61 protein-coding genes and 4 tRNA genes (2 of these 65 only partly in view) are annotated in these 53,971 nt (G+C 61.3%); 11 read left to right on the top strand and 54 right to left on the bottom strand.

Features of this window, described 5'->3' with window-relative positions:
- The 5 genes from ABID44_RS00575 to ABID44_RS00555 form a co-directional block, all read right to left on the bottom strand.
- Window positions 1-1,570, bottom strand: the 5' portion of a protein-coding gene (locus ABID44_RS00575) for an MFS transporter (RefSeq protein ID WP_354149742.1). The gene continues 320 nt to the left of window position 1, outside the view; 1,570 of the gene's 1,890 nt are visible here — the first part of the coding sequence; the start codon lies at window positions 1,568-1,570; its stop codon lies beyond the left edge, outside the window.
- Between the two features lie 193 nt (window positions 1,571-1,763).
- Complete coding sequence (locus tag ABID44_RS00570; RefSeq protein WP_354149741.1) at window positions 1,764-2,549, bottom strand: ATP12 family chaperone protein; 786 nt, start codon at window positions 2,547-2,549, stop codon at window positions 1,764-1,766.
- A 75-nt stretch (window positions 2,550-2,624) separates the two neighbouring features.
- Window positions 2,625-3,611, bottom strand: a complete 987-nt coding sequence (locus tag ABID44_RS00565) for an RluA family pseudouridine synthase (RefSeq protein WP_354149740.1) — start codon at window positions 3,609-3,611, stop codon at window positions 2,625-2,627.
- A gap of 84 nt (window positions 3,612-3,695) precedes the next feature.
- Window positions 3,696-5,003, bottom strand: a complete 1,308-nt coding sequence (locus tag ABID44_RS00560) for a replication-associated recombination protein A (protein ID WP_354149739.1) — start codon at window positions 5,001-5,003, stop codon at window positions 3,696-3,698.
- A gap of 10 nt (window positions 5,004-5,013) precedes the next feature.
- Entirely contained in the window at window positions 5,014-6,501 is a 1,488-nt protein-coding gene (locus tag ABID44_RS00555; RefSeq protein WP_354149738.1) for a DegQ family serine endoprotease, read from the bottom strand.
- Between the two features lie 276 nt (window positions 6,502-6,777).
- Here ABID44_RS00555 and msrP point away from each other — a divergent pair, with 276 nt between their 5' ends.
- Window positions 6,778-7,719, top strand: a complete 942-nt coding sequence (gene msrP / locus ABID44_RS00550) for a protein-methionine-sulfoxide reductase catalytic subunit MsrP (protein WP_354149737.1) — start codon at window positions 6,778-6,780, stop codon at window positions 7,717-7,719.
- Window positions 7,719-8,369 carry a protein-methionine-sulfoxide reductase heme-binding subunit MsrQ gene (gene msrQ, locus ABID44_RS00545; protein WP_354149736.1) on the top strand — a complete coding sequence of 217 codons (651 nt, stop codon included), beginning with the start codon at window positions 7,719-7,721 and terminating at the stop codon, window positions 8,367-8,369. The genes msrP and msrQ overlap by 1 nt, the downstream gene beginning before the upstream one ends.
- A 72-nt stretch (window positions 8,370-8,441) precedes the next feature.
- On the opposite strand, the gene rplQ is transcribed toward msrQ, so the two are convergent.
- The 31 genes from rplQ to rpsL all read right to left on the bottom strand — a co-directional run bounded on the left by rplQ (window position 8,442) and on the right by rpsL (window position 27,296).
- Window positions 8,442-8,870, bottom strand: a complete 429-nt coding sequence (rplQ, locus tag ABID44_RS00540; RefSeq protein ID WP_354149735.1) for a 50S ribosomal protein L17 — start codon at window positions 8,868-8,870, stop codon at window positions 8,442-8,444.
- A gap of 106 nt (window positions 8,871-8,976) precedes the next feature.
- Window positions 8,977-9,987: a DNA-directed RNA polymerase subunit alpha gene (locus ABID44_RS00535; protein WP_354149734.1), complete on the bottom strand. Its 1,011-nt coding sequence runs from the start codon at window positions 9,985-9,987 to the stop codon at window positions 8,977-8,979.
- A 100-nt stretch (window positions 9,988-10,087) separates the two neighbouring features.
- The gene (gene rpsK / locus ABID44_RS00530; protein WP_018427863.1) at window positions 10,088-10,477 is read right to left on the bottom strand and encodes a 30S ribosomal protein S11; all 390 of its coding nucleotides are present in this window, start codon (window positions 10,475-10,477) and stop codon (window positions 10,088-10,090) included.
- Between the two features lie 121 nt (window positions 10,478-10,598).
- Entirely contained in the window at window positions 10,599-10,967 is a 369-nt protein-coding gene (rpsM, locus tag ABID44_RS00525; RefSeq protein WP_315919990.1) for a 30S ribosomal protein S13, read from the bottom strand.
- Between the two features lie 191 nt (window positions 10,968-11,158).
- A complete protein-coding gene (locus tag ABID44_RS00520) occupies window positions 11,159-11,749 on the bottom strand; it encodes an adenylate kinase (RefSeq protein ID WP_354149733.1) in 591 nt (196 codons plus the stop codon).
- A complete protein-coding gene (gene secY, locus ABID44_RS00515; protein WP_354149732.1) occupies window positions 11,746-13,086 on the bottom strand; it encodes a preprotein translocase subunit SecY in 1,341 nt (446 codons plus the stop codon). Before secY ends, ABID44_RS00520 begins: the two co-directional genes overlap by 4 nt.
- Window positions 13,087-13,214: 128 nt before the next feature.
- Complete coding sequence (gene rplO, locus ABID44_RS00510; protein WP_354149731.1) at window positions 13,215-13,688, bottom strand: 50S ribosomal protein L15; 474 nt, start codon at window positions 13,686-13,688, stop codon at window positions 13,215-13,217.
- A gap of 22 nt (window positions 13,689-13,710) precedes the next feature.
- Window positions 13,711-13,908: a 50S ribosomal protein L30 gene (gene rpmD / locus ABID44_RS00505; RefSeq protein WP_354149730.1), complete on the bottom strand. Its 198-nt coding sequence runs from the start codon at window positions 13,906-13,908 to the stop codon at window positions 13,711-13,713.
- A gap of 25 nt (window positions 13,909-13,933) precedes the next feature.
- Window positions 13,934-14,503 carry a 30S ribosomal protein S5 gene (gene rpsE / locus ABID44_RS00500; protein WP_354149729.1) on the bottom strand — a complete coding sequence of 190 codons (570 nt, stop codon included), beginning with the start codon at window positions 14,501-14,503 and terminating at the stop codon, window positions 13,934-13,936.
- Window positions 14,504-14,651: 148 nt separating this feature from the next.
- Window positions 14,652-15,011: a 50S ribosomal protein L18 gene (rplR, locus tag ABID44_RS00495; RefSeq protein ID WP_354149728.1), complete on the bottom strand. Its 360-nt coding sequence runs from the start codon at window positions 15,009-15,011 to the stop codon at window positions 14,652-14,654.
- A gap of 87 nt (window positions 15,012-15,098) precedes the next feature.
- Window positions 15,099-15,632 carry a 50S ribosomal protein L6 gene (gene rplF, locus ABID44_RS00490; RefSeq protein WP_354149727.1) on the bottom strand — a complete coding sequence of 178 codons (534 nt, stop codon included), beginning with the start codon at window positions 15,630-15,632 and terminating at the stop codon, window positions 15,099-15,101.
- 91 nt (window positions 15,633-15,723) lie between these two features.
- Entirely contained in the window at window positions 15,724-16,122 is a 399-nt protein-coding gene (gene rpsH, locus ABID44_RS00485) for a 30S ribosomal protein S8 (protein ID WP_354149726.1), read from the bottom strand.
- A 12-nt stretch (window positions 16,123-16,134) separates the two neighbouring features.
- Window positions 16,135-16,440: a 30S ribosomal protein S14 gene (rpsN, locus tag ABID44_RS00480; protein WP_354149725.1), complete on the bottom strand. Its 306-nt coding sequence runs from the start codon at window positions 16,438-16,440 to the stop codon at window positions 16,135-16,137.
- A gap of 26 nt (window positions 16,441-16,466) precedes the next feature.
- Window positions 16,467-17,039 (bottom strand): 50S ribosomal protein L5, encoded by a 573-nt coding sequence (gene rplE, locus ABID44_RS00475; protein ID WP_354149724.1) that lies wholly within the window; start codon window positions 17,037-17,039, stop codon window positions 16,467-16,469.
- Complete coding sequence (gene rplX, locus ABID44_RS00470; protein ID WP_354149723.1) at window positions 17,032-17,346, bottom strand: 50S ribosomal protein L24; 315 nt, start codon at window positions 17,344-17,346, stop codon at window positions 17,032-17,034. Before rplX ends, rplE begins: the two co-directional genes overlap by 8 nt.
- Before the next feature lie 12 nt (window positions 17,347-17,358).
- Window positions 17,359-17,727 carry a 50S ribosomal protein L14 gene (rplN, locus tag ABID44_RS00465; protein ID WP_024924768.1) on the bottom strand — a complete coding sequence of 123 codons (369 nt, stop codon included), beginning with the start codon at window positions 17,725-17,727 and terminating at the stop codon, window positions 17,359-17,361.
- Between the two features lie 77 nt (window positions 17,728-17,804).
- Window positions 17,805-18,044, bottom strand: coding sequence for a 30S ribosomal protein S17 (rpsQ, locus tag ABID44_RS00460; protein ID WP_354149722.1), 240 nt, complete (start codon window positions 18,042-18,044; stop codon window positions 17,805-17,807).
- Between the two features lie 11 nt (window positions 18,045-18,055).
- Entirely contained in the window at window positions 18,056-18,256 is a 201-nt protein-coding gene (gene rpmC / locus ABID44_RS00455) for a 50S ribosomal protein L29 (protein ID WP_354149721.1), read from the bottom strand.
- Between the two features lie 12 nt (window positions 18,257-18,268).
- Window positions 18,269-18,682: a 50S ribosomal protein L16 gene (gene rplP, locus ABID44_RS00450; RefSeq protein ID WP_183829768.1), complete on the bottom strand. Its 414-nt coding sequence runs from the start codon at window positions 18,680-18,682 to the stop codon at window positions 18,269-18,271.
- A gap of 25 nt (window positions 18,683-18,707) precedes the next feature.
- Window positions 18,708-19,424, bottom strand: a complete 717-nt coding sequence (gene rpsC, locus ABID44_RS00445) for a 30S ribosomal protein S3 (RefSeq protein ID WP_354149720.1) — start codon at window positions 19,422-19,424, stop codon at window positions 18,708-18,710.
- Entirely contained in the window at window positions 19,424-19,813 is a 390-nt protein-coding gene (gene rplV, locus ABID44_RS00440; RefSeq protein WP_354149719.1) for a 50S ribosomal protein L22, read from the bottom strand. The genes rpsC and rplV overlap by 1 nt, the downstream gene beginning before the upstream one ends.
- A gap of 2 nt (window positions 19,814-19,815) precedes the next feature.
- The gene (gene rpsS / locus ABID44_RS00435) at window positions 19,816-20,094 is read right to left on the bottom strand and encodes a 30S ribosomal protein S19 (protein ID WP_354149718.1); all 279 of its coding nucleotides are present in this window, start codon (window positions 20,092-20,094) and stop codon (window positions 19,816-19,818) included.
- Window positions 20,095-20,109: 15 nt separating this feature from the next.
- Window positions 20,110-20,943, bottom strand: a complete 834-nt coding sequence (gene rplB / locus ABID44_RS00430) for a 50S ribosomal protein L2 (RefSeq protein ID WP_354149717.1) — start codon at window positions 20,941-20,943, stop codon at window positions 20,110-20,112.
- A gap of 22 nt (window positions 20,944-20,965) precedes the next feature.
- Window positions 20,966-21,259, bottom strand: coding sequence for a 50S ribosomal protein L23 (locus ABID44_RS00425; protein ID WP_183829753.1), 294 nt, complete (start codon window positions 21,257-21,259; stop codon window positions 20,966-20,968).
- Window positions 21,256-21,876, bottom strand: a complete 621-nt coding sequence (gene rplD / locus ABID44_RS00420) for a 50S ribosomal protein L4 (RefSeq protein ID WP_354149716.1) — start codon at window positions 21,874-21,876, stop codon at window positions 21,256-21,258. Before rplD ends, ABID44_RS00425 begins: the two co-directional genes overlap by 4 nt.
- The gene (rplC, locus tag ABID44_RS00415; protein ID WP_354149715.1) at window positions 21,876-22,601 is read right to left on the bottom strand and encodes a 50S ribosomal protein L3; all 726 of its coding nucleotides are present in this window, start codon (window positions 22,599-22,601) and stop codon (window positions 21,876-21,878) included. Before rplC ends, rplD begins: the two co-directional genes overlap by 1 nt.
- Window positions 22,602-22,659: 58 nt before the next feature.
- Window positions 22,660-22,968, bottom strand: a complete 309-nt coding sequence (gene rpsJ, locus ABID44_RS00410; RefSeq protein ID WP_006205468.1) for a 30S ribosomal protein S10 — start codon at window positions 22,966-22,968, stop codon at window positions 22,660-22,662.
- Between the two features lie 66 nt (window positions 22,969-23,034).
- Window positions 23,035-24,210, bottom strand: coding sequence for an elongation factor Tu (gene tuf, locus ABID44_RS00405; protein WP_354149700.1), 1,176 nt, complete (start codon window positions 24,208-24,210; stop codon window positions 23,035-23,037).
- A gap of 66 nt (window positions 24,211-24,276) precedes the next feature.
- Window positions 24,277-26,367 (bottom strand): elongation factor G, encoded by a 2,091-nt coding sequence (gene fusA, locus ABID44_RS00400; protein WP_354149714.1) that lies wholly within the window; start codon window positions 26,365-26,367, stop codon window positions 24,277-24,279.
- A gap of 29 nt (window positions 26,368-26,396) precedes the next feature.
- Window positions 26,397-26,867, bottom strand: coding sequence for a 30S ribosomal protein S7 (gene rpsG, locus ABID44_RS00395; RefSeq protein ID WP_354149713.1), 471 nt, complete (start codon window positions 26,865-26,867; stop codon window positions 26,397-26,399).
- 57 nt (window positions 26,868-26,924) lie between these two features.
- Complete coding sequence (rpsL, locus tag ABID44_RS00390; protein ID WP_035033399.1) at window positions 26,925-27,296, bottom strand: 30S ribosomal protein S12; 372 nt, start codon at window positions 27,294-27,296, stop codon at window positions 26,925-26,927.
- 464 nt (window positions 27,297-27,760) lie between these two features.
- On the opposite strand from rpsL, the gene ABID44_RS00385 reads away from it, so the two are divergent.
- The 4 genes from ABID44_RS00385 to ABID44_RS00370 all read left to right on the top strand — a co-directional run bounded on the left by ABID44_RS00385 (window position 27,761) and on the right by ABID44_RS00370 (window position 30,534).
- Window positions 27,761-28,054 carry a transcriptional regulator gene (locus ABID44_RS00385; protein ID WP_354149712.1) on the top strand — a complete coding sequence of 98 codons (294 nt, stop codon included), beginning with the start codon at window positions 27,761-27,763 and terminating at the stop codon, window positions 28,052-28,054.
- Between the two features lie 283 nt (window positions 28,055-28,337).
- Entirely contained in the window at window positions 28,338-29,756 is a 1,419-nt protein-coding gene (locus ABID44_RS00380) for a PTS galactitol transporter subunit IIC (RefSeq protein WP_354149711.1), read from the top strand.
- A 4-nt stretch (window positions 29,757-29,760) separates the two neighbouring features.
- Window positions 29,761-30,243 (top strand): PTS sugar transporter subunit IIA, encoded by a 483-nt coding sequence (locus ABID44_RS00375; protein ID WP_354149710.1) that lies wholly within the window; start codon window positions 29,761-29,763, stop codon window positions 30,241-30,243.
- Window positions 30,244-30,246: 3 nt separating this feature from the next.
- Window positions 30,247-30,534, top strand: a complete 288-nt coding sequence (locus ABID44_RS00370) for a PTS sugar transporter subunit IIB (protein ID WP_354149709.1) — start codon at window positions 30,247-30,249, stop codon at window positions 30,532-30,534.
- Between the two features lie 91 nt (window positions 30,535-30,625).
- On the opposite strand, the gene rpoC is transcribed toward ABID44_RS00370, so the two are convergent.
- From rpoC to ABID44_RS00310, 12 genes are all read right to left on the bottom strand, one after another.
- Window positions 30,626-34,822 (bottom strand): DNA-directed RNA polymerase subunit beta', encoded by a 4,197-nt coding sequence (gene rpoC / locus ABID44_RS00365; protein WP_354149708.1) that lies wholly within the window; start codon window positions 34,820-34,822, stop codon window positions 30,626-30,628.
- A gap of 147 nt (window positions 34,823-34,969) precedes the next feature.
- Entirely contained in the window at window positions 34,970-39,106 is a 4,137-nt protein-coding gene (gene rpoB / locus ABID44_RS00360; RefSeq protein ID WP_354149707.1) for a DNA-directed RNA polymerase subunit beta, read from the bottom strand.
- Window positions 39,107-39,322: 216 nt separating this feature from the next.
- Window positions 39,323-39,697: a 50S ribosomal protein L7/L12 gene (gene rplL, locus ABID44_RS00355; protein WP_354149706.1), complete on the bottom strand. Its 375-nt coding sequence runs from the start codon at window positions 39,695-39,697 to the stop codon at window positions 39,323-39,325.
- 54 nt (window positions 39,698-39,751) lie between these two features.
- Window positions 39,752-40,270 carry a 50S ribosomal protein L10 gene (gene rplJ, locus ABID44_RS00350; RefSeq protein WP_354149705.1) on the bottom strand — a complete coding sequence of 173 codons (519 nt, stop codon included), beginning with the start codon at window positions 40,268-40,270 and terminating at the stop codon, window positions 39,752-39,754.
- Between the two features lie 369 nt (window positions 40,271-40,639).
- A complete protein-coding gene (gene rplA / locus ABID44_RS00345) occupies window positions 40,640-41,338 on the bottom strand; it encodes a 50S ribosomal protein L1 (protein ID WP_354149704.1) in 699 nt (232 codons plus the stop codon).
- A 4-nt stretch (window positions 41,339-41,342) separates the two neighbouring features.
- On the bottom strand, window positions 41,343-41,771 hold the full coding sequence (gene rplK, locus ABID44_RS00340) for a 50S ribosomal protein L11 (RefSeq protein WP_354149703.1): 429 nt from the start codon (window positions 41,769-41,771) through the stop codon (window positions 41,343-41,345).
- Window positions 41,772-41,939: 168 nt separating this feature from the next.
- Entirely contained in the window at window positions 41,940-42,479 is a 540-nt protein-coding gene (nusG, locus tag ABID44_RS00335; RefSeq protein ID WP_354149702.1) for a transcription termination/antitermination protein NusG, read from the bottom strand.
- Window positions 42,480-42,505: 26 nt separating this feature from the next.
- A complete protein-coding gene (gene secE, locus ABID44_RS00330) occupies window positions 42,506-42,709 on the bottom strand; it encodes a preprotein translocase subunit SecE (protein ID WP_354149701.1) in 204 nt (67 codons plus the stop codon).
- A gap of 336 nt (window positions 42,710-43,045) precedes the next feature.
- A tRNA-Trp gene (locus tag ABID44_RS00325) sits at window positions 43,046-43,121 on the bottom strand.
- 214 nt (window positions 43,122-43,335) lie between these two features.
- Entirely contained in the window at window positions 43,336-44,511 is a 1,176-nt protein-coding gene (gene tuf, locus ABID44_RS00320) for an elongation factor Tu (RefSeq protein WP_354149700.1), read from the bottom strand.
- Between the two features lie 215 nt (window positions 44,512-44,726).
- Window positions 44,727-44,800, bottom strand: a tRNA-Gly gene (locus ABID44_RS00315).
- A gap of 23 nt (window positions 44,801-44,823) precedes the next feature.
- Window positions 44,824-44,908: transfer RNA gene (locus tag ABID44_RS00310), tRNA-Tyr, on the bottom strand.
- A 193-nt stretch (window positions 44,909-45,101) separates the two neighbouring features.
- Here ABID44_RS00310 and ABID44_RS00305 point away from each other — a divergent pair.
- On the top strand, window positions 45,102-45,953 hold the full coding sequence (locus ABID44_RS00305; RefSeq protein WP_354149699.1) for a TrmH family RNA methyltransferase: 852 nt from the start codon (window positions 45,102-45,104) through the stop codon (window positions 45,951-45,953).
- A 150-nt stretch (window positions 45,954-46,103) separates the two neighbouring features.
- Here the strand turns inward: ABID44_RS00305 and ABID44_RS00300 are convergent, their stop codons facing one another.
- Genes ABID44_RS00300 through gcl form a run of 3 tightly spaced genes read right to left on the bottom strand, consistent with a single transcriptional unit; the run spans window position 46,104 to window position 49,609 of the window.
- Window positions 46,104-46,988, bottom strand: coding sequence for a 2-hydroxy-3-oxopropionate reductase (locus ABID44_RS00300; RefSeq protein ID WP_354149698.1), 885 nt, complete (start codon window positions 46,986-46,988; stop codon window positions 46,104-46,106).
- Window positions 46,989-47,008: 20 nt separating this feature from the next.
- Window positions 47,009-47,803, bottom strand: a complete 795-nt coding sequence (gene hyi / locus ABID44_RS00295) for a hydroxypyruvate isomerase (RefSeq protein ID WP_354149697.1) — start codon at window positions 47,801-47,803, stop codon at window positions 47,009-47,011.
- Window positions 47,804-47,827: 24 nt separating this feature from the next.
- Entirely contained in the window at window positions 47,828-49,609 is a 1,782-nt protein-coding gene (gcl, locus tag ABID44_RS00290; protein ID WP_354149696.1) for a glyoxylate carboligase, read from the bottom strand.
- A 200-nt stretch (window positions 49,610-49,809) separates the two neighbouring features.
- Here gcl and bhcR point away from each other — a divergent pair, with 200 nt between their 5' ends.
- A complete protein-coding gene (gene bhcR / locus ABID44_RS00285; RefSeq protein ID WP_354149695.1) occupies window positions 49,810-50,625 on the top strand; it encodes an HTH-type transcriptional regulator BhcR in 816 nt (271 codons plus the stop codon).
- Window positions 50,626-50,639: 14 nt separating this feature from the next.
- On the opposite strand, the gene ABID44_RS00280 is transcribed toward bhcR, so the two are convergent.
- Window positions 50,640-50,810 carry a hypothetical protein gene (locus ABID44_RS00280; protein WP_354149694.1) on the bottom strand — a complete coding sequence of 57 codons (171 nt, stop codon included), beginning with the start codon at window positions 50,808-50,810 and terminating at the stop codon, window positions 50,640-50,642.
- Between the two features lie 126 nt (window positions 50,811-50,936).
- Here ABID44_RS00280 and ABID44_RS00275 point away from each other — a divergent pair.
- A tRNA-Thr gene (locus ABID44_RS00275) sits at window positions 50,937-51,012 on the top strand.
- 230 nt (window positions 51,013-51,242) lie between these two features.
- On the opposite strand, the gene ABID44_RS00270 is transcribed toward ABID44_RS00275, so the two are convergent.
- Window positions 51,243-52,133 (bottom strand): hypothetical protein, encoded by an 891-nt coding sequence (locus ABID44_RS00270; protein WP_354149693.1) that lies wholly within the window; start codon window positions 52,131-52,133, stop codon window positions 51,243-51,245.
- Window positions 52,134-52,490: 357 nt separating this feature from the next.
- Between ABID44_RS00270 and ABID44_RS00265 the strand changes: the two genes are divergently transcribed.
- Both ABID44_RS00265 and ABID44_RS00260 read left to right on the top strand, forming a co-directional pair.
- The gene (locus ABID44_RS00265) at window positions 52,491-52,997 is read left to right on the top strand and encodes a YciE/YciF ferroxidase family protein (RefSeq protein WP_354150172.1); all 507 of its coding nucleotides are present in this window, start codon (window positions 52,491-52,493) and stop codon (window positions 52,995-52,997) included.
- A gap of 63 nt (window positions 52,998-53,060) precedes the next feature.
- Window positions 53,061-53,228, top strand: a complete 168-nt coding sequence (locus ABID44_RS00260) for a DUF3606 domain-containing protein (RefSeq protein ID WP_354149692.1) — start codon at window positions 53,061-53,063, stop codon at window positions 53,226-53,228.
- Between the two features lie 608 nt (window positions 53,229-53,836).
- Here the strand turns inward: ABID44_RS00260 and ABID44_RS00255 are convergent.
- Window positions 53,837-53,971 carry the 3' portion of a YkvA family protein gene (locus tag ABID44_RS00255; protein ID WP_354149691.1) on the bottom strand. 255 nt of this gene lie beyond the right edge of the window, so 135 of the gene's 390 nt are visible here — the last part of the coding sequence; its start codon lies beyond the right edge, outside the window — the gene reads right to left on this strand; the stop codon is at window positions 53,837-53,839.

The raw sequence follows: 53,971 nt of genomic DNA, 5'->3' as shown, positions 1-53,971 counted from the left end.
CCGGATCGGCATACATGGCGAACGCACCGGAGTTCGGTATGCTGTAGGCCGTCACCTCGGTGGCGCCAGCCACCTCTTCCGCAGTGACCACCTTGTCGGCTATGGCCTGGTCGACCGGAATCGTCTTCGTCTGTCCCGCGCGGATGGCCGCGGCGTCGAGATTCAGTTCCGGATTGGCCGCAACGAAGGCGTCAAGCTTCTGGTCGGGGATCACGCTTGTGGCGCGCCGCATCGGATAGCCGCCATCCACGAGGGCGATGTTGACGCCCTTGGCGAAAGCGGTTTCCTGAGCCTTGGCGTCGTCACCGGCTGCGATGGCGTCGTAGGATTGGACCGTCTCGTCGCCGATGGTGACTGTGGCCGGGGCGCCCGGCGCGGCGTTCATCACGACGTCATATGGCACGGAGTTGCGAGTCAGAAACGATGTGGCGATATCGCAGGACGTGGTGAACTTCGCGGTGCCGACCGGGTTGAACTGGAACTTGCAGTCTCCGGGAGCTGCGGTCACCGTTGCGCGAACGTTCTGCTGCGCCGCGGCAAGCGTGGGATTGGCGGCCCAGGTCAGCGCCTTGAACAGCGGGAACGTGGTGAGAATGGCAAGCACAAAGCCGGCCATAATGATCGGCTTGCGGCCGATCTTGTCCGACAGCCATCCGAACACAACGAAGAAGATCGAGCCCACGGCAAGCGCGGTGGCGATCATGATGTTGACCGACCAGGCGTCGACCTTGAGCACGTTGGTGAGGAAGAACAGCGCATAGAACTGGCCATTATACCAAACCACGGCCTGGCCGGCAGTGAGGCCGAGTAGCGCCAGAAGCGCGATCTTAGCATTCTTCCACTGGCCGAAAGCCTCGGAAAGCGGCGCCTTGGAGGTCTTTCCCTCCGCCTTCATTTTCTTGAAGGTTGGCGATTCCGAGAGAGAAAGACGAATCCAGATCGATACAGCGAGCAGCAGGAACGATACGATAAACGGAATGCGCCAGCCCCACGCAGCGTAATCCTGCGGGCTGAGCGACGCCTGCACGAGCAGGATGACGATCAGCGACAGGAAAAGACCGAGCGTCGCCGTGGTCTGGATCCACGATGTATAGAAACCGCGACGGTCATCGGGTGCGTGCTCCGCAACGTAGGTCGCAGCCCCTCCATATTCGCCGCCGAGCGCCAGTCCCTGCAGCATGCGCAGGAAGATCAGGATGATCGGCGCGGCGATGCCCCAGCTTGCATAACCGGGCAAGATACCGACGAGGAAGGTCGACAGGCCCATGATGATCATGGTGACGAGGAAGGTGTATTTACGGCCGACCAGATCGCCTAGCCGGCCGAACACCAGCGCGCCGAACGGCCTGACCAGGAAGCCGGCTGCGAAGGCGAGAAGCGCGAAGATGTTGCGCGTCGCTTCCGGAATCGCCGAACTGAAGAACGTCGAGCCTATGAACGCGGCCAGTGAACCATACAGATAGAAATCGTACCATTCGAACACGGTGCCAAGCGACGAGGCGAAGATGACTTTCTTCTCCTCCCGCGTCATGCCACGGCTTGAACCGCCGGCTGTGGATGCCATCGCCATTGGGGATCTCCTCCATTTTGCGGCCTTCGGGACAACCCTCCTGTCGTCGTCGAAGGCGAATGGACGCGGACTCAAAAAGTGAGCGCCATCGCACAAAAAGTGACAGAAACCCGCAAAAAGCGGCACCAATCCTTTGGAATTATGACTTTGGTCTAATAAAGCGAGCTCGAATGAGCTCTGCCCCGCTCCGTGTTCAGAGCGCTTGCAGCAGGTTCACCGCCGCTCTGAAATCCCGGTGGCGCTGCGAACGGCGGGCCACGGCCTCGGCGTCCTGCCCCCAATGTTCGATCTGCCAATCCTCATCGACATGGGCGGCCAGCCATGCTTCATCCGCGTCAAGTTCATGCGCCTCGACCGCCAGCGCCAGCAAGGCCGATCCGGTAAGCGAGGTCATGACGTGCAGGGATGCGAGCCGGAAGGCATCGTTGCGTCGCGCCAGCCATGCCCCGAGAACGGCAATCGACTCCCGCGGCTGCTCGACATGCATGACGCCTTCGGCAAGGTTCAGGCGCGCTCCGATCGCCGACTGCGCCCAGTCCAGAATCTTGTCCCAATGCGTATTCTGGCGCTCGATGAGGCCCTGTGGTCCATCGGCGCGGTAGCACAGCATATCCGACGCGGCGAAGCGCAGAATGTCCTCCAAAACGGCTTGCGGATCGCTGGCCACCCCATCGATCGCCGTGTTGGCCAATCGCAGGGCCGGCATCGTCACGGGGTCGATGACCTCCACCTGAGCCTCGAACTCGTCGACGATCAGCTTGGCCGCCGCCTCTGTGGGAAGTGAAAGCAGATTCCTGCCGGGCGTGCGTACAGGCTTGCCATCAAGCCGCACAGCGAAACGATCTGCATCCTGCGCGACGCCGGCCTGCCTGTAGAAGCGTTTCGGCAAAGGCGTGCGCATCTGGATCTGCGCGCGGCGGACCGGATCGGGGTCCGAAAGATGTGCGCCTTCCTCGATGTCTTTCAGCATATCGCGCATATCGATCTCCCTGTCTTCACCCGATGGCCATGACGTACGTCGTTTCGCGCCGCGTTCATCTGCAGAAGATAAATCTCAGGCGTCATCCTCGGCGCTCTGTTCGTCGAAGCCCAGCAGGTTCCAACTCTGACGCATATGTGGCGGCATGGGCGCGGTCACGTCGATCCTGCCGCCATCGGGATGCGGAATGACGATGCGGCGCGCAAGCAGATGCAGCCGGTTCTGCATGCCGCCCGGAAAGTCCCAGTTGGTGTCGGCCTCGAAATATTTCGGGTCGCCGATGATCGGGCAGCCTATGTGAGCGGCATGAACGCGAAGCTGGTGCGTGCGCCCCGTATATGGCTCCATCTCCAGCCAGGACAAAGACTGCGCCGCCTGTTCGACAACGCGGTAGAACGAGACGGCGTGATCCGCGCTCTTCTCGCCGTGCCTGGCGACCCGCATGCGGTCGCCGTCCGGCGTCTGCTCCTTGACGAGCCAGGTGGAAATCTTGTCCTCGCGCTTGGGCGGAACGCCCTTCACCAGCGCCCAGTAGGTCTTTTTTGTTTCGCGGGCGCGGAACGATTCCGACAGCTTCATCGCCGCCAGCCGGCTGCGCGCCACAACGAGAACGCCCGACGTATCCCGGTCGAGCCGGTGAACGAGACGCGGTTTCTCACCCTTCTTGTTGCGCAAGGCCTCCAGCATGTCGTCGACGTTGCGGGTCACGCCCGAGCCGCCCTGCACCGCCAGTCCCGCCGGCTTGTTGAAGACGTAGACCTTCGGGTCTTCGTGCAGCAGCATGCGCGCGAGCACATCGCCATCGTCCTGATTGCGGATCGAATAGCCGGTCATCTGGTCGCCGGCTTTTCGGTCCACGTCGAGCGGTGGAATGCGGATGACATGGCCGGGCTCGACCCGCGTATCGGCCTTGGCGCGTCCGCCATTGACCCTGACCTGCCCAGACCGCAGCAGCTTTTGCAGATGGCCGAAGCCGAGGCCCGGATAGTGAGCCTTGAACCAGCGGTCGAGCCGCATGCCGGCTTCGCCGGTCTCAACCGTTATCTGTTCTACGCCTGCCATGAGCCTGTCCATTGATCCCGACCGGGAGATAGCACCAAGCGCCCGCCATTGCGAGCCGGGTTACGGTCGGAAAAGATTGTAAAGTCAGCCGCGGTCCTTGCGCAGCTTCGCCCAATATTCAAGACGCTTTCGGATTTCGCGCTCGAAACCACGTTCTGGCGGATCATAGAACGTGCGCCGCCCCATCTTCTCCGGGAAATAATCCTGTCCGGAAAAAGCGTCCGGCTCGTCGTGATCGTAGCGATAACCAGCGCCGTAGCTTTCCTCTTTCATCAGCTTCGTTGGCGCATTGAGGATGTGCTTGGGGGGCAGCAGCGAGCCGTGTTCCTTCGCCGCGCGCATGGAAGCCTTGAAAGCGGTGTAGACCGCATTCGATTTCGGCGCTGTCGCGAGATAGACGCAGGCCTGCGCGAACGCCAGTTCGCCTTCCGGCGAACCGAGATAGTCGTAGGCGTCCTTGGCCGCGTTGGTGATGACGAGCGCCTGCGGATCGGCAAGACCTATGTCTTCCACGGCCATGCGCACCAGCCGTCGCCCGATATAAAGGGGGTCCTCGCCCGCATCGAACATGCGCGAAAGATAATAGAGCGCGGCATCGGGGTCGGAACCGCGCACCGACTTGTGCAGAGCCGAAATCAGATTGTAATGGCCGTCCTGACCCTTGTCATAGATCGGCGCACGCCGCTGCACTACGGCGAGCAGACCCTCGGCGTCGAACACCTCTCCCGGCCCGGCCGCGCGCCATATCTCTTCGGAAAGAGTGAGAGATGCACGACCGTCACCATCGGCCATGTGAACCAGCGCATCGCGGGCGCCATCGTCAAGCGGCAGAGGCTTGCCTTCGGCCTGTTCGGCGCGGGCCAGAAGCTTGGCGATGCTGTCTTCATCGAGCGAATGAAAGGTGAGCACGCGCGCGCGGGAAAGCAGCGCCGCATTCAGTTCGAAAGACGGATTTTCGGTCGTGGCGCCGACGAGAATGACCGTGCCATCCTCCATCACCGGCAGGAAACTGTCCTGCTGGGCGCGATTGAAACGATGGATCTCATCCACGAACAGCAAGGTCTGGCGGCCATTGGCGCGGCGCAGGCGGGCGGTCTCGAACACTTTCTTGAGATCCGCGACGCCGGTGAAAATGGCCGAGATCTGCTCGAAGGCGAGGCTCGTTTCGCCCGCGAGCAAACGGGCGACGGTGGTCTTGCCGGTTCCTGGCGGCCCCCAGAAGATCATCGAGCCCAGCGAACCGGAGCGGATCATGCGCGTCAACGCCCCGTCAGGTCCGGTCAGATGCTCCTGTCCGACAACCTCGGAAAGGCTTTTCGGCCGAAGCCGGTCGGCCAGGGGTTGCCCCACTGGCGCTGCTTCCTGCTTGCCCGAACTGAAAAGGTCCGCCATGTCCGCGATCTCAGTAGCGCAGCACCTGACGCATCAGCTGGCCATCGCGCTCTATGGTGAAACGCCACCAGCGCGCGTTCTGCTGCGACGCGTCAGACAGTTTGCGGGCGCTGTCGATGGTCTGGCCATTCACCTCGCGCACGATGTCGCCCGGACGCAAACCGAAGCCGCCGGCAGGCGAATTGCGGTCCACCTCCACCACAGCGACACCCTTGGTGTCGGCGCTCATGCCAAGGCGCTGGGCCAGACGCGGTGACAGATCGGCCACTTTCGCACCGGCGAAGGGGCTGCGTCCGCGCAGTTGCATCTGCGTGACGGAAGCGCCTTCCGGCGCGCGCGTGAGGGCGATGTCGACCTTCTTTTCCTCGCCCTTGCTGAGTACGCCAAGCTCGGCCTGCGTGCCGATCGGCTGCGTCGCCAGGCGGTATCCGAGAGCGTCCACCCCCTCGATACGTGCGCCATTGAAGGTCAGCACCACATCACCCGGTTTCAATCCGGCCTGTTCGGACGGACCGTCCGTCTCGACCGCCGAAACCAGCGCGCCATATGGCGTTTCCATGCCGAGCGACTCTGCAATCTGCGGCGTGATCACATCGAAGGTCGCGCCGATATAGGGCCGTTCGAAGAAATCGCGCCCGGCCTTCGCGGCCTCCACGAAAGCGCGCACCATATTGGAGGGGATGGCGAAGCCGATACCGATCGAGCCGCCGCTGCGGCTGTAGATCGCCGTGTTGATGCCTACAAGCTGGCCACCCATGTTGATCAGCCCGCCGCCGGAATTGCCGGGATTGATGGCGGCATCCGTCTGGATGAAGAAGCCGGAGTCGGAAATGCCGATATGGCTGCGCGCCAGCGCCGAGACGATGCCGGACGTGGTCGTCTGGCCGACGCCGAATGGATTGCCGATGGCTAGAACCAGATCGCCTACCTGCAATGCATCGGAATCACCGATGCCGATTGTCGGGAACGGTTTGTCGGATTCGATCCTGAGCACCGCAAGGTCGAGCGACTCGTCCTTGAGCAGGACCTTGCTGGCGAATTCACGACCGTCGGACATGGCCACCTTGACCTCATCCGCATCCTTGATGACGTGGAAATTCGTGACGATGAACCCGGCTTCATCGACCAGAACGCCGGACCCGAGGGAAGACTGCGAGCGCGGCATCGAGCGACCGAAGAACTGCTCGAAGAACGGATCGCCATCGAAAGGCGAGCGCACGCGCGCAGTTTGCGACGCATAGACATTGACCACGGCAGGAGCAGTCTGTTTGACCAGAGGCGCATAGGAAAGCTGCATTTCGTCGCGGCCGAAGGGCACCCGCCGATCAGGGCCGGCAGTCGTATCCTCGCCCCCTGCCCCCTGGAGCAGATCGGTCAACACCTCGGACAAGCCGGGCGACTCCTTCTTCTCCTGGGAAATCGCCAGCGACGCAAAGGGCGTGGCGAGAAGCAGCGACAGGGCGCCAACAATGGCGATGGTGAAGCGCTTGGCAGCCATGAACGAATCCTCCGGGCATAGTCGCCGCGTATTGTCGTGACGATTGTGCAAAATGAAAGGCTTGCTAAGCCTGATTTTTCGGCCGCTTCAAGGCGCTGAAACAGATTTCATGAATGCCAGCATCGCTCGACCGTCTTTCGGCTGGTCCTTTGCGCCGGCCAGGCGGCAGCACACGAAAATGTGGTCAACCCTGTTCCTCATGGCGGTCGAAACCATGCCGCTTGAACGTTATATAGTCGGGGTTGCAACAACGACAACGCCAACAAGGCGACCGCCATGTCTACCTACCGCCCTCCTTCGATTCCGACAGCAGAAATTACGCCTGAATCCGTCTTTCTCAACCGGCGGCATTTTCTTGCCGCCGCCGCCGGGTTGCTTGCTTTCAGTGCATCTTCACAGTCCAGTGCGCGACAGCTCGAAGCCACGGCCAGCCCGTTTTCCACCGATGAGAAGCTGACGCCCGAAGGCGATGTGACCGCCTATAACAATTTCTACGAATTCGGCCTCGGCAAGGGCGATCCAAAGGCCAAATCGGGCAATTTCCGGCCTACGCCCTGGACCGTCAGGGTCGATGGGCTGGTTTCAAAGCCACGCGAATTCGGGCTGGAAGAGCTTCTCGCATTTGAGATGGAGGAACGAATCTACCGGATGCGCTGCGTCGAGGCGTGGTCGATGGTGATCCCCTGGGCGGGTTTCCCGCTGGCTGCCCTGCTCGACAAGGTCGAACCGCTTGGCTCTGCGAAATATGTGGCGTTCGAAACGGTCGTGCGACCGGACGAGATGCCGGGCCAGAGCGGCTTCTTCCAATCGCTTGACTGGCCCTATGTCGAAGGCCTGCGACTGGACGAGGCGCGCCATCCGCTTACAATTCTGGCGCTCGGCCTCTACGGCAAGACACTACCCAACCAGAACGGCGCACCGGTACGGCTCGTTGTGCCATGGAAATATGGCTTCAAGGGCGTCAAGTCGATCGTACGCATCACACTCGTCGAAAAGCAGCCGCCGGCCACCTGGAACCTGACGGCCCCCAACGAATATGGCTTCTACGCCAACGTCAACCCGAAGGTCGACCATCCACGCTGGAGCCAGGCCAGCGAAACACGGATCGGCGAAGGTGGGTTCTTCGGCGCGAACCGGCGGCCGACCCTGCCTTTCAACGGCTATGAGGAGGAAGTTTCCGGCCTCTATGCCGGCATGGACCTGAAGGCCAACTTCTGATGGCCCAACTTCCGGCGTTGTCGCCGCGCTTGCGCAAAGCCTCGATCTGGATGCTCTATCTCGCCGGCCTCATACCCGCTGCATGGGGTTTCTGGCTTGGAGCCACCGGGCGGTTGCCCGGCAACCCGGTCAAGGAGTTCGAGCATCTTCTCGGCCTGTGGGCGCTGCGCTTCCTGATCGCGACGCTCGCTGTCACTCCGCTGCGCGACCTCTTCGGCGTCAATGCCCTTCGGTATCGGCGCGCATTGGGGCTGCTCGCCTTCTGGTATGTGCTGATGCACTTCACAGCCTATATGGTGCTCGACCAGTATCTGAATTTCGCAGCCATCGTCGAAGACATCGCCCGCCGTCCCTTCATCACTATCGGAATGGCCGGATTCGCCATGCTCATTCCGCTGGCGCTGACGTCGAATAACTGGTCGATCCGCAAGCTGGGCGGACGCTGGGCGAAGCTGCACCGGCTCGTCTACATAATAGCCGCAGCCGGTGTGCTGCATTACGCCATGTCGGTGAAAGTGGTCGGACCGCAACAATGGACATACATCGCAGCAATTGCCCTGCTTCTCCTTTGGCGACCGCTGCGGCCCTACTTCAACCGCCGCAAACGGACAGCCCGCGCAAGACAGCGCGTCACCATCGAACGGATTTGAAAAAGCGAAAGGCCGGAAGATTGCTCTCCCGGCCTTTCCGATGAAACTGAACGTTTCAGCCTGCCCGCAGGATCAGGCGGCTTCGGACTCTTCCACGCCCTCGGCTTCCAGACGGGCACGGTCGGCGGCGCCCTTTGCCGAAGTATCGCGGTCCACGAACTCGATGACAGCCAGCGGCGCGTTGTCGCCACGGCGGAAACCAGCCTTCATGATGCGAAGATAGCCGCCGTTGCGGGTGGCGTAGCGCGGAGCGATGGTGTCGAACAGACGCTTGACGACGTCCTCATTGCCGATCTGCGCGATCACCTGACGGCGGGCATGCAGATCGCCGCGCTTGCCGAGGGTGACGAGCTTCTCGACGATCGGACGCAGGTCCTTCGCCTTCGGCAGGGTGGTGACGATCTGCTCATGCTCGATGAGCGAAACCGCGAGGTTGGCGAACATCGCCTTGCGGTGGCTTGCACTGCGGGAGAAACGGCGGCCTTTGAAACCGTGGCGCATGGCTCTTTTCCTTCTTTAGCTATTCAGGAGGCCACGGCCTCCGATGATTTTCCGCATGGCCGTCGGACCGAACGGGCCGGTCCTTGGCACCATGCTCTATTCACGTTCAGTATTGGTCTTCGTAACGCTTGGCGAGATCTTCGATGTTTTCCGGCGGCCAGTCCTGAACCTCCATACCGAGGTGCAGACCCATGGAAGCCAGAACTTCCTTGATCTCGTTCAGCGACTTGCGGCCAAAATTCGGAGTACGGAGCATTTCCGCCTCGGTCTTCTGGATGAGGTCGCCGATATAAACGATGTTGTCGTTCTTCAGGCAGTTGGCCGAACGGACCGACAGCTCCAGCTCGTCCACCTTCTTCAAGAGCGCCGGATTGAAGGCGAGTTCCGTCACCTGTTCGGCGGCGGCTTCCTTCTGCGGCTCCTCGAAGTTGACGAACAGCGCAAGCTGGTCCTGCAGGATACGGGCGGCGAAAGCCACCGCGTCCTCGCCCGTGACCGAACCGTCGGTCTCGATGGTCATCGTGAGCTTGTCCTTGTCGAGCTCCTCGCCGTGGCGGGTGTTCTCGACCTTGTACGAGACCTTCTTGACCGGCGAATAAAGGCTGTCGACCGGAATGAGACCGATCGGCGCGTCTTCGGCGCGGTTGCGCTCGGCAGGCACGTAGCCCTTGCCGGTGTCGACCGTGAACTCCATGCGGATCTCCGCGCCCTCGTCGAGGGTGCAGATCACGTGGTCGGGGTTCAGGATCTCGACGTCGCCCACGGTCTGGATGTCGCCGGCAAGCACCGCACCCGGCCCCTGCTTGCGAACGACCATGCGCTTGGGACCATCGCCTTCCATCTTGATGGCGATTTCCTTGATGTTGAGGACGATGTCGGTAACGTCCTCGCGAACGCCGGCGATCGACGAGAACTCGTGCAGAACGCCATCGATCTGCACAGCCGTAACAGCTGCGCCGCGAAGCGACGACAGCAGAACACGACGCAGGGCGTTGCCAAGCGTAAGGCCGAAACCGCGCTCCAGAGGCTCGGCGACGAGCGTGGTCACCGTCTTGTTCTTTGACGAGAACTCGACCTTGTTCGGCTTGATCAGTTCCTGCCAGTTTTTCTGGATCATATTGCTTTCCTTCCGTTTCCCCACCACCATCCAATCGTGGCGGGCGACCTGGAAAACCGCGAAAGCGCCCGTGGGCGCTCAAGCGGCGAGAAATGAAATGTCAGACGCGACGCTTCTTGCGCGGGCGGCAGCCATTGTGCGGGATCGGCGTAACATCACGAATCGAGGTGATGGTGAAGCCGGCGGCCTGCAGAGCGCGCAGCGCCGATTCACGACCGGAACCTGGACCGCAAACCTCGACCTCGAGGGTGCGCATGCCATGCTCCTGCGCCTTCTTGGCAGCGTCCTCGGCAGCCATCTGGGCGGCGAACGGGGTCGACTTGCGCGACCCCTTGAAACCCTGGGCGCCAGCCGACGACCAGGCAATCGCATTGCCCTGCGCGTCGGAAATGGTGATCATGGTGTTGTTGAAGGTCGAGTTGACGTGGGCGACACCCGACGAAATGTTTTTACGTTCGCGGCGACGAACGCGAGCGGCTTCCTTGGCCATGTTTTTCCTTTCAGTTGATCTCGACACCGCCGTAATGCCAGCGGCTACACCTTGGGAAACGTGCAGTTAAGCTGCAAGGCGACGTAAGAGCTGCGCCGCCCTGCCCTGCAAATTCCCAAAATTACTTCTTCTTGCCGGCGATCGCCTTTGCGGGCCCCTTGCGGGTGCGCGCATTGGTGTGCGTGCGCTGACCGCGAACCGGCAGCGAACGGCGATGGCGCAGGCCGCGATAGCAGCCAAGATCCATCAGGCGCTTGATGTTCATCGAAACTTCGCGACGCAGATCGCCCTCGACCTGATAGTCACGATCGATGGCCTCGCGGATCGCCAGCACTTCGGCGTCGGTGAGTTGGTTGACGCGACGCTCAGCCGGAATACCGACCTTGTCGACGATTTCCTGGGCAAACTTCTTGCCGATGCCGTGAATGTACTGCAGCGCGATGACCACGCGCTTGTTGGTCGGAATATTAACGCCGGCTATACGAGCCATCTTCGTTCTCCATGTGGGCCGGCCATGCCGGCGCTGTTGCATTTACCCGCGTCCGGTGGAGGCCGGCCCCTGCGGGTGTTTCTTCAAAATCCAGCAAGCACGCCAAATCGGCACGCCCACCTCACGCCTTGTGGGAATGAGGGGTCGCCATACTCCACATGACCGCCGCCGTCAAGTGAAGGTGAAAGGTTTCAGCCAACCGTCTCCGGGAGCAAGGCTTCAATCTGCGCGGTGACTTCCTCCATGGAAGCCATACCATCAACACCCTTGAGCATGCCCTTGGCATGGTAGTAGCCGATCAGCGGAGCTGTCTTCTTGTAGTATTCGCGCAGACGCTCCTCGAACACTTCCGGATTGTCGTCCTTGCGCACCGGCTGTCCAGCCGCCTTCGCTTCTTCGGCGCGCCTGACGATGCGGCCGACAAGCGCACGGTCATCGACAACCAGCTCGATCACGGCGTCCAGCCGGAGTCCGCGTTTCTTTAGCATCGCCTCAACCGAATCAGCCTGCGCCAGCGTGCGCGGATAACCATCGAGGATAAACCCCCTGGCGCAATCCGGCTGATCGATACGCTCCGCGACGATCGCATTGACGATCGCGTCGGAAACGAGTTCGCCCGCATCCATGATTGCCTTGGCCTGCTGGCCGACCGGCGTCTGCGCGGCCACGGCGGCACGCAGCATATCCCCGGTGGAAAGCTGCGGAATGCCGTATTTGCTTACAAGCTTCTGAGCCTGGGTCCCCTTGCCCGCACCCGGCGGGCCCAGCAGTATAAGCCTCATCGTCCCCTCTTTCCTCCACGCAGCTTCGACTTCTTGATCAATCCCTCGTACTGGTGCGCGATCAGATGACCCTGAATTTGCGCGACCGTATCAAGCGTCACACTGACAACGATCAGCAGCGAGGTGCCGCCGAGGTAGAATGGAACGCCCGTCGCCGCAATCAGATATTCCGGCAGAAGACAGACGGCGACCAGATAGACGGCGCCGACCACGGTGATACGGGTGAGCACGTAGTCGATATATTCCGCGGTGCGCTCGCCGGGGCGATAGCCAGGGATGAAGCCGGAATGCTTCTTGAGCTGGTCTGCGGTATCCTTGGGATTGAACACGATAGCCGTGTAGAAGAAGGCGAAGAACACGATCATCGCGCCGTACAGGAACATGTAGATCGGCTGACCGTGCCCCAGCGCCGTCAAGATGCTTGACGCCCAGGACGGCAGGTTCTGCGTGTTCGAAAAGCCTGCGAGCGTAGCCGGCAGCAACAGCAGCGACGACGCGAAGATTGGCGGAATGACGCCGGCCGTGTTGAGTTTCAGCGGCAGGTGCGAGGTGTCGCCCTGGAACATCCGGTTGCCGACCTGACGCTTCGGGTACTGGATCAGCAGCCGGCGCTGCGCGCGCTCGACGAAAACGATGATCGCAATAACCACGACGGCCAGCACCATGATGGCGAGCACGAGGCCCGTAGACAGCGCCCCCGTACGGCTCAGTTCCAGCGTCCCGCTGATGGCGGCAGGCATGCCGGCGACAATACCGGCGAAGATGATCAGAGAGATACCGTTGCCGATGCCGCGCGCGGTGATCTGCTCACCCAGCCACATCAGGAACATGGTGCCGCCAGTCAGCGTGATGACCGTGGAAATCTGGAAGAACAAGCCCGGATTCGTCACGATGTTGTTGCCGCCCTGCAAGCCCACGGCGATGCCGTATGACTGGACCAGAGCAAGCAGCACCGTGCCGTAGCGGGTGTACTGGTTGATGATCTTGCGCCCCTGCTCGCCTTCCTTCTTCAGGGCTTCGAGCGTGGGGATGACCGACGTCATCAACTGCATGATGATCGAGGCGGAAATGTAAGGCATGATGCCCAGCGCAAAGATCGCCATGCGCTCGACCGCACCGCCGGCGAACATGTTGAACATGCCCAGAACGCCGCCGCTCTGCTGCTGGAAAGCCTGCGCAAAAGCGTCGGGATTGATTCCCGGCAGGGGAATATAGGTGCCAAGTCGATACACAAAGAGCGCACCGAGCGTGAACCAGATGCGCTTCTTGAGATCCTCGGCCTTGGCAAAGGCCGCAAAATTGAGATTGGACGCCAGTTGTTCAGCAGCCGAAGCCATGCAAATTTCTCCGCTGGACGACGCGGGGGCCCGCTTCGGGCGGCGCGTATCACCGAAGACCCGAGATAGGCCCGGCGCGGCCAAGATGCAAGCGGCCGCATTGACGCGGCCGCTCCATAAATCCGGTATTATTCCGCCGAAGCGACTTCCGGCAGCTTGATCGAGCCGCCAGCCTTTTCAATCTTCTCGATCGCGGCCTTGGAAGCGCCGGCAACGTCGAAGGAAACCTTCGCCTTCAGTTCGCCGTCGGACAGGATGCGCACGCCGTCCTTGACGCGACGCACCACGCCGGCCTTGACCAGAGCCTCAGCAGTCACGGCCTCCTTGGCGTCGAGCTTGCCGGCGTCGATAGCGGTCTGGATGCGGGCCAGCGACACGGCGTTGTAGCTCTTGGCGAAGATGTTCTTGAAGCCGCGCTTGGGCAGACGCCGATAAATCGGCATCTGGCCGCCTTCGAAGCCATTGAGGGCGACGCCGGAACGCGAGGTCTGACCCTTCACGCCGCGGCCACCGGTCTTGCCCAGACCCGAGCCGATACCACGGCCCACGCGCTTCTTCGAGGGCGTTGCGCCTTCGTTATCACGCAGTTCGTTGAGTTTCATGTCCAGTCTCCTGCGCTGTCGCTCAGCCCTCGTCCACAATGCGGACGAGATGCGAGACGGAAGCGATCATGCCGCGCACGGAAGGCGTGTCTTCCAGAGTACGCTGCTTGTGCATCTTGTTGAGGCCGAGGCCGACCAGCGTTGCGCGCTGTTCCTTCGGGCGGCGGATCGGCGAGCCGATCTGCTCAACAGTGACGGTCTTGGTAGCTTTCTTTGCCATGATCATGGTCCCTCGTCAGCGCCGACTATTCCTCGGCGGCCACGGCGGTGCCGCGACGAGCCTGGAGGGTCGAATACTTGATGCCACGAGCGGCGGCTACGTCCTTCGGATGCATCTGCCTCTTGAGCGCATCGAAGGTGGCGCGAATCATGTTGTAGGGGTTCGACGAGCCCATCGACTTGGCGACGACGTCGTGCATGCCGAGCGTTTCGAACACGGCGCGCATCGGACCGCCGGCGATGATACCGGTACCCTGCTTGGCGGTGCGCAGCAGAACGCGACCAGCTCCGTGACGGCCTTCCACGTCGTGATGCAGCGTGCGGCCCGAACGCAACGGCACGAAGATCATGTCGCGCTTGGCGGACTCGGTGGCCTTGCGGATCGCTTCCGGCACTTCGCGCGCCTTGCCATGACCGAAGCCGACGCGGCCCTTCTGATCGCCGACGACGACGAGAGCAGCGAAGCCGAAGCGACGGCCGCCCTTCACCACCTTGGCGACGCGATTGATATGAACGAGCTTGTCGACAATGCCGTCGTCGCGCTCTTCGCGGTCACGATTGCGATCGCGGCCGCCTTCCCTACGTTCCTGTGCCATATCCTGATCCTTATTCTTTTCCGGAAGCACGGATTGATGAATGCCGGCAGCCCGCTTTGGGGATGCCGGCGGCGAAAATCACGTCTCCTGTGAACGATCCGAACGAAAAAGTCAGCAACTTTTTGTCGCCGACTTTCCGAAACCGTTCCTAGAAGCTCAGACCACCTTCACGGGCGGCTTCGGCCAGCGCCTTGATCCGGCCGTGATAGATATAGGCGCCGCGGTCGAACACCACTTCCTTTACGCCGGCCTTGACAGCGCGTTCGGCGATCAGCTTGCCGACTTCAGCTGCGGCGGCCGCGTCGGCTCCGGTCTTCTTCGAAGCCTTGAACTCCTTTTCAAGAGTCGACGCGGCGGCCAGCGTGCGGCCCTGCGCGTCATCGATCACCTGAACATAAATGTTCTTGGAGGTGCGGTGAACCGAAAGGCGCGGACGACCGTTGGCGACAGCCTTGAGCTGACGACGGACGCGCGCGGCGCGGCGCTGGGTGGTTTCCTTATTGGCCATATGCAGTTCCTGCCTTGAAAAACGGGAGTCGCCATATGCGGTAGACCGGAATGTCTCCCGCGGCTTCTTCCCGTGGCGTTGACGTTCTTACTTCTTCTTGCCTTCCTTGCGGAAGACCTTTTCGCCCGCATAACGCACGCCCTTGCCCTTATAGGGCTCCGGCTGGCGGTATTCGCGGATTTCGGCGGCCACCTGGCCGACCTTCTGCTTGTCGATGCCCGTCACACTGATCTCGGTGGGCTTCGGGCAGGCAAGGGTGATGCCTTCCGGAGCCTCATAGACCACCTCGTGGGAGAAACCCAGCGAAAGCTGGATGTTCTTGCCCTGCATCGCGGCGCGGTAACCGACGCCCTGGATTTCCAGCTTGCGTTCGAAACCATCCTTGACGCCGATCAGGATGTTCTCGATCTGCGAGCGGGACATGCCCCACTTCGAGCGTGCATCCTTGGACTCGTCGCGCGGCTCGACGCTGATCTCGCCATTGTCCAGCTTGATCAGAACCTCGTCATTGACGACGAACTTAAGTTCGCCCTTGGGGCCTTTCGCCGTGACGGTCTGGCCGTCTACGGTGGCGGTCACGCCCTGCGGAACGGCCAACGGCCTTTTACCAATACGAGACATGGTGTTGTCCTCGTCACTCTTCTTGTTTCAGGTCCTGCCGGGAGATTGTCGAGAACCTCACCGGCAATTCCTATCAGGAACGGTTACCGGATCAGAAAACCTGGCAGAGAACTTCTCCGCCGACATTCTGCTCACGAGCCTCATGGTCAGCCATAACGCCCTTCGGGGTGGAAAGAATGGCGATGCCGAGACCATTGGCAACCTGCGGGATCGACCTGGCCGAAACATACACGCGGCGGCCGGGCTTCGAAACGCGGGAAATCTCGCGTACCACAGGGGCGCCGTCGAAATATTTCAGCTCGATCTCGATCTCGGACTTGCCGTTATCGAAATCGGTCTGGCTGTAGTCGCGGATGTAACCTTCAGACTTCAGCACGTCGAGGACGCGGGCGCGCAAACGGGAAGCCGGCGTGGAAACGCTGCTCTTCTTGCGGCCGTAGGCGTTGCGAATACGGGTCAGCATATCGCCGAGAGGATCGCTCAGGGACATCTCGTCTACTCCTTACCAGCTCGACTTGACCAGGCCCGGGATCTTGCCCGTGTTACCCAGATCGCGCAGCGCGACACGCGAAAGCTTAAGCTTGCGATAGAAGGCGCGCGGCCTGCCGGTGACTTCGCAGCGGTTGCGGATACGGACCTTCGCCGAATTGCGCGGCAGGGCCGACAGCTTGAGCTGGGCGCGAAAGCGCTCCTCAAGCGGCAGCGACTGATCCATAACGATGTCCTTAAGCGCCTTGCGCTTCGCGGCGTACTGCTGGACAAGCTGGCGGCGCCGGTTATTCTTCTCGACTGAGCTGGTCTTTGCCATTTCAGATTTTCCTTTGCTCGCTGCCGTTACTGGCGGAAGGGGAAGTTGAAAGCCTTGAGCAGCGCCCGGGCTTCGTCGTCCGTCTTCGCAGTCGTACAAACGATGATGTCCATGCCCCACATCTGATCAACCTTGTCGTAATTGATCTCGGGGAACACGATGTGCTCCTTGAGGCCCATGGCGAAGTTGCCACGACCGTCAAAGCTCTTTGCGTTGAGGCCCCGGAAGTCGCGAACGCGCGGCAGCGCGATGTTCACGAGACGGTCCAGGAACTCATACATCTTCTCGTTGCGCAGGGTCACCTTCGCACCGATCGGCATCTGCTCGCGAACCTTGAAGCCGGCGATCGACTTGCGCGCGCGGGTGACGACAGCCTTCTGGCCGGTGATCAGCGCGAGGTCCTCGGCTGCGACGGACGGCTTCTTGGAATCCGCGGTCGCTTCGCCAACACCCATGTTCAACACGATCTTCTCGATACGCGGAACCTGCATTTCGTTGGAGTAGTTGAACTGCTCCAGCAGCGCCTTGCGAATGGTCTCGTTATAGACCTTCTTCAGGCGCGGCGTGTTCTTGGCTTCTGCCTGTGCTGCCTTAGCCATTGATCGTTTCTCCCGAGCGCTTGGCGAAGCGCACTTTCTTGCCGTCCTGCTCGACGCGAATGCCGACACGGGTCGGCTTTCCATCCTTGGGATCGGCCAGCGCGAGATTCGACAGGTGAATCGGCGCTTCCTTGGTGATGATGCCGCCTTCCTGAGACTGGCTCTGCCTCTGGTGACGGCGGATGAGGTTCACGCCACCCACGATGGCGGTGTCTTCCTTCGGCTGCACGGAGAGGACCTCGCCGGAGCGGCCCTTGTCCTTGCCGGCCAGAACGACAACCTTGTCGCCTTTACGGATTTTCTGCATGGTTGCGGCTCCTTACAGCACTTCAGGCGCGAGCGAAATGATCTTCATGTGGTTCTTCGCGCGAAGCTCGCGCGGAACCGGTCCGAAGATACGCGTGCCTACCGGCTCTTTCTTATTGTCGACCAGAACCGCTGCGTTCTTGTCGAACCGAATCACGCTGCCGTCGGGACGGCGGATGTCCTTGGCCGTGCGAACCACGACCGCCTTCATCACATCGCCCTTCTTGACGCGCCCGCGCGGAATGGCTTCCTTGATCGACACCACAATGATGTCGCCAACAGAGGCGTATTTCCGCTTCGAGCCGCCCAGCACCTTGATGCACATGACACGACGGGCGCCGGAATTATCCGCCACGTCGAGGTTTGTTTGCATCTGAATCATGACTGGCCGCCTTTTTCTTCTCTATTGGGAGAGGCCCTGCCCTCCCCGGTCTGTCCAAAAATTCGCTAAACGCCCAATCAAGCCTGGTCCTGGGCCACGACGACCCAGCGCTTGTCTTTCGAGATCGGCGCCGATTCCTGGATCAGGACATTGTCGCCAACCTTGTGGGTGTTGTTCTCATCATGCGCCTTGTACTTCTTCGACATGCGCACGACCTTCTTCATCACCGGATGGGTGAAGCGGCGCTCCACCTTCACGACGACGGTCTTGTCGTTCTTGTCGCTGACGACGACGCCCTGCAGAATACGCTTCGGCATGGTTTTTTTCCTTATGCCTTCTTGGCCGCGGCTTTTTCCGCAGCAATGGTCTTGATGCGCGCGATGTCCTTGCGGACCTGCTTGACGCGGGCGGTCTTCTCAAGCTGGCCGGTGGCCTTCTGGAAGCGCAGGTTGAACTGCTCCTTCTTCAGGGAAACCAGTTCGTCAGAGAGCTGATCCTGCGTCTTCGAGCGGATATCTGAAGCTTTCATCTCTGCTCTTCCTTATTCAGCGATGCGCTGCACGAAGCGCGTGCGCACCGAAAGCTTGGCGGCGCCCAGACGCAGCGCCTCACGCGCGACATCTTCCGGAACGCCGTCGATCTCGAACATGACGCGACCCGGCTTGACCCTGCAGGCCCAGTAGTCGACCGAGCCCTTGCCCTTGCCCATACGGACTTCGGTAGGCTTGCTCGTCACGGGCAGATCCGGGAAAATACGGATCCACACGCGGCCGGCGCGCTTCATTTCACGAGTGATCGCACGGCGGGCCGCCTCGATCTCACGCGCGGTGACGCGGTTTGGCTCCAGCGCCTTCAGTCCGAAACCACCGAAATTCAGATCGGTGCCGCCCTTGGCGGTGCCGTGGATACGGCCCTTGAACTGCTTGCGGAACTTTGTGCGCTTTGGCTGCAGCATCTTACTTGCTCCAAATTCTCAATTATCAGGCGTTTTCGCGACGACGGTGGCCGCCACGATCGCCGGTATTGGCCTCGCCTTCGGTCGCACGACGCTCGGACGCCATCGGGTCATGCTCAAGGATTTCGCCCTTGAACACCCAAACCTTGACGCCACAGATGCCGTAGGCGGTCTGGGCTTCGGCGGTGCCGTAGTCCACGTCGGCGCGCAGCGTATGCAGCGGAACGCGACCTTCGCGATACCACTCCATGCGCGCGATTTCAGCGCCGCCAAGACGACCGGAGCAGTTGATGCGAATGCCTTCAGCGCCAAGACGCATGGCCGACTGGACGGCGCGCTTCATGGCGCGACGGAAGGCGATGCGGCGCTCGAGCTGCTGCGCGATGGACTGCGCAACAAGCGTCGCGTCGGTTTCGGGCTTGCGCACCTCGACGATGTTGAGGTGAGTTTCCGACTGGGTCATCTCGGTCAGCTTCTTACGAAGCTTTTCGATGTCGGCGCCCTTCTTGCCGATGATCAGTCCCGGACGAGCGGCGTGAATGGTCACGCGGCACTTCTTGTGCGGGCGCTCGATCACCACCTTGGAGATGGCGGCCTGCTTGAGCTCCTTCTCCAGGTATTCACGGATCTTCAGATCTTCGTGCAGCAGCTTGCCGTACTCTCCGGTGTTCGCGTACCAGCGCGAATCCCAGGTGCGGTTGATGCCGAGGCGGAGACCGATGGGATTGATTTTCTGGCCCATTATGCGGCCTCCCCTTTCTCTTCCACTTCACGAACGACGATCGTGAGGTGCGAAAACGGCTTTTCGATGCGGCTGGCGCGACCACGGCCACGGGCGTGAAAACGCTTCATGACGATCGACTTGCCGACATAGGCTTCCGCGACAACCAGCGAATCAACGTCGAGATCGTGGTTGTTCTCTGCGTTTGCGATCGCCGATTCCAGTGTTTTCTTCACGGTTTCGGAAATACGCTTGCGCGAGAATTCCAGATCGTTGAGCGCACTCTGAACTTTCTTGCCACGGATGAGCGCGGCAACCAGATTGAGCTTCTGCGGGCTGACGCGGATCGTGCGCAGAACGGCACGCGCCTCGTTGTCAGCAAGCCTGCGCGGAGCTTTGGCCTTGCCCATCGTTACTTCCTCTTCGCCTTCTTGTCCGCTCCGTGACCGTAGTAGGTACGGGTCGGGGCAAATTCACCGAACTTATGGCCGACCATGTCTTCGTTTATCGAAACGGGAACATGCTTCTGGCCATTGTAAACACCGAAGGTGAGGCCGACGAACTGCGGCAGGATGGTGGAGCGACGGCTCCACATCTTGATCACCTCATTGCGACCGCCTTCACGAACCTTGTCTGCCTTCTTCAGAAGGTAGCCGTCGATGAAGGGGCCTTTCCAAACAGAACGAGTCACAGGGCTTACCTCTTATTAGCTCTTGCGCTGATGACGCGAGCGCACGATGAACTTATCGGTCGCCTTGTTGGACCGCGTCTTCTTGCCCTTCGTGGGCTTGCCCCACGGGGTCACCGGATGGCGACCGCCGGAAGTGCGGCCCTCACCACCGCCGTGCGGATGGTCGACAGGGTTCATCGTAACACCGCGGTTGTGAGGGCGCTTGCCTCTCCAGCGCGTGCGGCCGGCCTTGCCGTCCTTGATATTGGCGTGTTCCGGGTTGGAAACGGCGCCAACGGTTGCGAAGCACGAGCCATGCACGATGCGCTGCTCGCCAGAGTTCAGACGCAGGATCGCCATGCCCTGGTCGCGGCCCACGAGTTGGCCATAGGCGCCGGCCGAACGGGCGATCTGACCGCCCTTGCCCGGCTTCAGCTCAATGTTGTGCACGATGGTGCCAACCGGCATGGCCGACAGCGGCATAGCATTGCCCGGCTTCACGTCGACGGACTCGCCGGCCACAACCTTGTCGCCGGCAGCAAGACGCTGCGGAGCCAGAATGTAGTTCAGCTCGCCGTCCTCGTACTTCACCAGAGCGATGAAGGCGGTACGGTTCGGGTCGTACTCCAGCCGCTCGACCGTGCCCACGACGTCGAGCTTGCGACGCTTGAAGTCGATGAGGCGATAGGTGCGCTTGTGTCCGCCGCCGATGAAACGGGCGGTGATGCGACCGGCGTTGTTGCGGCCGCCGGACTTGCTGAGACCTTCGGTCAACCCCTTGACAGGCTTGCCCTTGTGCAGGCCCGAGCGGTCCACGATGACCAGCTGGCGCGTGCCCGGCGTGATCGGATTATAATGCTTCAATGCCATTTTCTTATCCTCGCCGCTTCGCTCACAGGCCCGTCGCGACGTCGATCGAGTGACCGTCGACCAGGGTCACGACCGCCTTCTTGACGTCGCCCTGGCGGCCAATCGTGCCGCGGAAGCGCTTGACCTTGCCCTTGCGGACAAGCGTGTTCACGGCCGACACCTTGACGCCGAACAGCGCCTCGACAGCAGCCTTGATCTCGGGCTTCGTCGCCTTCTTGGCGACGTTGAACACGACCTGGTTCTGCTCGGATGCCATGGTCGACTTTTCGGTGATCGCCGGCGAGACGATCACGTCGTAGTGACGAAGGTCGGTCATTTGAAGCGCTCCTCGAGAGCCTCGACGGCGGCCTTGGAAAGGACCAGCGTGCCGCGGCGCAGAATGTCGTAGACGTTGATGCCCTGAACCGGCAGCACGTCGATGTTCGGAATGTTGGTGGCGGCCAACTTGAAGTTGGCGTCCAGCTCCGCACCGCCAATCACCAGAGCATTGGTCAGGCCGAGCGACTTCAGGCTCGCGACCAGCGACTTGGTCTTGGCTTCTTCCAGCTTCAGCTCGTCGACGATGATGATCGACGACGTCTTGGCCTTCGCCGACAGGGCGTGCCTGAGGCCCAGAGCACGAACCTTCTTGGGAAGATCGTGCTCGTGGCTGCGAGTGACCGGGCCATGGGCCTTGCCACCGCCGCGGAACTGCGGAGCGCGCGCCGAAGAGTGACGGGCGCGGCCCGTGCCCTTCTGCTTGTACATCTTGGCGCCGGTGCGGGCGATGTCAGCGCGGCCCTTCGCCTGATGGGTGCCCTGCTGCTTCTTGGCAAGCTGCCAGCGCACGACGCGCTGCAGGATGTCCTCGCGCGGGTCAAGACCGAAAATCTCGTCGGAGAGTTCGACCTTGCCGGCATCCTTGCCGGCGAGCGTTTTGATGTTGATGTCCATTATTCCGCTCCCTCATTGGCCGGAGCTTCGTTCTTCACTGCAGCCTTGGCAGCGGCGCGGAAAGCGGCCGGCTTCGGAGCATTCTCAGGCAAAGCCGCCTTCACGGCGTCGCGAACCAGGATCCAGGCTCCCTTGGTGCCGGGAACGGCGCCACGGATCAGGATCAGGCCACGCTCGACATCGGTCGAAACGACCTCGACGTTCTGCGTCGTCACCCGGGTAGCACCCATGTGGCCAGCCATCTTCTTGCCCTTGAACACCTTGCCGGGGTCCTGGCGCTGGCCGGTCGAGCCGTGGGAGCGGTGCGACACCGAGTTACCGTGCGAGGCGCGACCGCCGCCGAAGTTGTGGCGCTTCATGACGCCCTGGAAACCCTTACCGGTCGAGGTGCCGGTCACGTCCACCTTCTGGCCGGGGACGAAGTGATCGGCGGTGATCTCGACACCGATATCAAGCAGGTTGTCGTCGGAAACGCGAAACTCGGCCAGACGGGCCTTGGGCTCCACGGAAGCGGCGGCGAAATGGCCGCGCATCGCCTTCGACGTGTTCTTGACCTTGGCAAGCCCGACGCCGAGCTGCACGGCCGTATAGCCGTTCTTCTCCTGCGTGCGCTGCGCGACGACCTGGCAGCTCTCCATGCGGAGAACCGTAACGGGGACATGCTCGCCGGCATCGTTGTAGATGCGGGTCATTCCCAGCTTCTGTGCAATTACACCTGAACGCATCGGTTCATTTTCCTTCAGAGGAGCTCCGGGTTGCCCCTGGGAGCTCATGTTTCAGCTCTCAGAGCTTGATTTCGACGTCCACACCAGCGGCCAGGTCGAGCTTCATCAGCGCGTCGACCGTCTGGGGGGTCGGGTCCACGATATCGAGAAGGCGCTTGTGGGTGCGCATCTCGAACTGCTCGCGGCTCTTCTTGTCCACATGCGGCGAACGGTTGACCGTGAACTTCTCGATACGGGTCGGCAGCGGGATCGGGCCGCGGACGTTGGCGCCGGTGCGCTTGGCCGTCGAAACGATCTCACGCGTCGAAGCATCGAGCACGCGATGGTCAAACGCTTTCAGGCGTATGCGGATATTCTGTCCGTTCATTCGTCTATTCCTTGTTCTGGCGCGGCGCGGGCGTTTCCCCGCCCGCGACAGATCGATTGTTTGTTCTTATTCGACGATTTCGGCGACGATGCCGGCGCCGACGGTGCGGCCGCCTTCGCGGATAGCGAAGCGCAGGCGCTCTTCCATGGCGATCGGCACGATCAGTTCCACGTCAACCGTGATGTTGTCGCCTGGCATCACCATCTCGGTGCCCTCCGGCAGCGTCACGATGCCCGTCACGTCCGTCGTGCGGAAGTAGAACTGCGGACGGTAGTTGGTGAAGAACGGCGTGTGACGGCCACCCTCCTCCTTCGTCAGAATGTAGGCCTCGGCCTTGAACTTCTTGTGCGGCTTCACAGAACCGGGCTTGGCCAGAACCTGGCCGCGCTCCACGCCCTCACGGTCAACGCCGCGCAGCAGCGCGCCGATGTTGTCGCCGGCCTGACCCTGGTCGAGCAGCTTGCGGAACATCTCCACACCCGTGCAGGTCGTCTTCGTCGTCGGACGGATGCCGACAATCTCAAGCTCCTCGCCAACCTTGACGATGCCGCGCTCCACGCGACCGGTCACAACCGTGCCGCGGCCCGAAATCGAGAACACGTCCTCGATCGGCATCAGGAACGGCTGGTCGATCGGACGCTCCGGCGTCGGGATGTACTCGTCAACCGCAGCCATCAGCTTGCGGATCGCGTCCTCGCCAAGCTCCTTGCTGGAATCCTCAAGCGCGGCGAGAGCCGAACCGGGGATGATCGGAATGTCGTCGCCCGGGAACTCGTAAGCCGACAGAAGCTCGCGAACCTCAAGCTCCACCAGCTCGAGAAGCTCCGGATCGTCAACCTGGTCGACCTTGTTCAGAAACACGACAATCGCCGGAACGCCAACCTGACGCGCCAGAAGAATGTGCTCGCGCGTCTGCGGCATCGGGCCGTCAGCCGCCGAAACAACCAGGATCGCGCCGTCCATCTGCGCAGCGCCCGTGATCATGTTCTTCACATAGTCCGCGTGGCCGGGGCAGTCGACATGCGCGTAGTGGCGCGCTTCCGTCTCATACTCAACATGCGACGTCGCAATCGTGATGCCGCGCGCCTTCTCCTCCGGAGCGTTGTCAATCTGGTCGTAAGCGCGGAAATCACCAAAAAACTTCGTGATCGCAGCCGTCGTCGACGTCTTGCCATGGTCAACGTGACCAATCGTGCCAATGTTCACATGAGGCTTATTGCGCTCGAATTTACCTTTTGCCATGTGAGTTCTCCATTCCTGCTTGCCCACCGGGGCGTTGAATTAAGTTACAATGCAACCCGTGTGGGATTACGCGTATTTCTTCTGCACTTCCTGCGCCACGGCGGTCGGAACCGCTTCGTAGTGGTCGAACTGCATGGTGTACTGGGCGCGGCCCTGAGACATCGAGCGGAGGGTGTCGACATACTTGAACATGTTCGCCAGCGGCACCATGGCGTTGATCACAACGGCGATGCCGCGCGCTTCCTGCCCCTGGATCTGACCGCGACGGCTGTTCAGGTCGCCGATGATGTTGCCGACATATTCTTCCGGCGTAACAACCTCGACTTTCATGACCGGCTCGAGCAGCTGCACGCCGAGCTTCGGAGCCGCTTCACGGAAGCAGGCGCGCGAGGCGATTTCGAACGCGAGAACGGACGAGTCGACATCATGGTAAGCGCCGTCGATGAGCGTCGCCTTGACGCCGATCATCGGGAAGCCGGCGAACGGGCCGGACGACATGACGCTCTCGATGCCCTTCTGCACGCCGGGGATGTATTCCTTCGGCACGGCGCCGCCGACGATCTTGGAGTCGAACTGGTAGTCCTCGCTCTCGGTGTTGGGCTCGAACACGACCTTCACGCGGGCGAACTGGCCGGTGCCGCCGGTCTGCTTCTTGTGCGTGTAGTCCTGCTCGTGCGAGCGGGTAATCGTCTCGCGATAAGCCACCTGCGGAGCGCCGACATTGGCCTCGACCTTGAACTCGCGCCTCATGCGATCGACGATGATGTCGAGATGAAGCTCGCCCATGCCGGCGATAATGGTCTGTCCGCTTTCCTCGTCGGTCTTGACGCGGAAGGACGGATCCTCGGCCGCCAGGCGATGAAGGGCAAGACCCATCTTTTCCTGGTCACCCTTGGTCTTCGGCTCGATGGCGATCTGGATGACCGGCTCGGGGAAGTCCATGCGCTCCAGGATAACAGGAGCCAGCGGGTCGCAAAGCGTGTCGCCGGTGCCGGTTTCCTTCAGGCCGGCGAGGGCAATGATGTCCCCGGCGAAAGCCTCGTCAACATCAGAGCGCGAATTGGAATGCATCTGCAGCATGCGGCCGATGCGCTCCTTCTTGCCCTTGACGGTGTTTTCAACCGACATGCCCTTGCTGATCTTGCCCGAGTAGATGCGAGCGAAGGTCAGAGAGCCGACAAAGGGATCGTTCATGATCTTGAACGCCAGCATCGAAAGCGGCTCTTCGTCGGTGGAGTGACGAACGATCTCGGCTTCCGTCTTGGCGTCAATGCCCTTGATGGCCGGAATTTCGTCCGGGGCCGGCAGAAAATCGACAACAGCGTCGAGCAGAGGCTGGACACCCTTGTTCTTGAAGGCGGTGCCGCAGAACACGGGATGGAACTTCACCTCGATGGTGCCCTTGCGGATCAGCGCGCGCAGCTCGTCAACCGACGGGATGTTGCCTTCGAGATACGCGTTCATCGCGTCGTCATCCATCTCGACGGCGGTCTCGATGAGCTTCTCGCGATATTCTTCGGCCTTCGCCTGAAGGTCCGCCGGAATGTCGACAACATCCCACTGAGCGCCAAGCGCCTCGTCATGCCAGACGAGAGCCTTCATCTCCAGCAGGTCGATGACGCCCTTGAAGTCGCTCTCAGCGCCGATCGGCAGCTGCATGGCGAGCGGGACGGCGCCGAGGCGCGACTTGATCATCTCCAGGCACCGGTAGAAGTCGGCGCCGATCTTGTCCATCTTGTTGCAGAAGATCATGCGCGGAACATGATATTTCTCGGCCTGACGCCACACGGTTTCGGTCTGCGGCTCAACGCCTGCATTGGAATCGAGCAGCGTAATAGCGCCGTCAAGCACGCGAAGCGAGCGCTCGACCTCAATGGTGAAGTCGACGTGGCCGGGGGTGTCGATGATATTGAAGCGGAGGTCCTTGCCGTCACGACCCTTCCAGGACGTGGTGGTGGCGGCGGACGTGATCGTGATGCCGCGCTCCTGCTCCTGCTCCATCCAGTCCATGGTCGAGGCGCCATCGTGCGTCTCGCCCATCTTGTGGTTCTTGCCCGTGTAATAAAGGATACGCTCGGTCGTGGTCGTCTTGCCAGCATCGATGTGAGCCATGATGCCGAAGTTACGATAGTCGTGGATGGGAAATTCGCGGGCCATGGGAGGTGCCTCTTAATCTTCTTTCGCGCTTACCAGCGGTAGTGCGCGAAGGCGCGGTTGGCTTCAGCCATCTTGTGGGTGTCTTCACGCTTCTTGACGGCGGTGCCACGGTTGTTGGCCGCATCCATCAGCTCACCCGAAAGCCGGTCGATCATGGTGGTTTCGTTGCGGTTGCGGGCAGCCGTGATCAGCCAGCGGATCGCCAGAGCCTGACGGCGCTCAGGACGAACATCGACCGGAACCTGATAGGTCGCGCCACCAACACGGCGCGAACGCACTTCCACATGCGGCGCGACATTGTCGAGCGCCTGATGGAAGACGGAGACCGGCTCCTGCTTGCTGCGGGACTGCACCTGGTCGAGCGCACCGTAGACGATGCTCTCGGCAACCGACTTCTTGCCATCATACATGACGGCGTTCATGAACTTGGTGATGACGAGATCGCCGAACTTGGGGTCCGGGTTGATCTCACGCTTAGCTGCACTGTGACGACGGGACATGCTGTTGTCTCTCTTCTCTCGCGCGGCGCATAAAAGGAAAGCGCCGAAGCCGCAAACTTACTTCGGACGCTTGGCGCCGTACTTGGAGCGACGCTGCTTGCGATTCTTCACACCCTGGGTGTCGAGCACGCCACGGATGATGTGATAGCGCACACCCGGAAGGTCCTTGACGCGGCCGCCGCGGATCATGACCACAGAGTGCTCCTGCAGGTTATGCCCCTCACCCGGGATATAGCCAATGACCTCGAAGCCGTTGGTCAGACGAATCTTCGCAACCTTGCGCAGAGCAGAGTTCGGCTTCTTCGGCGTCGTCGTATAGACGCGAGTGCAGACGCCACGCTTCTGCGGGTTCTGCTGCATGGCCGGGACTTTGTTGCGCACTGCCGGCGCCTTGCGCGGCTTGCGGATCAGCTGGTTGACGGTAGGCATTAAACCCTCTTGTCTCTCAATTCCGTGTCTCAAACCCAGTCAGGGCAGCTTCAAGAAGCGTTTCCATACGCAAATTCGGGCCACAAACCGCCTCTTGCGGTGCTGCCCGAACAAAAAGCAGAGGAAGCGTTTCCGCTTCATGCATGCCGGAAATGTCTTTTCGCTCGTAAAACGAACCCTGTTTGAGGCTAACTCCGAGGCGCGTCGCCCCGAAAAGGAAAGTCTCACATCGGCTCAGACTGGGCGGCTTCTACTCGCAAGGCCTCGTTTCGTCAACCCCGCGACGCCAGAATCTGCACCGGAACCCGGCCTTTGCGCCGTTTCCACCGCCGCTGGTAATTTTCTTTCGCGACTGGTGCTGGATTGCGCACAATGTGGTCGCCTTTTTGCTGTCTTGCAAGGCTGCTTCATGCGATCTGGCCGTCGAGAGGGGCCAGTATTCACCATCAAAGCGAGAATCATCGATGAACGACAATGAAACGCAGGACGGGGACCGCGCCGTCACGATCATCACCGGCCGCGTGTGGCGCCGCAAGGGCGGCAAGCCTGAGGGTGTGCATGTCATGCTCGTCGCGCCCGACGACGATTCCGCGGTGCGCCGGGCGCTGGAATCACTTGCAGCGGAAGGCTATGCGGAGGCCGAACTCGACCAGATCGGCGACATGCAGGGCGAGCCCGACGAAGAACCGCATCTATCGGCCTATCAGGGTGCGCTGGAGGGCGAAGTTTCCGTCGTTACTTTTGACGAGCCGGAATAAGCTAAACGCGACGTTATCTATGCGTTCCCACTATGATATGTGTCGATCAACACTTTGATCGAGCAGCGGAATGGTGTGAAAGCCGAGTATGTTTTCGGTCCGGGCTCCAAAGCGCGAGCCTTCGAATACGGACGGGCTCTCCAGGATATCCCCCGATAAGACGCGGCGTCGCCATACTTCACGCACCAGCCTGAATTGACAGGCGGATCGAAGCGGGTTCAACTTCTGTTGTCGCAGCGCAACAAATGTTCCGGGAGCACCGGAATTGTTTCGGGAGGGATACATGGACGCGTTTCTGAGTGGCCTCAAGGCTATTGTCGATACGCTTGGAGCCACAGTGCTCCTGCCTGTCGTCATCTTCATCATTGCACTTATTCTCGGCGCGAAGGCCGGCAAGGCATTTCGCGCCGCCGTTACAATCGGCGTCGCCTTTATCGGCATCAATCTCGTGCTAGGGCTGATGCTTGGCACCATCGGCGATTCGGCGCAGGCCATCGTCCGGAACACGGGCATACAGCGTGACATCGTCGATGTCGGCTGGCCTTCCGCCGCGGCGATCGCATTTGGTTCGTCGGTGGGTTTGTGGGTCATTCCCATCGCCATCGCCGTCAACATAGCCCTGCTCATGGCGCGTCTGACCCGCACGCTCAACGTCGACGTTTGGAATTTCTGGCATTTCGCCTTCATCGGCTCGCTGGCGACCGCGGCCACCGGAAGTCTCGGCTATGGCCTGGTCATCGCGGCTCTGATGGCCGCGCTGTCGCTGCTGTTCGCCGACTGGTCGGCCCGCGCCGTCCAGAAATTCTACGGCGTTCCGGGCGTTTCGGTGCCGCATCTGGCCTCGGCGCAAATCCTGCCCATCGCTATTGTCGTGAACTGGATCATCGACCGCATTCCGGGCATCAACAAGATTGACATGAGCACCGAAACCATCGAGCGCAGGCTCGGCGTGTTCGGCGAGCCCGTGGTTCTCGGCCTCATCATCGGCCTCGTGATCGGCGTGATCGCCTACTACAACGCCGGCGATGCAAGCACGGTAATCTCCAAGGTATTACAGACAGGCATGACGCTGGCTGCCGCAATGCTGTTGCTGCCGCGCATGGTGAAAATCCTCATGGAGGGCCTGCTTCCGGTATCGGAAGCCGCACATGAGTTCGTGCGCAAGCGGGCCGGCGACCGCGAATTGCTGGTCGGGCTGGATTCGGCGATTCTCATCGGCCATCCCGCCGCCATCTCGTCTTCGCTGATCCTGGTTCCGATCGCCATTCTTCTGTCGATCATCCTGCCCGGCAACCGCGTCATCCTGTTCGCGGACCTGGCTGTGATCCCGTTCATCGTGGCGATGACGGCGCCGGTTCTGCGCGGCAACGTCTTCCGCATGGTGGTGGTCGGCACCATCACGCTCGCCGCCGGCTTTTACGTGGCCAACGCGCTGGCTCCGCTGTTCACCAGCGCTGCGGTCGCATCGGGCTTCACCATGCCGGCCAATGCGGTCCAGATCACTTCCGTGGTCGACGGGTTCCTGTGGATTTCTTACGCTGTCATCGCCGCGATCCAGAATCTTGCCGTCTTTGGCCTGATCTTACTGGCGGCGATCATCGCGCTCTGCTTCTGGCTCTATCGCCGCAATACCGATGCATGGGAGCGGGCCGCAGGTGCTGACGAGCCGGACACGGCAGTCGGCCAGACACAGGAGACCTGACCACATGTCGCAGTCCCTTGCCGGACAAATCGAACGCGAAGCCATCGCGATAAGAGTGGATGCAGCATCGAGCGAGGAGGTCATCCGCCTGCTCGCCGCGCGGCTGGAGAAGCTCGGTTATGTGCGGCCAAGCTTCGCCGAGGCGGTTCTGGCAAGGGAAGCCCGCATGCCGACCGGTCTGCCGATGGGGCGCGACATCAACGTCGCCGTGCCCCATACGGACCCGGAACATGTCGTGAAGCCGGGAATAGCGCTGGCGACGCTGGCGCGTCCGGTGGCTTTCGCCAATATGGAAGATCCGGATGAGGCGGTTCCCGTCGGGCTCGTCTTCATGCTGGCCCTCAATGACAAGGACAAGCAGATCGAGATGCTTCAGCAGATAATGCTGACCATCCAGAACGAGGACCTCAGCAGCCGGTTGCTCGACGCCGCCAGTCCCGACGATCTGCTGCAACTCCTCAACCGCGCCCAACAAGGAGAAGAATAAGAGATGGCCTTGCAAAAAAGTGTTCTATTCGCCTGCGGCACCGGAATAGCGACCTCCACGCTGGTGTCACATGCCGTGACCGAAGCGATGAAGGAACGCGGCATCAATATCAATTCGACGCAGTGCAAGGCGACCGAAGTCCGTTCCATGCTCAATGGCGTGGATCTGGTCGTCTCGACCACGCAACTCCCCGCCGATCTTGGCGTGCCCGCCATCACCACCCTCGCCTTCCTGACCGGCGTGGGCAAGGCTGAAACGCTGGACAAGATCGAGGCCGCGCTGCGGGCCTGATCGGCCTTCGTCGATCACAACGGAGACAAGCAAAAAGGCCGCCGGATCGCTCCGGCGGCCTTTTTTGTTCGATCGCTTTCGGCGACGGCGCTTATTGCGCCGCCGTCGTCATGTCGACCAGCATCGTGTCCGCCGTCTCCGCGCCCGAAGCCTTGCGGCGCTCGTCGAGGATCAGTTCGTCGCGCGAGGTGGCGATGCGGCGGATCTGGCTCATCTGACCACCCGTACCGGCCGGGATCAGACGACCCACGATCACGTTCTCCTTCAAGCCCTGCAGCATGTCGGTCTTGCCGGCAACCGCCGCCTCGGTCAGAACGCGGGTGGTTTCCTGGAACGACGCGGCCGAGATGAAGGACGGCGTCTGCAGCGAAGCCTTGGTGATGCCGAGCAGCACCGGCTCGCCAGCCGCAGGCTTCTTGCCTTCCTCGATCAGGCGATCGTTGATCTCGTCCAGTTCGATCACGTCGACATGGTCGCCCGGGATGTAGGTCGAGTCGCCCTGCTCCGTGATTTCCACCTTCTGCAGCATCTGGCGAACGATCACCTCGATGTGCTTGTCGTTGATCGACACGCCCTGCAACCGGTAGACTTCCTGGATCTCGTTGACGAGGTAGGAGGCCAGAGCCTCGACGCCCCGGATCGCCAGAATGTCGTGCGGCGCGGGATTGCCGTCGAGGATGTAGTCGCCCTTCTCGATGACGTCGCCGTCCTGAAGATGGAACGGCTTGCCCTTCGGGATCAGGTATTCGACCGGCTCCAGCGTCGAGTCATGCGGCTCGATGATGATGCGACGCTTGTTCTTGTAGTCGCGGCCAAAGCGAACCGTGCCATCGATCTCGGCGATGACGGCGTGGTCCTTGGGACGACGAGCCTCGAACAGTTCCGCAACGCGCGGCAGACCGCCGGTGATGTCCTTGGTCTTGGCGCTTTCCATCGGAACACGGGCCAGAACGTCGCCTGGACGAACCTGCGCACCTGGCTCGACCGAGAGAATGGCCTCGACCGAGAGCAGGAAACGCGCATCGCCGCCCTTCGAGAGCTTGGCGACCTTGCCCTTGGTGTCCTGAACCACCATAGCCGGCTTGAGGTCCGCGCCGCGCGGCGTGGAGCGCCAGTCGATGACCTCGCGCTTGGTGATGCCGGTCGACTCGTCGGCCGTTTCCTGCACCGAGATGCCGTCGACCAGATCCTCGAACTCGACCCGGCCCTCGACTTCGGTGAGCACCGGACGGGTGTAAGGGTCCCACTCGGCGACACGCTGGCCGCGCTTCACCTTGTCGCCATCGTCCACGAAGATGCGCGAACCATAGGTGACGCGATGCGTTGCGCGCTCCTTGCCGGCCTCATCGAGAATGAGGATCGCCATGTTGCGGCCCATCACCACGAGGTGACCGTCGGAGTTGCGCACCACGTTGCGGTTGCGGATCTGCACCGTGCCCTCATAGGAAGCCTCGAGGAACGAGGAGTCCACCACCTGCGCCGTACCGCCCATGTGGAAGGTACGCATGGTGAGCTGGGTGCCCGGCTCGCCGATCGACTGCGCGGCGATGACGCCGACAGCCTCGCCGATGTTGACGGGCGTACCGCGGGCAAGGTCACGACCGTAGCAGACCGCGCAAACGCCGGTGCGGACCTCGCAGGTGAGCGCCGAGCGGATACGGACCGACTGCACGCCGGCCTTCTCGATCAGCTCCACGTCGCGTTCGTCCATGAGCGTGCCGGCCCTGACCAGCACCTCGCCCGAGACCGGGTGCAGGATGTCGTCGAGCGACGTACGACCCAGCACGCGCTGGCCGACCGAAGCGACCACCTGGCCGGCATCGACGATCGGCTGCATTGTCAGCCCCTTGTCGGTGCCGCAGTCGACGGAATTGACGATGCAATCCTGCGCCACGTCGACCAGGCGACGGGTCAGGTAGCCCGAGTTCGCCGTCTTCAGGGCGGTGTCGGCCAGGCCCTTGCGGGCGCCGTGAGTCGAGTTGAAATACTCGAGAACGGTGAGGCCTTCCTTGAAGTTGGAGATGATCGGCGTCTCGATGATCTCGCCGCTGGGCTTGGCCATCAGGCCGCGCATGCCGGCGAGCTGGCGCATCTGCGTGGGCGAACCACGCGCACCGGAGTGCGACATCATGTAGATCGAGTTCATCGGCTTCTGGCGACCGTCGTCGTTGAACTCGACCGCCTTGATGCGGCCCATCATCTCCTCGGCGACCTTTTCCGAGCACTTGGCCCAGGCGTCGACCACCTTGTTGTACTTCTCGCCCTGGGTGATCAGGCCGTCATTGTACTGCTGCTCATATTCCTTGGCGAGCGCCTCGGTGTCGGCCACCAGCTTCGCCTTGGTGTCCGGAATGACCATGTCGTCCTTGCCGAACGAAATGCCGGCGCGGCAAGCATGGCCAAAGCCCAGCTGCATGATGCGATCGCAGAAGATGACCGTCTCCTTCTGACCGCAGTGGCGGTAGACGGTGTCGATCATCTTGGAGATGTTCTTCTTGGTCATCTCCTGATTGGCGGTGTCGAACGGCACGTTGTGGTTCTTCGGCAGAAGTTCGCCGATGATCATGCGGCCAGGCGTGGTCTCATAGATCTTCGAAACCTGCTTGCCCTCGGCGTCGACCGTCTTGAAGCGGCCCTTGATCTTGGCGTGCAGGGTGACGACGCCAGTCTCGAGCGCATGCTGCATCTCGCCCATGTCGGCGAAAGCCATGCCCTCGCCCGGCTCGTTCTGGTTCATGATCGAGAGGTAGTAAAGCCCCAGAACCATGTCCTGCGACGGCACGATGATCGGCGCGCCGGAAGCCGGATGCAGGATATTGTTGGTCGACATCATCAGCACGCGGGCTTCAAGCTGCGCTTCGAGCGACAGCGGAACGTGCACAGCCATCTGGTCGCCGTCGAAGTCCGCGTTGAAGGCGGTGCAGACCAGCGGATGAAGCTGGATCGCCTTGCCCTCGATCAGCGTCGGCTCGAACGCCTGAATGCCGAGGCGGTGCAGCGTCGGCGCGCGGTTGAGGAGCACCGGATGCTCGCGGATAACCTCGTCGAGGATATCCCAGACCTCGGGGCGTTCCTTCTCGACCAGCTTCTTCGCCTGCTTGACGGTCGAGGAGAAGCCCTTGGCGTCGAGGCGGGCGTAGATGAATGGCTTGAACAGCTCCAGAGCCATCTTCTTCGGCAAGCCGCACTGATGCAGCTTGAGCTCCGGACCGGTCACGATGACCGAGCGGCCCGAATAGTCGACGCGCTTGCCGAGCAGGTTCTGGCGGAAGCGGCCCTGCTTGCCCTTGAGCATATCGGACAGCGACTTCAGCGGACGCTTGTTGGCGCCGGTGATGACACGGCCGCGGCGGCCGTTGTCAAACAAGGCGTCCACGGCTTCCTGCAGCATGCGCTTCTCGTTGCGCACGATGATGCCGGGCGCGCGAAGCTCGATCAGGCGCTTCAGGCGATTGTTGCGGTTGATGACGCGACGATAGAGATCGTTCAGGTCCGAGGTCGCGAAGCGGCCGCCATCCAAAGGCACCAGCGGGCGCAGGTCCGGCGGGATGACCGGGACGACCTTCATGATCATCCATTCCGGGCGATTGCCGGATTCCATGAAGTTTTCGACCACCTTGAGACGCTTGAGCAGCTTCTTCTGCTTCAGCTCCGACGTCGTGGAGGCGAGATCCGAACGCAGGTCGCCGGCGATCTTTTCAAGGTCCATAGAGGCCAGAAGCTCGTGGATAGCTTCCGCGCCGATCATGGCGGTGAACGAGTCCTCGCCATATTCATCGACGGCCAGCATGTACTCTTCTTCGGAGAGAAGCTGGTTTTCCTTGAGCGCGGTGAGGCCCGGCTCGGTAACGATGTAGTTCTCGAAATAGAGAACGCGCTCGATGTCCTTGAGCGTCATGTCGAGCAGCGTGCCGATGCGGCTCGGCAGCGACTTCAGGAACCAGATGTGCGCGACCGGTGCGGCCAGCTCGATGTGGCCCATGCGCTCGCGCCGCACGCGCGACAGCGTGACCTCGACGCCGCACTTCTCGCAGATAACGCCCTTGTACTTCATGCGCTTGTACTTGCCGCACAGGCACTCATAGTCCTTGATCGGACCGAAGATGCGTGCGCAGAACAGGCCGTCGCGCTCGGGCTTGAACGTACGGTAGTTGATCGTTTCCGGCTTCTTGATCTCGCCGAAGGACCACGACAGGATCTTTTCCGGGCTGGCGAGCGAAATCCGGATGGAATCGAACACCTGCGCAGGCGCCTGCGGGTTGAAGAGATTCATGACCTCTTGGTTCATGCCATTCTCCTTTGCGGGGTCCTCGAATACCCCAATTTCGTTTTCGTGCGGGTGGAACCCGCGAGAACCGGCCTCGGCCGGAGAAATTCGTTCAGCCCCGCGAGGGACTGCGGGCGGCCGCGCTTTTACGCGGCCGCTTCCGGCTTCTTATTCGGCCGCATCCGGCAATTGCGTCGAGCCAGCGTCCTGCTTGGTGTTCTCAAGCTCGACATTGAGACCGAGCGACCGCATTTCCTTCACGAGAACGTTGAAGCTCTCGGGGATGCCCGCCTCGAAAGTGTCGTCGCCACGCACGATAGCCTCGTAGACCTTGGTGCGGCCGGCCACGTCGTCCGACTTCACGGTCAGCATTTCCTGCAGCGTGTAGGCGGCGCCATAGGCTTCGAGCGCCCACACCTCCATCTCGCCGAAGCGCTGGCCGCCGAACTGCGCCTTGCCGCCCAGCGGCTGCTGGGTAACGAGCGAATACGGGCCGATCGAACGGGCGTGGATCTTGTCGTCGACCAGGTGGTGAAGCTTGAGCATGTAGATATAGCCCATGGTCACCTTGCGGTCGAACGGCTCGCCCGTGCGTCCGTCATAGAGCTGCGACTGGCCGGAAGTATGCAGGCCTGCCTGTGTCAGCATATGGTCGATATCGGCTTCGTTTGCGCCGTCGAACACCGGCGTGGCGATCGAAACGCCGCGGCGCATCTGTTCGCCGAGACGCACCACCGACTCGTCGTCATACTCGCGAACCGGCTCGTTGCGGTCATTCGACGGAATGACTGCCTCAACCGTATCGCGCAGAGACTTGATATCGCCGCTGGCCTTATAGGCATCGATGAGTTCGCCGATCTTCCTGCCCATGCCGGCGCAGGCCCAGCCCAGATGCGTCTCCAGAATCTGGCCGACGTTCATGCGCGAAGGCACGCCGAGCGGATTGAGCACGATGTCGGCATGCGTCCCATCTTCCAGGAACGGCATGTCCTCGACCGGCACGATACGCGATACGACACCCTTGTTGCCGTGACGGCCGGCCATCTTGTCGCCCGGCTGCATCTTGCGCTTCACAGCCACGAAGACCTTGACCATCTTCATGACGCCCGGAGGCATTTCATCGCCGCGCTGGACCTTCTCGACCTTGTCCATGAAGCGCTGTTCGAGCGCCTTCTTGGAATCGTCGTACTGGCCGCGCAGGGCCTCCAGTTCGCCCTGAAGCTTCTCGTCCTCGACGGCGAACTGCCACCACTGCGAACGTGGATAGTCATCCAGCGTTTCACGCGCCAGCGTGGAGCCCTTCCTGAAGCCCTTCGGGCCGGCGATGGCCTCCTTACCGATCAGCATGTCGGCCAGACGCGCATACACGTTGCGATCAAGGATCGCCTGCTCGTCGTCACGGTCCTTGGCCAGACGCTCGATCTCCTCGCGCTCGATAGCCATGGCGCGCTCGTCCTTTTCGACGCCGTGGCGGTTGAAGACACGCACTTCCACGACCGTGCCGAAGGTTCCCGGAGGCATACGCATGGAGGTGTCGCGCACGTCCGAAGCCTTCTCGCCGAAGATGGCGCGCAGAAGTTTTTCCTCCGGCGTCATCGGGCTTTCGCCCTTCGGCGTGATCTTGCCGACGAGAATGTCGCCCGGCTGCACCTCGGCGCCGATATAGACGATACCGGCCTCGTCGAGGTTCTTCAGCGCCTCTTCCGAAACGTTCGGAATGTCGCGCGTGATTTCCTCAGGCCCGAGCTTGGTGTCGCGCGCCATGACTTCGAACTCCTCGATGTGGATCGAGGTGAAGATGTCGTCGGCCACGATGCGCTCGGAGAGCAGGATCGAGTCTTCGTAGTTGTAGCCGTTCCACGGCATGAAGGCGACGAGCACGTTCCGGCCGAGCGCCAGATCGCCGAGATCCGTCGACGGACCGTCCGCGATGATATCGCCCTTGTTGATGTGGTCGCCGACCCTCACCAGCGGACGCTGGTTGATGCAGGTCGACTGGTTGGAACGCTGGAACTTCATCAGACGGTAGATGTCGACGCCCGACTTGCCGGGATCGAGGTCTTCCGTCGCGCGGATAACGATACGCGTCGCATCCACCTGATCGACGATGCCGCCACGACGGGCGCCGATGGCCGCGCCGGAGTCACGGGCCACGATCGGCTCCATGCCGGTTCCGACGAACGGAGCCTCGGCGCGCACCAGCGGCACGGCCTGACGCTGCATGTTCGAACCCATGAGCGCGCGGTTGGCGTCGTCATTCTCGAGGAACGGAATGAGCGCAGCAGCGACAGAAACCATCTGCTTGGGCGAGACGTCCATCAGGTCGACCATCTCGCGCGGCGCCATCATCACTTCGCCGGCGTTACGGCAGATGACGAATTCGTCCACGAACTGGCCGTTGGCGTCGAGCTCGGCGTTGGCCTGCGCAACATAGTGCTTGGCCTCCTCCATCGCCGACAGATAGACGACGTCGTCGGTCAGCTTGCCGTCCACGATCTTGCGATACGGGCTCTCGATGAAACCGTACTTGTTGACGCGGGCGAAGGTGGCCAGCGAGTTGATCAGACCGATGTTCGGGCCTTCCGGCGTCTCGATCGGGCAGATGCGGCCATAGTGCGTCGGGTGCACGTCGCGCACCTCGAAGCCGGCGCGCTCGCGGGTCAGGCCGCCCGGTCCAAGAGCCGAAAGGCGGCGCTTGTGGGTGATCTCCGACAGCGGATTGGTCTGATCCATGAACTGAGAGAGCTGCGAGGAACCGAAGAACTCGCGCACGGCGGCAGCGGCCGGCTTGGCGTTGATCAGGTCCTGCGGCATGACGGTGTCGATCTCGATCGACGACATGCGCTCCTTGATGGCGCGCTCCATGCGCAGCAGACCCAGGCGATACTGGTTCTCCATCAACTCACCGACCGAACGCACACGGCGGTTGCCGAGATTGTCGATGTCGTCGATCTCGCCCTTGCCGTCGCGCAGGTCCACCAGCGTCTTGACCACGGCAAGGATGTCATCCTTGCGCAGCACGCGCACCGTATCGGGGCAGTCCAGTTCAAGACGCATGTTCATCTTGACGCGGCCAACGGCCGAAAGGTCGTAACGCTCCGCATCGAAGAACAGCGAGTTGAACATCGCCTCCGCCGTCTCAAGGGTCGGCGGCTCGCCCGGACGCATGACGCGATAGATGTCGAACAGTGCGTCCTGACGGCCCTCGTTCTTGTCCACCGCCAGCGTGTTGCGGATGTAGGCGCCGACATTGACGTGGTCGATGTCGAGAATCTGGATTTCCTCCTCGCCGGTGCCAAGCAGCACCTTGAGGGTTTTCTCGTCGATCTCGTCGCCAGCCTCGAGATAGATCTCGCCCGTCTGGTAGTTGACGATGTCCTCGGCCAGATAGTTGCCGAGCAGGTCCTCGTCGGTGGCCTTGATGGCCTTGAGGCCCTTTTCGGCGAGCTGACGGGCCTGGCGGGCGGTGATCTTCTTGCCTGCTTCGACCACGATTTCACCGGTGTCGGCGTCAACCAGATCGTTGACGGCCTTCAGACCCTTGAAGCGATCGACATTATAGGGAATGCGCCAGTGATCACCGGCGCGCTTGTAGGTGATCTTGTTGTAGAAGGTCGACAGGATTTCTTCGCCATCCATGCCGAGCGCCATCAGCAGCGAAGTCGCCGGGATCTTGCGACGACGGTCGATACGGGCGTGCACCACGTCCTTCGAGTCGAATTCGATATCGAGCCACGAACCGCGATAGGGAATGACGCGCGCGGCAAACAGCAGCTTGCCCGACGAGTGCGACTTGCCCTTGTCATGATCGAAGAAGACGCCCGGCGACCGGTGCATCTGCGAAACGATCACGCGCTCGGTGCCGTTGACGATGAAGGTGCCGTTCGACGTCATGAGCGGCATGTCGCCCATGTAGACGTCCTGCTCCTTGATGTCCTTGATCGACTTCGCGCCGGTGTCCTCGTCGACATCGAACACGATCAGGCGCAGCGTCACCTTGAGCGGCGCGGCATAGGTCAGGTCGCGCTGACGGCACTCGTCAACGTCGAATTTCGGCGCCTCGAACTCGTATTTGACGAATTCCAGCATCGACGCGCCGGAGAAATCGGAGATCGGGAAGACCGACTTGAAGACCGTCTGCAGGCCTTCGTCAGGTCGGCCGCCTTCGGGTTCATGGACCATCAGGAACTGGTCGTAGGACGCCTTCTGAACCTCGATGAGGTTCGGCATCTCGGCAACTTCGGGGATCTTTCCGAAGAACTTTCTGACGCGCCTGCGGCCATTGAAAGTCTGGGTCTGGGCCATTATAGCTCCTTCGCTCGCATCTCGGGGCGGATCACGCCGCGATCCGCCTTGCCTCCAGGCCGCCTCGATAGCGACCTTGTCCAAAACAGGTGAAAACCTGTTTCCTGAAAGCCGATTTCGGCCCTCAGGAAAGAGGTTCTCCAACACAACCGCCGGGCTCTTCCCCTGAAGAGAGGTGGCGGGCGGCCACAAGGCCGCCCGCCGGAACCCAAGCTGTTACTTCAGCTCGACCTTGGCGCCAGCAGCTTCGAGCTGGGCCTTGATCTTCTCGGCGTCAGCCTTGTTGGCGCCTTCCTTGATCGGCTTCGGAGCGGCCTCGACCAGATCCTTGGCTTCCTTGAGGCCCAGGCCGGTGATGGCGCGGACTTCCTTGATGACCTCGATCTTCTTGGCGCCGGCTTCGGCGAGGATGACGTCGAACTCGGTCTTCTCCTCGACCGGAGCGGCGGCGGCGGCGCCGGCAGCGGCGGCGACAGCCACCGGAGCAGCGGCGGAAACGCCCCACTTCTCTTCCAGCAGCTTCGACAGCTCAGCCGCCTCGAGGACGGTCAGGGCCGACAGGTCTTCAACGATCTTGGCGAGATCAGCCATTTTTATTTTCCTTCAATAAGATTCGAACGTGTTGATGTTTGGCGAGGAACGGCCTCACGCCGCCTCGTCCTTCCGGGCATAAGCGCCAATAACGCGCGCGACATTGCCTGCCGGTGCGTTGACGACTTGTGCAATCCGGGTCGCCGGGGTGGAAATCATACCCACCAACCTTGCGCGCAGCTCGTCGAGCGACGGGAGCGAGGCCAGAGCCTTCACACCATCGGCATCGAGCGAGGTCTTGCCCATAGCGCCGCCAAGAATGACAAGTCTGTCATTGCCCTTGGCGAACTCGGACGCGACCTTCGGAGCCGCAACCGGATCGTCCGAATAGGCGATCAGCGTCTGTCCCTTGAACAGCTCGATGATGCTTTCGGATTCCGTGCCCTGAAGAGCGATTTTGGCGAGGCGGTTCTTCGCGACTTTGACGGTGCCGCCGGCAGCACGCATCTTCGTACGAAGATCGTTCATCTGCGCGACGGTGATACCGGCATAGTGGGCCACGACGACCGAACCGGCGCCCTTGAAGGCGTCGTTCAGACCCGCGACGAGTTCGCGCTTTTCCGCTCTATCCACTGCCTATCTCCAGTTGACCCCCGCAACATTCGCGAAACGGGCGTCGGGTTGCCTTTTGCCGGCCGGTCAAGCCCTTTCGGACCTTCACGATCGGCGCTCGAGGATCCTGTCCCCTTTCCGCCACGCCCCAAGACGTACAGACAAAAGGCACACACGGTTCGAACCTTTCTTCGGAGGTAAGCCCTCCTTTGTCCGGTCGTCACCCGTCTCATGCAGACCCGTTTGGATTAAGGTCCACCCTGAAGCGGACCGCCTGCAATCTCGGACAGGATTCCGGGACTTTCATCCCGGTTTTCCGGACCCCGCCTGGGGCGGGAACCGGAATTTCAGCGAGGACCGCCGCTTCCGCGACGACCCTCAGGAACGGCTTCAGGAAATGGCGAGAGACGCCACATCCAGCTTGAGGCCCGGACCCATTGTCGACGACAGAGCCACGCGCTTGACGTACACACCCTTGGCGCCCGTCGGCTTGGCCTTGTTGACCGCATCGGCGAAGGCGCGGACATTCTCTTCCAGAGCCTTAAGCTCGAAGGAGACCTTGCCAATGCCGCCGTGAACGATACCGGCCTTTTCGACACGGAACTCTACAGCGCCGCCCTTCGAAGCCTTGACCGCACCAGCCACATCGGTGGTCACGGTGCCGACTTTCGGGTTCGGCATCATGCCGCGCGGACCCAGCACCTTACCCAGACGACCGACCAGCGGCATCATGTCCGGGGTGGCGATGCAGCGATCGAAATTGATCTCGCCCTTCTGGACGATCTCGACCAGATCCTCGGCGCCCACGATATCGGCGCCGGCGGCCTTGGCCTCGTCAGCCTTGTCGCCACGGGCGAACACGGCGACGCGAACGTCGCGGCCCGTGCCGTTCGGCAGATTGACGACGCCACGGACCATCTGGTCGGCATGGCGGGGATCAACGCCGAGGTTCATCGAAATCTCGATGGTCTCGTCGAACTTCACCGAGGAGCGGTCCTTCAGGAGCTTGATCGCGTCTTCGAGACCATACACCGCGTTCGGGTCGAGACCCTCGTGAACCTTAGCTATGCGCTTGGAAATCTTCGCCATCTGATCAGCCCACCACTTCCAGGCCCATCGAACGGGCAGAACCTTCGACCATGCGCATCGCCGCTTCCACGTCGTTCGCGTTAAGGTCCTTCATCTTGGCTTCGGCGATCTCGCGCACCTTGTCGCGGCTGATCTCGCCGGCCTTGGCCTTGCCCGGCTCCTTCGAGCCCGACTTCAGATTCACGGCCTTCTTCAGGAAGTAGGTCACAGGAGGCGTCTTCATGACGAAGGTGAACGACTTGTCCTGATAGTAAGTGATCACCACCGGAATCGGGGACCCCTTCTCCATCTCCTGGCTCTGCGCATTGAACGCCTTGCAGAATTCCATGATATTGATGCCACGCTGACCAAGCGCAGGACCGATCGGAGGCGACGGCGTGGCCGACCCCGCGGGAACCTGAAGCTTGAGCTGGCCTGCTATTTTCTTAGCCATCTCTTATCTGCCTTGTGTCATGCCGGCCCCAATCTTGGAAAACCGGCGGTTGCAGTCCGGTGGTACGGTTCAGGCAGCCGGCTAAGCCACCCTCGCCTCCCACCATTCAAGCGACGCAAAACGGCGCGCCACCTCTCAACGCCATCTATTTGACGGCGCTGATACGGGTCAGCCCTTTTCGACCTGCCCGAACTCCAGATCCACCGGAACAGCACGCCCAAAAATGGAAACCTCCACCTTGAGCCGCGCACGCTCTTCGTCCACCTCCTGAACGAAGCCGTTGAAGGAGGCGAAAGGACCATCGGAAACGCGAATGGCCTCGCCCACCTCGAAGGTGACGGAAGGTTTCGGGCGCTCCACGCCTTCCTGCACCTGATGCAGAATGCGCTCGGCTTCCTTGTCGGTGATATGCATCGGCTTGGCGGTATGCCTGTCCTCACCGAGAAAGCCGGTGACGCGAGGCGTGTTCTTGACCAGCGAGATCACCGCATCGTTGAGGTCCGCCTTCATCAGCACATAGCCGGGGAAGAACTTGCGCTCGGCATCGACCTTCTTGCCGCGACGCACCTCGACGACCTTCTCGGTCGGCACCACGATCTGCTCGATCCGATCGCCAAGCCCCTTCTGACGGGCCTTGTTCTCAATGTCGTCCGCCACCTTCTTCTCGAAGTTGGAATAGGCGTGGACGATGTACCAGCGCGCGGTCATGTAAAGACTTCTCCGTAATCGCCGAATTAGCGTCCGATACCGAGGATCAGTTCGACGGCGAGGCCCATGAGCTGATCGGCAGCGAAGAAGAAGACCATCGCCAACAGCGAGAAGATCAGAACCATGACGGTGGAGATCATCGTCTCGCGGCGCGAGGGCCACGTAACCTTGCCGGCTTCAGACCGAACCTGCTGAAGGAAGACGAAAGGGTTGGTTGTCTTCGACGCCATATGCCGCTCTGCTTTCAGGACCCGTGGGCCGGACCCTCTGGATGATCCCGCGTGGCGGGACTTGAAATATGAACTTCACCGCTCACCGCGAATCAGCAAGCTATTCCGTTCATGCAAATCAGACGCGCAAAGCTGGATTCCCAGCTCCACGCGTCGCGTGTCTGTTAGCGCCTACATAAAACCGATTCTCGGCACGCGCAAGTGGCAAGCATCCGCTTTACGGCTCATACGCCCCACCGGAACCATCCAGTCGTTCCGTCCAGGCCATGGTGTCTTATGTAGCAAACCGCTTGAAAAGGCAATAGATCGTCGAAACTTCATCTGCCCGACGATAAATGGCAGGGGCAGCAGGGCTCGAACCCGCGACCTGCGGTTTTGGAGACCGCCGCTCTACCAACTGAGCTATACCCCTAGGTCGGCCGCATCTCGATGCGACAGCCGCTTCCTAGTAAACCGGATGCGATCTGTAAAGAGAGAAAGCGCATGCCCACAGGGGTTGCACAAGCCCGACACCACCTGCTGGCCGATGCGCCTCGACAGGCCGGGGCGCCGGCGTACAACCAGAACGAAAACGGGCGGCCCGAAGACCGCCCGTTTCCCTGTTCCTGCTGACAGAAAGCGTCAGCTTATTCGACGATTTCGGCGACGATGCCGGCGCCGACGGTGCGGCCGCCTTCGCGGATAGCGAAGCGCAGGCGCTCTTCCATGGCGATCGGCACGATCAGTTCCACGTCAACCGTGATGTTGTCGCCTGGCATCACCATCTCGGTGCCCTCCGGCAGCGTCACGATGCCCGTCACGTCCGTCGTGCGGAAGTAGAACTGCGGACGGTAGTTGGTGAAGAACGGCGTGTGACGGCCACCCTCCTCCTTCGTCAGAATGTAGGCCTCGGCCTTGAACTTCTTGTGCGGCTTCACAGAACCGGGCTTGGCCAGAACCTGGCCGCGCTCCACGCCCTCACGGTCAACGCCGCGCAGCAGCGCGCCGATGTTGTCGCCGGCCTGACCCTGGTCGAGCAGCTTGCGGAACATCTCCACACCCGTGCAGGTCGTCTTCGTCGTCGGACGGATGCCGACAATCTCAAGCTCCTCGCCAACCTTGACGATGCCGCGCTCCACGCGACCGGTCACAACCGTGCCGCGGCCCGAAATCGAGAACACGTCCTCGATCGGCATCAGGAACGGCTGGTCGATCGGACGCTCCGGCGTCGGGATGTACTCGTCAACCGCAGCCATCAGCTTGCGGATCGCGTCCTCGCCAAGCTCCTTGCTGGAATCCTCAAGCGCGGCGAGAGCCGAACCGGGGATGATCGGAATGTCGTCGCCCGGGAACTCGTAAGCCGACAGAAGCTCGCGAACCTCAAGCTCCACCAGCTCGAGAAGCTCCGGATCGTCAACCTGGTCGACCTTGTTCAGAAACACGACAATCGCCGGAACGCCAACCTGACGCGCCAGAAGAATGTGCTCGCGCGTCTGCGGCATCGGGCCGTCAGCCGCCGAAACAACCAGGATCGCGCCGTCCATCTGCGCAGCGCCCGTGATCATGTTCTTCACATAGTCCGCGTGGCCGGGGCAGTCGACATGCGCGTAGTGGCGCGCTTCCGTCTCATACTCAACATGCGACGTCGCAATCGTGATGCCGCGCGCCTTCTCCTCCGGAGCGTTGTCAATCTGGTCGTAAGCGCGGAAATCACCAAAAAACTTCGTGATCGCAGCCGTCGTCGACGTCTTGCCATGGTCAACGTGACCAATCGTGCCAATGTTCACATGAGGCTTATTGCGCTCGAATTTACCTTTTGCCATAGTCTCTTTCCTTGGGCGCGTGGACCTTTGGTTCAGTCGATGCGGGGCGATTAGCGAGAACAGCCACAAAACACAAGTGTCTTTTGGCCGGTGTGGATCGCCGCCGTTCCCCGGATCCTGCGACTGCGGGTGAATGACGCAGATATAGGAAGCTGCCGGCGCATTTGTAAGAGAAACAGTTTCCCAACGTCATCCACGATTGTGGTGAAGGGAACTGGAGCGGGTGATGGGAATCGAACCCACGTATTCAGCTTGGAAGGCTGCTGCTCTACCATTGAGCTACACCCGCATTCCAGGTCTCCGGTCCGGCAGTGGTGGAGGAGGTTGGATTTGAACCAACGTAGGCTAAGCCAACGGATTTACAGTCCGTCCCCTTTAACCACTCGGGCACTCCTCCAGTCTGCCGACGGAGCCTTGCTGCGAGGCATTCGCACCGACGCCGGGAGCCCTGTGGGTTGCCCGTCATCAGCGAAGCGCCTTATGGCCGCAAGGTTGTTTTGTGTCAACCGCGCCGAAGCGGTTTTCTCAGCAGATTTTTTGCAGCCACACCGCACATAGGCAAAGTGCGGGCGGGGCGTTATAGGACGGCCATGAGCGACACAAAGAAAACCGGCACCCCGAAGGATTCCCACTATGCGCGGCTGCGCCGCGCATATCGCGATGAAAAGGCGAGCGCGCCGGCCCCACAACGGCCCCGGCGCAAGACAGCTCCCGGCGAAGGGCCAGCCGACGGGCTGGTGCATCTCTACGGCCTGCATACGGTGCGCGCGGCGCTTGGCAATCCCGCACGCAAGGTGCGCTCCATGCTTGTCACCCGCAACGCGGCGGAGCGCCTCGAACTCGGCGCGACGGACGCCCTGCCCTTTCCCGTGCGCATGGTGGAGCCGCGGGAGATCGAGCGTATAACCGGTTCGGAAGCCGTTCATCAGGGCGTGCTCATCGAAGCCGAACCCCTCAGGGCGAAGCGGCTGGACGCGCTGGGGCAGACAAAGCTGGTTCTGGTGCTCGATCAGGTGACCGACCCCCACAATGTCGGCGCGATCCTGCGCTCGGCGGTGGCGTTCGGCGCGGGAGCGCTCATCACCACCACACGCCACAGCCCGGCCGAATCGGGTGTGCTGGCGAAATCCGCTTCGGGCGCGCTGGAACATATCGACCATATCGAGGTGAGAAATCTGGCCGACGCATTGCAGTCCCTGCACGAAGCCGGCTTCCAGAGCATCGGCCTCGATTCGGAAGGCCCCGCCGAACTGGAGAAGACCTTCGCCGGCGACAGAATCGCGCTTGTGCTTGGCGCTGAAGGCAAGGGCCTGCGCCAGAAAACGCGAGAGACCGTCAGTGCGCTGGCGCGTCTCGACATGCCCGGCGTCATCCGCTCGCTCAATGTCTCAAATGCGGCGGCTGTAGCACTTTACGCGGCAGGCAGATTTCTGGATTCCTAGGGCGACTGGCATTCTGACAAATGCCGTTTCGTTGGTCTGGCGGCAATGCTCCAGGCACAAGACAATCGGGGCGTCGGTGGGAACATTCCCGACGCCCCGATCGCCATTCGCCATCTGGTGATGGCTGTCCGACATGCCTTCCTAGACCGCTCAGGCCACCTCGTGCCCGGCCATGCGTTCCAGAGCGCGCACCAATGCCGAATGGTCTTCCTTCGCCCCGCCATTGGCCGCGCATGAATTAAACAACTGCTGCGCGGTCGAGGTGTTGGGAAGCGCCACCCCAAGGGCGCGCGCGCCGTCGAGCGCCAGATTGAGATCTTTCTGATGCAACTCGATGCGGAAGCCGGGATCGAAGGTGCGCTTGATCATCCGTTCGCCATGCACCTCCAGAATACGCGACGACGCCAGGCCGCCCATCAGCGCCTGCCGCACCCTGGAGGGGTCAGCGCCTGCCTTGGAGGCGAAGACGAGCGCTTCGGCCACCGCCTCGATGGTGAGCGCCACCACGATCTGGTTGGCGACCTTGGTGGTCTGACCCACGCTGTTCGGGCCGACCAGCGTGATGTTGCCGCCCAGCTTCTCGAAGACGGGTTTCGCGCGTTCGAAGGGCTTCTCCTCGCCGCCGACCATGATGGTGAGCGAGGCAGCCCTGGCTCCGACCTCACCGCCCGAAACCGGCGCGTCCAGATAATCGCAGCCGAGTTCGTTGATCTTCTTCGCAAATTCCCTGGTGGCGATCGGAGAGATCGACGACATGTCGATGACCAGCTTGCCCTGCGACAGGCCGGAAGCGACGCCGTTTTCGCCAAACAGCACCTCGTCCACCTGCGGGGTGTCCGGCACCATGGTGATGACGATATCCGCCGCCTGCGCCACCGCCGCATTGCCGGCAACGGTCTTCAGTCCCCTGGCGACGAGATCCGCCGGCGGCGCAGAACGATGGTCGGTGGTGACGACGGCGTAGCCCGCATCCAGAAGATGCCCCGCCATCGGCGCGCCCATGATGCCCAGCCCGATAAAGCCGATGGTTTCCATGATCCTCTCCTTCCGATCCGTCACGCCGCTGCATTCGCCGAAGCGCATTCACGCAGCCAGCCAAGGCCGGCTTCCGTGCCATCCTTCGGCTTGTATTCCGCACCGATCCAGCCGGAATAGCCAAGGCGATCGATGAAATCATACAGGAACGGGTAGTTGATTTCGCCCGTGCCAGGTTCATGACGGCCCGGATTGTCGGCAAGCTGGATATGGGCGATACGCGGCAGATTGGCCTCGATCGTGCGCGCGAGATCGCCCTCCATGATCTGCATGTGGTAGATGTCATATTGCAGCCAGAGGTTTGGCGATCCGACCTTTTCGATCACGTCGAGCGCCTGTCGGACGCCGGTCAGGAAAAAACCGGGAATGTCGCGGGTGTTGATCGGCTCGATCAGAAGTCGGATGCCTGTCGCCGCCAGCTTCTCAGCCGCATATTTCAGGTTCTCCACGAACGCCTTCTCGAGTTCCTCATGCGCAATTCCGGCAGGAGCGATGCCGGCGAGGCAATTCACCTGATCGCAACCCAGCGCCTTCGCATAGGCGATCGCCTTGTCGACCCCGGCGCGGAATTCCTCGACCCGATCCGGCAGGATCGCAATGCCGCGCTCGCCCGCCGCCCAGTCGCCCGAAGGTATGTTGAACAGCACCTGCGTGAGACCGTTCCTTTTCAGGCGCGTGGCGACCTCGTCCGCAGGATGGTCGTACGGGCCGAGATATTCCACCCCCCTGAAACCCGCACGGGCCGCCGCATCGAAGCGGTCGAGAAACTCATGCTCGCCGAAGAGCATGGAAAGATTGGCTGAAAACCGTGGCATGGCGGAACTTCCTCACAAATCGATTCAGTCGAGCATCGCTATGGCCGTCGGCGCATCTTCATTGCGTTCGGCCAGTTCCTCGAACTCCGTGATGTTGTCGATCTCGGCGCCCATGGAGATGTTGGTCAGCCGTTCGAGGATGAACTCCAGCACGACCGGAACCTGATGCTCATCCATCAGGCGGCGTGCTTCGGCGAAGGCCTGCTCGAACTCTTCCGGCCGGCGCACCCGCACCGCCTTGCAACCCATGGCTTCGGCGACGGCGACATGATCGACGCCATAGCCAATCTCCGAATGGCCGACGGTGTTGATGTTCTCGAAGGCGAGGCTCACCTCGTAGTCCATCGAGAAGCCGCGCTGCGCCTGACGAATCAGGCCAAGATAAGCGTTGTTCACCACGACATGGATGTAAGGCAGCTTGTGCTGGGCGCCGACCGCCAGTTCCTCGATCATGAACTGAAAATCGTAATCACCTGAAAGCGCGACAATTTCAGCTTCCGGTCTTGCCGCCCGAACGCCGAGCGCTGCAGGCAGCGTCCAGCCGAGCGGGCCGGCCTGGCCACAATTCACCCAGTTGCGCGGCTTGTAGACATGCAGGAACTGCGCGCCGGCGATCTGGCTGAGACCGATGGTGGTGACGTAGGTCGTATCGCGACCGAACGCCCTGTTCATCTCCTGATAGATGCGCTGCGGCTTCAGCGGAACCTGCTCGAAGTGGGTCTTGCGCTTCATGGTCTTCTTGCGCTGCCGGCAATCCTTCGCCCAACCCGACCAGTCACGCAGCCTGCCCGCCGTCTTCCATTCCGTCGCAACGTCCAGCAAAACCTTGAGCGCCGCGCCCGCATCGGAAACGACGCCAAGGTCGGGCGCGAAGACACGGCCGATCTGCGTCGGCTCGATATCGACATGGATGAACTTCTTTCCCTTCGTGTAGACGTCGATGGAACCCGTGTGACGGTTGGCCCAGCGGTTGCCAATGCCGAAGACGAAATCGGCCTCCAGCATGGTGGCGTTGCCGTAGCGGTGCGAAGTCTGCAGCCCGCACATGCCAGCCATCAGTTGATGATCGTCAGGGATGGAACCCCAGCCCATCAGGGTTGGTATGACCGGCACGCCGGTGATTTCGGCAAACTCGGTCAGCAGATCGGAAGCATCGGCATTGATGATGCCTCCGCCGGCCACGATCAGCGGCTTTTCAGCTTCGTTGAGCATGGAAAGCGCCTTTTCCGCCTGCCCGCGCGTCATTGCGGGCCTGAACGCCTGCAAGGGCTCATAGGCATCGATATCAAACTCGATCTCGGCAAGCTGGACGTCAATCGGCAGGTCGATCAGCACCGGCCCCGGCCGCGACGAGCGCATGAGATGAAATGCCTTCTGAAGGGCCATCGGCACCAGATAGGGCTCCATGACGGTGACCGCCCATTTCGTGACCGGCCCCGCGATTGCGGCGATGTCGACCGCCTGGAAATCCTCCTTGGTGAGCCGGGCCCGCGGCGCCTGCCCGGTGATGCACAGGATCGGGATCGAGTCAGCCGAGGCGGAATACAGCCCGGTGATCATGTCGGTGCCAGCCGGGCCCGAGGTTCCGATGCACAGGCCGATATTGCCCGCCCTGGCGCGAGTATAGCCTTCCGCCATGTGAGATGCGGCCTCGACGTGACGGGCAAGGATATGCCGGATGGAGCCCCGGGCCTTCAGGGCTGAATAGAGCGGATTGATAGCAGCTCCCGGCACGCCGAAGGCGCAGGAAACTCCTTCTTTCTCCAGAACGAGAACGGCAGCATCGATAGCACGCATTCTGGCCATGGCGGCATCCTCCAGCAAAATCCTGTGCTGAAAGCATTGCACTCCCAATTCTATTTTTCAATTTTTTCAAAAAAGTTTTTCATTTTTGATATTTTCATTTAACATTTTGATTTTAAATTATCATTCTTTTTTCAGCACAACCCTATGGACGACAGTTAATAAATTTTTTCACTATATGGGGAGCAATGGTGGCCTGAACCATGGAAAAGACCGAAAAGCGCCAGCGCGGGCGCCCGCGCGCCTTCAATGCCTCCGCGGAACCCGGGCCCGTACAGGCGCTGGACCGCGCTCTGCGCATCCTCGCCATCGTGGCCGAAGGCGGCGGGCTTTCGTTGAGCGAGATCGCCGACCGATCCGGTATCGCCGCCGCCACCGCCTATCGCATGCTCACCACCCTCGAAGCGCACGGCATGGTCGAGTTCGACCGCACCGAGCAGCTCTGGTCGATCGGCGTCGAGACCTATCGCATGGGATCGGCCTTTCTGCGCGGACGCAAGCTGGTCGACCGCGCCCGCGTCGTCATGCAGGAACTGATGGAAAAGACGGGGGAAACGGCCAATCTGGGGCTTGCGGAGGATGATTGCGTGGTGTTCGTCAGTCAGGTCGAGACGCATCAGGCCATACGCGCCTTCTTCCGGCCCGGCACCCGCACGGCGTTCCATGCATCGGGGATCGGCAAGGCGGTGCTGTCTCATCTCGACCCTGAGCGCGTATCTGCGATTATCGCGAGGTCGGGTCTGGAAACCTATACGGATCGCACGCTTGCCACCCTGCCCGAATTGCTGGAAAACCTTGGGGAGGCGCGAACCCGCGGTTGGGCTGTCGATGATGAGGAGCGCAACCTCGGCATGCGATGCGTGGCGGCCGCCATCTTCAACGAATATGGCGAGCCGGTGGGTGGCGTTTCGGTTTCAGGACCTACGGTTCGGGTGACGCCTGAACGGCTGACCCGGATCGGGCCGGCGGTGCGCGATGCGGCCGCGGAAATCACCGCCATGATCGGCGGCAAGAACTGAGCCTGCTGCCGGCCTCATCCGCCCATGCCGGTGACATGGCGCAGATAAAAGGCAAGCGTCACAAACCCGACCATGAAGGCGATGCCGGTCCAGTCGATCTTCACGCCCCTGACCAGCCTGATGGTGTTGAGCGCCAAAAGCCAGGCGGCCAGCACGATCAGGGCGATGATGACGAAACGGATCACCTTCTCTCTCCAGCGCAGATCTTCCCTTCATTTAGGGAGCGGAGCCGGCGGTTTCAGCCCACCAAAGATCGCTTCGGTTCGGTTTTGTCTTTACGGGCGCAACAAATATGCTATCGGGAGCGCGTTGCCCTTGTAGCTCAGCTGGTAGAGCAGCGGTTTTGTAAACCGAAGGTCGCGGGTTCGATCCCTGCCGGGGGCACCATCTCCTGTAAAGTCTATTGAATCCTTCGATAAATGGGGCGGCCTCGCCCCGCCTTTTTCCACCATGTCGAATGGTGCGACCATTTCGTTGCAGGTTGTTCGCCGCCCTGCCCGCAATGAGCTTGCGGCGGCGCGCTTTCCTGGTTCCAGCGGAGGCTTGACACACAATCCCGGACAGGCAAGAAGGACGGTCCTGTTACGCTGCAGACCGCCCTCCTCGACTTATGTCGCTCACCAGGGGCGGTACCATCCCTCGAAAACCGTTTGCCTGTCGCGGTGATTGCCTCCCAGGGTTGCAGCGTAATATGCGGCGGCGGCGCCGATTACCAGTGCTGCGGCTGTCAGGAACGCAGCTACTATGGACGCACGACGCGCGCGTTCCGCCGCTTCGCGTGCCTGTGCTTCAATTGCCTGAGCCTGTTCGAACAACTGGTTGACGCGCGCGGTAGCCTGCTCCGTGGAAAGCCCGGCCCTTGAGGCGACCACGCCAACAAGATAATCGCGATCCTCAGCATCGATTTCTTCACCTGCCGCACCGGCCAGCAGGATGCGAGCAATGGCTTCCCGGTCCGCCTCCGCCACTACGGGAGCATCCGGCTGTCCTCGCAACGTCCGGTCGAGCAGAAGCGTGGATGGATCGAGAGCATCCGCGGCTTGACTGACAGCCGTAGTGACCGCGCCGGCTGTCTGACCCGCGATATGGGCGGCGCCAGTCAAGCCGGTCCATGCAATGGCGGCTGCAACGATCGTCGCCAGGCCCCACATCACCAATCCGTTTGATCCATCTCGGAGATCGGATTCGGCCTCGGTTGCATCTCCGGCGCGCCGGCGCATACGACCCGTAAGATAGCCGCCGCACAGCGATGCGGTTATCTGAACCCAGACAATCCAAAGGCCTCCGATGATCGAAATCCAGAAAAGGGACGCCGACTCCCCTTCTCGCGCCGAGGTCAGGCTCAGGCCAACAGCCGAGCCGAAGGTCAGCAGGATAAGGGAAATCGCGCTGGCCACAACCACACCGGCCAGGATCGCGGGCCAGTCGACATATGAGCGACCTGCATCAACTGAGGTGGATTCTTCAAGCACCACGGACGCACCACGGGCCGGTTCTGTAATAGCCATTTCGTCCTCCGATCAACGCAGGCCAAGGGCCGATAAAATGAACAGGATGACCACAACGAGGCCGATGAGATAGATAATGCCGTGCATGATGAATCCTCCGACGATTGCGACGGATAACGTCATCGGCAGGACATGGTTCCCGCTTTAGCCGGCCGTGCGGGATGCTTCACAGCATTTGAGAAGCGTTGGGCTGAGGGACAGAAGCGCCCCAACCACGGACGCCATTTCACTGATGCCGATCCAGCTTCACATTTGAGCCTTCCCCGACAAATGCTGGAACTATCGAAACAGGGGCGCGTTGCCTCCCAGTCCCGGGCGAGAATTCCTACTCAATCCAGCAACACGGAGGATCACCCCATGGGTTTCTTTTCAAAAGACATCAAGTCTCTCGACGACCTTTTCGTCCATACCTTGCGCGACATCTACTATGCGGAAAAGCAAATCGAAAAAGCGCTTCCGGCCATGATCGAAAAGGCGACCAATCCGGCTTTGAAAGCAGGATTCGAAAAGCATCTGCAGGAGACAAAGGGCCACATAGAGCGCGTGGAACAGGTCTTTGAGATGCATGACGTCAAGGCGAAGGGCGTAAACTGTCCGGCCATCGACGGCATCCTCGAAGAGGCGGATGACGTTTCGGGCGAGATCGACGACAAGCAGGTTCTCGATGCCGCCCTGATCGCATCCGCGCAGGCAGTGGAACATTACGAAATCACCCGGTACGGGACGCTCATCGCCTGGGCGAACGAACTGGGGCGAGCTGATTGCGCCGCAGTTCTGGAGCAGAACCTTCAGGAAGAAAAGGCGACGGACAAGAAATTGACCGAGATGGCTGAATCGCGAGTCAATCTTCAGGCTGCGGAATAACTTTTGTCGGCCGGCGTGCGGGGGCCGGTCGCCATCTGGCTCTATTCGAAACAGGAGCTTGCAATGAACAGCACGCGCAAAACCCTGCCCTATGACGACGATCCCGACGTGAGATTTCTTGCGGAGGAGACAGACCTGTCGCCGCAACAGGCGCGAGAACTGATCGAGAAGCATGGCAACGATCGCGAGAAACTGCTTGAAATCGCACGAACGATGAAAGCAGAAGGCTAACGGAGTCAAAGGCAAGACGCCCGCCACCCTTGGGTGACGGGCTTTGATCTGAGGATCAACCTTAGTGCTTCCCGCCCTTGCGGTCGGCTTCCGAGGCATTCCCGCGGTCCTTCGCGAAGTGCCGGGGTGCCCAGCCTCTCATCGACCTCCTTTTTGCTCTCCGAAGCGCTTCGCCATGAACAGCACGTGAAGGGCGAACGGACGCTATTTATGGGCGCTCCCTTACGTAATATATCGTGACATTTATTCACCGCCATGATGCCGGAATGCTGGCATGATGATGGAAACTGATCGAAATTTTCCGATCGCGGGAGGGTGGCGTGCAATTACATCAAAGGGGCGTCGACGTACTACTGAAAGTCATGGACGCTGCGGACCACATAGACCAGTTTAACGCAAACCAGACGCAAGCGTTGCTGCGAGAGGTGGCGGAGGTCATGAGCGCCATCCTCGAACGCGACGCACGGCTCATTCTGAACGAAAACGATCCCACTCATATATAGGGGCGCTCACCCTTACAGCCGGACACTGCGGCGAATTCCGCAAAACTGTTGCGGTGCGTATGGCGGCCGGCGAGTTTCGGGCTGGCTCCTGAGAATTCTGCTGCTTCATCCCGCCAGATATCGATATATGAGGTAGAGCAGCGCCACCCAGACGACAACGAGCAGAGCCAGTATCACAACGACGGCGATCAGCGGCCGCCTGAACCAGCGCTTCAGCCAATTGTCGGCCTTGCCCCCCGC

The sequence above is a fragment of the Aquamicrobium ahrensii genome (assembly GCF_040545755.1).
GTDB lineage: Bacteria > Pseudomonadota > Alphaproteobacteria > Rhizobiales > Rhizobiaceae > Mesorhizobium > Mesorhizobium ahrensii.
This window is presented reverse-complemented; position numbering and strand designations above follow the sequence as displayed.

Excerpts from the sequence above, each read along its gene's own strand:
- ABID44_RS00570 (WP_354149741.1), bottom strand. The coding sequence starts at position 2,549 with ATGCGCGATATGCTGAAAGACATCGAGGAAGGCGCACATCTTTCGGAC.
- ABID44_RS00565 (WP_354149740.1), bottom strand. The coding sequence starts at position 3,611 with ATGGCAGGCGTAGAACAGATAACGGTTGAGACCGGCGAAGCCGGCATG.
- ABID44_RS00560 (WP_354149739.1), bottom strand. The coding sequence starts at position 5,003 with ATGGCGGACCTTTTCAGTTCGGGCAAGCAGGAAGCAGCGCCAGTGGGG.
- ABID44_RS00555 (WP_354149738.1), bottom strand. The coding sequence starts at position 6,501 with ATGGCTGCCAAGCGCTTCACCATCGCCATTGTTGGCGCCCTGTCGCTG.
- msrP (WP_354149737.1), top strand. The coding sequence starts at position 6,778 with ATGTCTACCTACCGCCCTCCTTCGATTCCGACAGCAGAAATTACGCCT.
- msrQ (WP_354149736.1), top strand. The coding sequence starts at position 7,719 with ATGGCCCAACTTCCGGCGTTGTCGCCGCGCTTGCGCAAAGCCTCGATC.
- rplQ (WP_354149735.1), bottom strand. The coding sequence starts at position 8,870 with ATGCGCCACGGTTTCAAAGGCCGCCGTTTCTCCCGCAGTGCAAGCCAC.
- ABID44_RS00535 (WP_354149734.1), bottom strand. The coding sequence starts at position 9,987 with ATGATCCAGAAAAACTGGCAGGAACTGATCAAGCCGAACAAGGTCGAG.
- rpsK (WP_018427863.1), bottom strand. The coding sequence starts at position 10,477 with ATGGCCAAGGAAGCCGCTCGCGTTCGTCGCCGCGAACGTAAAAACATT.
- rpsM (WP_315919990.1), bottom strand. The coding sequence starts at position 10,967 with ATGGCTCGTATAGCCGGCGTTAATATTCCGACCAACAAGCGCGTGGTC.
- ABID44_RS00520 (WP_354149733.1), bottom strand. The coding sequence starts at position 11,749 with ATGAGGCTTATACTGCTGGGCCCGCCGGGTGCGGGCAAGGGGACCCAG.
- secY (WP_354149732.1), bottom strand. The coding sequence starts at position 13,086 with ATGGCTTCGGCTGCTGAACAACTGGCGTCCAATCTCAATTTTGCGGCC.
- rplO (WP_354149731.1), bottom strand. The coding sequence starts at position 13,688 with ATGAAACTCAACGAACTGCGTGATAACGAAGGCGCAACGCCCTCGAAG.
- rpmD (WP_354149730.1), bottom strand. The coding sequence starts at position 13,908 with ATGGCAAAGAAAGCTACCAAGACCGTCACTGTTGAGCAGATCGGCTCG.
- rpsE (WP_354149729.1), bottom strand. The coding sequence starts at position 14,503 with ATGGCACAGGAACGTAGGGAAGGCGGCCGCGATCGCAATCGTGACCGC.
- rplR (WP_354149728.1), bottom strand. The coding sequence starts at position 15,011 with ATGGCCAATAAGGAAACCACCCAGCGCCGCGCCGCGCGCGTCCGTCGT.
- rplF (WP_354149727.1), bottom strand. The coding sequence starts at position 15,632 with ATGTCTCGTATTGGTAAAAGGCCGTTGGCCGTTCCGCAGGGCGTGACC.
- rpsH (WP_354149726.1), bottom strand. The coding sequence starts at position 16,122 with ATGTCCCTGAGCGATCCTCTCGGCGATATGCTGACCCGTATTCGCAAC.
- rpsN (WP_354149725.1), bottom strand. The coding sequence starts at position 16,440 with ATGGCAAAGACCAGCTCAGTCGAGAAGAATAACCGGCGCCGCCAGCTT.
- rplE (WP_354149724.1), bottom strand. The coding sequence starts at position 17,039 with ATGGCTAAGGCAGCACAGGCAGAAGCCAAGAACACGCCGCGCCTGAAG.
- rplX (WP_354149723.1), bottom strand. The coding sequence starts at position 17,346 with ATGCAGAAAATCCGTAAAGGCGACAAGGTTGTCGTTCTGGCCGGCAAG.
- rplN (WP_024924768.1), bottom strand. The coding sequence starts at position 17,727 with ATGATTCAGATGCAAACAAACCTCGACGTGGCGGATAATTCCGGCGCC.
- rpsQ (WP_354149722.1), bottom strand. The coding sequence starts at position 18,044 with ATGCCGAAGCGTATTCTGCAGGGCGTCGTCGTCAGCGACAAGAACGAC.
- rpmC (WP_354149721.1), bottom strand. The coding sequence starts at position 18,256 with ATGAAAGCTTCAGATATCCGCTCGAAGACGCAGGATCAGCTCTCTGAC.
- rplP (WP_183829768.1), bottom strand. The coding sequence starts at position 18,682 with ATGCTGCAGCCAAAGCGCACAAAGTTCCGCAAGCAGTTCAAGGGCCGT.
- rpsC (WP_354149720.1), bottom strand. The coding sequence starts at position 19,424 with ATGGGCCAGAAAATCAATCCCATCGGTCTCCGCCTCGGCATCAACCGC.
- rplV (WP_354149719.1), bottom strand. The coding sequence starts at position 19,813 with ATGGGCAAGGCCAAAGCTCCGCGCAGGCTTGCTGACAACGAGGCGCGT.
- rplB (WP_354149717.1), bottom strand. The coding sequence starts at position 20,943 with ATGGCATTGAAGCATTATAATCCGATCACGCCGGGCACGCGCCAGCTG.
- ABID44_RS00425 (WP_183829753.1), bottom strand. The coding sequence starts at position 21,259 with ATGACCGACCTTCGTCACTACGACGTGATCGTCTCGCCGGCGATCACC.
- rplD (WP_354149716.1), bottom strand. The coding sequence starts at position 21,876 with ATGGACATCAACATCAAAACGCTCGCCGGCAAGGATGCCGGCAAGGTC.
- rplC (WP_354149715.1), bottom strand. The coding sequence starts at position 22,601 with ATGCGTTCAGGTGTAATTGCACAGAAGCTGGGAATGACCCGCATCTAC.
- rpsJ (WP_006205468.1), bottom strand. The coding sequence starts at position 22,968 with ATGAACGGACAGAATATCCGCATACGCCTGAAAGCGTTTGACCATCGC.
- tuf (WP_354149700.1), bottom strand. The coding sequence starts at position 24,210 with ATGGCAAAAGGTAAATTCGAGCGCAATAAGCCTCATGTGAACATTGGC.
- fusA (WP_354149714.1), bottom strand. The coding sequence starts at position 26,367 with ATGGCCCGCGAATTTCCCATCCACGACTATCGTAACTTCGGCATCATG.
- rpsG (WP_354149713.1), bottom strand. The coding sequence starts at position 26,867 with ATGTCCCGTCGTCACAGTGCAGCTAAGCGTGAGATCAACCCGGACCCC.
- rpsL (WP_035033399.1), bottom strand. The coding sequence starts at position 27,296 with ATGCCTACCGTCAACCAGCTGATCCGCAAGCCGCGCAAGGCGCCGGCA.
- ABID44_RS00385 (WP_354149712.1), top strand. The coding sequence starts at position 27,761 with ATGAACGACAATGAAACGCAGGACGGGGACCGCGCCGTCACGATCATC.
- ABID44_RS00380 (WP_354149711.1), top strand. The coding sequence starts at position 28,338 with ATGGACGCGTTTCTGAGTGGCCTCAAGGCTATTGTCGATACGCTTGGA.
- ABID44_RS00375 (WP_354149710.1), top strand. The coding sequence starts at position 29,761 with ATGTCGCAGTCCCTTGCCGGACAAATCGAACGCGAAGCCATCGCGATA.
- ABID44_RS00370 (WP_354149709.1), top strand. The coding sequence starts at position 30,247 with ATGGCCTTGCAAAAAAGTGTTCTATTCGCCTGCGGCACCGGAATAGCG.
- rpoC (WP_354149708.1), bottom strand. The coding sequence starts at position 34,822 with ATGAACCAAGAGGTCATGAATCTCTTCAACCCGCAGGCGCCTGCGCAG.
- rpoB (WP_354149707.1), bottom strand. The coding sequence starts at position 39,106 with ATGGCCCAGACCCAGACTTTCAATGGCCGCAGGCGCGTCAGAAAGTTC.
- rplL (WP_354149706.1), bottom strand. The coding sequence starts at position 39,697 with ATGGCTGATCTCGCCAAGATCGTTGAAGACCTGTCGGCCCTGACCGTC.
- rplA (WP_354149704.1), bottom strand. The coding sequence starts at position 41,338 with ATGGCGAAGATTTCCAAGCGCATAGCTAAGGTTCACGAGGGTCTCGAC.
- rplK (WP_354149703.1), bottom strand. The coding sequence starts at position 41,771 with ATGGCTAAGAAAATAGCAGGCCAGCTCAAGCTTCAGGTTCCCGCGGGG.
- nusG (WP_354149702.1), bottom strand. The coding sequence starts at position 42,479 with ATGACCGCGCGCTGGTACATCGTCCACGCCTATTCCAACTTCGAGAAG.
- secE (WP_354149701.1), bottom strand. The coding sequence starts at position 42,709 with ATGGCGTCGAAGACAACCAACCCTTTCGTCTTCCTTCAGCAGGTTCGG.
- tuf (WP_354149700.1), bottom strand. The coding sequence starts at position 44,511 with ATGGCAAAAGGTAAATTCGAGCGCAATAAGCCTCATGTGAACATTGGC.
- ABID44_RS00305 (WP_354149699.1), top strand. The coding sequence starts at position 45,102 with ATGAGCGACACAAAGAAAACCGGCACCCCGAAGGATTCCCACTATGCG.
- ABID44_RS00300 (WP_354149698.1), bottom strand. The coding sequence starts at position 46,988 with ATGGAAACCATCGGCTTTATCGGGCTGGGCATCATGGGCGCGCCGATG.
- hyi (WP_354149697.1), bottom strand. The coding sequence starts at position 47,803 with ATGCCACGGTTTTCAGCCAATCTTTCCATGCTCTTCGGCGAGCATGAG.
- gcl (WP_354149696.1), bottom strand. The coding sequence starts at position 49,609 with ATGGCCAGAATGCGTGCTATCGATGCTGCCGTTCTCGTTCTGGAGAAA.
- bhcR (WP_354149695.1), top strand. The coding sequence starts at position 49,810 with ATGGAAAAGACCGAAAAGCGCCAGCGCGGGCGCCCGCGCGCCTTCAAT.
- ABID44_RS00270 (WP_354149693.1), bottom strand. The coding sequence starts at position 52,133 with ATGGCTATTACAGAACCGGCCCGTGGTGCGTCCGTGGTGCTTGAAGAA.
- ABID44_RS00265 (WP_354150172.1), top strand. The coding sequence starts at position 52,491 with ATGGGTTTCTTTTCAAAAGACATCAAGTCTCTCGACGACCTTTTCGTC.
- ABID44_RS00260 (WP_354149692.1), top strand. The coding sequence starts at position 53,061 with ATGAACAGCACGCGCAAAACCCTGCCCTATGACGACGATCCCGACGTG.